General features: G+C 71.0%; 60 protein-coding genes and 1 riboswitch (2 of these 61 running past the window's edge). Of the genes, 25 read left to right on the top strand and 35 right to left on the bottom strand.

What is annotated here, in order from left to right; all coding sequences use genetic code 11:
* The 4 genes from J3486_RS14335 to J3486_RS14320 form a co-directional block, all read left to right on the top strand.
* Positions 1–209 carry the 3' portion of a sigma factor-like helix-turn-helix DNA-binding protein gene (locus J3486_RS14335; protein WP_229377982.1) on the top strand. It extends 298 nt beyond the left edge of the window, so the window shows 209 of its 507 coding nt (coding positions 299–507); its start codon lies beyond the left edge, outside the window; the stop codon is at positions 207–209.
* A 405-nt stretch (positions 210–614) separates the two neighbouring features.
* Positions 615–932, top strand: coding sequence for an IclR family transcriptional regulator C-terminal domain-containing protein (locus J3486_RS44040; protein ID WP_229377981.1), 318 nt, complete (start codon positions 615–617; stop codon positions 930–932).
* A 478-nt stretch (positions 933–1410) separates the two neighbouring features.
* A complete protein-coding gene (locus J3486_RS14325; RefSeq protein WP_207820662.1) occupies positions 1411–2211 on the top strand; it encodes a PTS sugar transporter subunit IIA in 801 nt (266 codons plus the stop codon).
* A gap of 16 nt (positions 2212–2227) precedes the next feature.
* A complete protein-coding gene (locus J3486_RS14320) occupies positions 2228–3778 on the top strand; it encodes a PTS ascorbate transporter subunit IIC (protein WP_207820661.1) in 1551 nt (516 codons plus the stop codon).
* Between the two features lie 482 nt (positions 3779–4260).
* Here the strand turns inward: J3486_RS14320 and J3486_RS45180 are convergent, their stop codons facing one another.
* The 6 genes from J3486_RS45180 to J3486_RS14290 all read right to left on the bottom strand — a co-directional run bounded on the left by J3486_RS45180 (position 4261) and on the right by J3486_RS14290 (position 8893).
* Positions 4261–4422: a hypothetical protein gene (locus J3486_RS45180; RefSeq protein WP_229377980.1), complete on the bottom strand. Its 162-nt coding sequence runs from the start codon at positions 4420–4422 to the stop codon at positions 4261–4263.
* A 66-nt stretch (positions 4423–4488) separates the two neighbouring features.
* Positions 4489–4911: a transposase gene (locus J3486_RS14310; protein WP_207820660.1), complete on the bottom strand. Its 423-nt coding sequence runs from the start codon at positions 4909–4911 to the stop codon at positions 4489–4491.
* A gap of 95 nt (positions 4912–5006) precedes the next feature.
* Complete coding sequence (locus J3486_RS14305) at positions 5007–5918, bottom strand: alpha/beta hydrolase (RefSeq protein ID WP_307804809.1); 912 nt, start codon at positions 5916–5918, stop codon at positions 5007–5009.
* Positions 5919–7172: 1254 nt separating this feature from the next.
* The gene (locus J3486_RS14300; protein WP_207820658.1) at positions 7173–8087 is read right to left on the bottom strand and encodes an MBL fold metallo-hydrolase; all 915 of its coding nucleotides are present in this window, start codon (positions 8085–8087) and stop codon (positions 7173–7175) included.
* A gap of 368 nt (positions 8088–8455) precedes the next feature.
* Positions 8456–8596, bottom strand: a complete 141-nt coding sequence (locus J3486_RS14295; RefSeq protein ID WP_207820657.1) for a hypothetical protein — start codon at positions 8594–8596, stop codon at positions 8456–8458.
* A gap of 3 nt (positions 8597–8599) precedes the next feature.
* Positions 8600–8893, bottom strand: a complete 294-nt coding sequence (locus J3486_RS14290; protein ID WP_207820656.1) for an isochorismatase family protein — start codon at positions 8891–8893, stop codon at positions 8600–8602.
* 532 nt (positions 8894–9425) lie between these two features.
* On the opposite strand from J3486_RS14290, the gene J3486_RS14285 reads away from it, so the two are divergent.
* Together J3486_RS14285 and J3486_RS14280 are read left to right on the top strand one after the other, a co-directional pair.
* A complete protein-coding gene (locus tag J3486_RS14285) occupies positions 9426–10163 on the top strand; it encodes an SDR family NAD(P)-dependent oxidoreductase (protein WP_207820655.1) in 738 nt (245 codons plus the stop codon).
* A gap of 239 nt (positions 10164–10402) precedes the next feature.
* Positions 10403–11565 (top strand): IS3 family transposase gene (locus J3486_RS14280; protein ID WP_207820654.1). Its coding sequence is split into 2 segments (ribosomal slippage): positions 10403–10687 and positions 10690–11565, totalling 1161 coding nucleotides; the frame shifts between segments, so codons are not numbered across the junction.
* 285 nt (positions 11566–11850) lie between these two features.
* On the opposite strand, the gene J3486_RS14275 is transcribed toward J3486_RS14280, so the two are convergent.
* Genes J3486_RS14275 through J3486_RS14260 form a run of 4 tightly spaced genes read right to left on the bottom strand, consistent with a single transcriptional unit; the run spans position 11851 to position 14637 of the window.
* Positions 11851–12453 (bottom strand): TetR/AcrR family transcriptional regulator, encoded by a 603-nt coding sequence (locus tag J3486_RS14275; RefSeq protein ID WP_207820653.1) that lies wholly within the window; start codon positions 12451–12453, stop codon positions 11851–11853.
* 29 nt (positions 12454–12482) lie between these two features.
* On the bottom strand, positions 12483–13199 hold the full coding sequence (locus J3486_RS14270; protein WP_207820652.1) for an ABC transporter ATP-binding protein: 717 nt from the start codon (positions 13197–13199) through the stop codon (positions 12483–12485).
* Positions 13196–14317, bottom strand: coding sequence for an ABC transporter permease (locus J3486_RS14265; protein ID WP_207820651.1), 1122 nt, complete (start codon positions 14315–14317; stop codon positions 13196–13198). The genes J3486_RS14270 and J3486_RS14265 overlap by 4 nt, the downstream gene beginning before the upstream one ends.
* A 17-nt stretch (positions 14318–14334) precedes the next feature.
* Positions 14335–14637: an antibiotic biosynthesis monooxygenase gene (locus J3486_RS14260; protein WP_207820650.1), complete on the bottom strand. Its 303-nt coding sequence runs from the start codon at positions 14635–14637 to the stop codon at positions 14335–14337.
* Positions 14638–14957: 320 nt separating this feature from the next.
* Here J3486_RS14260 and J3486_RS44025 point away from each other — a divergent pair, with 320 nt between their 5' ends.
* The 3 genes from J3486_RS44025 (at position 14958) to J3486_RS14250 (ending at position 17070) form a co-directional block, all read left to right on the top strand.
* Positions 14958–15080, top strand: coding sequence for a DUF6233 domain-containing protein (locus tag J3486_RS44025; RefSeq protein ID WP_229378051.1), 123 nt, complete (start codon positions 14958–14960; stop codon positions 15078–15080).
* Positions 15081–15217: 137 nt separating this feature from the next.
* Positions 15218–15619, top strand: a complete 402-nt coding sequence (locus J3486_RS14255; RefSeq protein WP_207820649.1) for an ANTAR domain-containing protein — start codon at positions 15218–15220, stop codon at positions 15617–15619.
* An 887-nt stretch (positions 15620–16506) separates the two neighbouring features.
* The gene (locus tag J3486_RS14250; RefSeq protein ID WP_207820648.1) at positions 16507–17070 is read left to right on the top strand and encodes an STAS domain-containing protein; all 564 of its coding nucleotides are present in this window, start codon (positions 16507–16509) and stop codon (positions 17068–17070) included.
* On the opposite strand, the gene J3486_RS14245 is transcribed toward J3486_RS14250, so the two are convergent.
* Positions 17071–17475 carry a helix-turn-helix domain-containing protein gene (locus J3486_RS14245; protein WP_207820647.1) on the bottom strand — a complete coding sequence of 135 codons (405 nt, stop codon included), beginning with the start codon at positions 17473–17475 and terminating at the stop codon, positions 17071–17073.
* Positions 17476–17619: 144 nt separating this feature from the next.
* Here J3486_RS14245 and J3486_RS14240 point away from each other — a divergent pair, with 144 nt between their 5' ends.
* Positions 17620–18492 carry an SDR family oxidoreductase gene (locus J3486_RS14240; protein WP_207820646.1) on the top strand — a complete coding sequence of 291 codons (873 nt, stop codon included), beginning with the start codon at positions 17620–17622 and terminating at the stop codon, positions 18490–18492.
* A 61-nt stretch (positions 18493–18553) separates the two neighbouring features.
* The gene (locus J3486_RS14235) at positions 18554–19015 is read left to right on the top strand and encodes an NUDIX domain-containing protein (protein WP_307804808.1); all 462 of its coding nucleotides are present in this window, start codon (positions 18554–18556) and stop codon (positions 19013–19015) included.
* A gap of 342 nt (positions 19016–19357) precedes the next feature.
* On the opposite strand, the gene J3486_RS14230 is transcribed toward J3486_RS14235, so the two are convergent.
* A complete protein-coding gene (locus J3486_RS14230; RefSeq protein ID WP_207820644.1) occupies positions 19358–20128 on the bottom strand; it encodes an SGNH/GDSL hydrolase family protein in 771 nt (256 codons plus the stop codon).
* Between the two features lie 127 nt (positions 20129–20255).
* On the opposite strand from J3486_RS14230, the gene J3486_RS14225 reads away from it, so the two are divergent.
* Positions 20256–20525: a holin gene (locus J3486_RS14225; protein ID WP_207820643.1), complete on the top strand. Its 270-nt coding sequence runs from the start codon at positions 20256–20258 to the stop codon at positions 20523–20525.
* A 50-nt stretch (positions 20526–20575) separates the two neighbouring features.
* Here the strand turns inward: J3486_RS14225 and J3486_RS14220 are convergent, their stop codons facing one another.
* The 8 genes from J3486_RS14220 to J3486_RS14185 form a co-directional block, all read right to left on the bottom strand.
* Complete coding sequence (locus J3486_RS14220; RefSeq protein WP_207820642.1) at positions 20576–22207, bottom strand: ABC-F family ATP-binding cassette domain-containing protein; 1632 nt, start codon at positions 22205–22207, stop codon at positions 20576–20578.
* A 16-nt stretch (positions 22208–22223) separates the two neighbouring features.
* Positions 22224–23237 carry a hemolysin family protein gene (locus J3486_RS14215; RefSeq protein ID WP_207820641.1) on the bottom strand — a complete coding sequence of 338 codons (1014 nt, stop codon included), beginning with the start codon at positions 23235–23237 and terminating at the stop codon, positions 22224–22226.
* Positions 23234–24568: a hemolysin family protein gene (locus J3486_RS14210; protein ID WP_207820801.1), complete on the bottom strand. Its 1335-nt coding sequence runs from the start codon at positions 24566–24568 to the stop codon at positions 23234–23236. Before J3486_RS14210 ends, J3486_RS14215 begins: the two co-directional genes overlap by 4 nt.
* Before the next feature lie 289 nt (positions 24569–24857).
* Positions 24858–25286: a GNAT family N-acetyltransferase gene (locus J3486_RS14205; RefSeq protein ID WP_207820640.1), complete on the bottom strand. Its 429-nt coding sequence runs from the start codon at positions 25284–25286 to the stop codon at positions 24858–24860.
* Positions 25287–25396: 110 nt separating this feature from the next.
* Positions 25397–25849, bottom strand: coding sequence for a thioesterase family protein (locus J3486_RS14200; protein ID WP_207820639.1), 453 nt, complete (start codon positions 25847–25849; stop codon positions 25397–25399).
* Entirely contained in the window at positions 25846–26826 is a 981-nt protein-coding gene (locus tag J3486_RS14195; protein WP_307804807.1) for a 3-hydroxyacyl-CoA dehydrogenase NAD-binding domain-containing protein, read from the bottom strand. Before J3486_RS14195 ends, J3486_RS14200 begins: the two co-directional genes overlap by 4 nt.
* Positions 26823–27701 carry a 3-keto-5-aminohexanoate cleavage protein gene (locus J3486_RS14190; RefSeq protein ID WP_207820638.1) on the bottom strand — a complete coding sequence of 293 codons (879 nt, stop codon included), beginning with the start codon at positions 27699–27701 and terminating at the stop codon, positions 26823–26825. Before J3486_RS14190 ends, J3486_RS14195 begins: the two co-directional genes overlap by 4 nt.
* Positions 27702–27917: 216 nt before the next feature.
* Entirely contained in the window at positions 27918–28742 is an 825-nt protein-coding gene (locus tag J3486_RS14185; protein WP_207820637.1) for an IclR family transcriptional regulator, read from the bottom strand.
* A gap of 227 nt (positions 28743–28969) precedes the next feature.
* Here J3486_RS14185 and J3486_RS14180 point away from each other — a divergent pair, with 227 nt between their 5' ends.
* The 6 genes from J3486_RS14180 to J3486_RS14155 all read left to right on the top strand — a co-directional run bounded on the left by J3486_RS14180 (position 28970) and on the right by J3486_RS14155 (position 35926).
* Complete coding sequence (locus tag J3486_RS14180) at positions 28970–30568, top strand: ABC transporter substrate-binding protein (protein ID WP_229377978.1); 1599 nt, start codon at positions 28970–28972, stop codon at positions 30566–30568.
* On the top strand, positions 30549–31583 hold the full coding sequence (locus J3486_RS14175) for an ABC transporter permease (protein WP_207820636.1): 1035 nt from the start codon (positions 30549–30551) through the stop codon (positions 31581–31583). Before J3486_RS14180 ends, J3486_RS14175 begins: the two co-directional genes overlap by 20 nt.
* Positions 31583–32476 (top strand): ABC transporter permease, encoded by an 894-nt coding sequence (locus tag J3486_RS14170; RefSeq protein ID WP_207820635.1) that lies wholly within the window; start codon positions 31583–31585, stop codon positions 32474–32476. Before J3486_RS14175 ends, J3486_RS14170 begins: the two co-directional genes overlap by 1 nt.
* 124 nt (positions 32477–32600) lie before the next feature.
* Positions 32601–34403 (top strand): ABC transporter ATP-binding protein, encoded by a 1803-nt coding sequence (locus J3486_RS14165; RefSeq protein ID WP_207820634.1) that lies wholly within the window; start codon positions 32601–32603, stop codon positions 34401–34403.
* Positions 34403–35527 carry a serine hydrolase gene (locus J3486_RS14160; protein ID WP_207820633.1) on the top strand — a complete coding sequence of 375 codons (1125 nt, stop codon included), beginning with the start codon at positions 34403–34405 and terminating at the stop codon, positions 35525–35527. Before J3486_RS14165 ends, J3486_RS14160 begins: the two co-directional genes overlap by 1 nt.
* Complete coding sequence (locus J3486_RS14155) at positions 35528–35926, top strand: VOC family protein (protein WP_207820632.1); 399 nt, start codon at positions 35528–35530, stop codon at positions 35924–35926.
* A 4-nt stretch (positions 35927–35930) separates the two neighbouring features.
* Here the strand turns inward: J3486_RS14155 and J3486_RS14150 are convergent, their stop codons facing one another.
* From J3486_RS14150 to J3486_RS14140, 3 genes are read right to left on the bottom strand one after another with little or no spacing between them, the layout of a single operon-like run.
* A complete protein-coding gene (locus J3486_RS14150) occupies positions 35931–36827 on the bottom strand; it encodes an LLM class F420-dependent oxidoreductase (RefSeq protein ID WP_207820631.1) in 897 nt (298 codons plus the stop codon).
* Positions 36828–36875: 48 nt separating this feature from the next.
* A complete protein-coding gene (locus tag J3486_RS14145) occupies positions 36876–39440 on the bottom strand; it encodes an ABC transporter permease (protein ID WP_207820630.1) in 2565 nt (854 codons plus the stop codon).
* 9 nt (positions 39441–39449) lie between these two features.
* On the bottom strand, positions 39450–40250 hold the full coding sequence (locus tag J3486_RS14140) for an ABC transporter ATP-binding protein (protein ID WP_207820629.1): 801 nt from the start codon (positions 40248–40250) through the stop codon (positions 39450–39452).
* 116 nt (positions 40251–40366) lie between these two features.
* On the opposite strand from J3486_RS14140, the gene J3486_RS14135 reads away from it, so the two are divergent.
* A complete protein-coding gene (locus J3486_RS14135) occupies positions 40367–40606 on the top strand; it encodes a toxin-antitoxin system HicB family antitoxin (RefSeq protein WP_207820628.1) in 240 nt (79 codons plus the stop codon).
* Between the two features lie 46 nt (positions 40607–40652).
* The gene (locus J3486_RS14130; RefSeq protein ID WP_207820798.1) at positions 40653–40991 is read left to right on the top strand and encodes a fic family toxin-antitoxin system, toxin component; all 339 of its coding nucleotides are present in this window, start codon (positions 40653–40655) and stop codon (positions 40989–40991) included.
* Between the two features lie 137 nt (positions 40992–41128).
* Here J3486_RS14130 and J3486_RS14125 read toward each other — a convergent pair whose 3' ends face one another.
* From J3486_RS14125 to bioB, 4 genes are all read right to left on the bottom strand, one after another.
* Positions 41129–41800, bottom strand: coding sequence for a class I SAM-dependent methyltransferase (locus tag J3486_RS14125; RefSeq protein ID WP_207820627.1), 672 nt, complete (start codon positions 41798–41800; stop codon positions 41129–41131).
* A gap of 305 nt (positions 41801–42105) precedes the next feature.
* Positions 42106–42834: a dethiobiotin synthase gene (gene bioD / locus J3486_RS14120; RefSeq protein ID WP_207820626.1), complete on the bottom strand. Its 729-nt coding sequence runs from the start codon at positions 42832–42834 to the stop codon at positions 42106–42108.
* 7 nt (positions 42835–42841) lie between these two features.
* Positions 42842–44137, bottom strand: coding sequence for an adenosylmethionine--8-amino-7-oxononanoate transaminase (locus J3486_RS14115; protein WP_207820625.1), 1296 nt, complete (start codon positions 44135–44137; stop codon positions 42842–42844).
* On the bottom strand, positions 44130–45278 hold the full coding sequence (gene bioB, locus J3486_RS14110) for a biotin synthase BioB (protein ID WP_207820624.1): 1149 nt from the start codon (positions 45276–45278) through the stop codon (positions 44130–44132). Before bioB ends, J3486_RS14115 begins: the two co-directional genes overlap by 8 nt.
* Positions 45279–45448: 170 nt before the next feature.
* On the opposite strand from bioB, the gene J3486_RS14105 reads away from it, so the two are divergent.
* Positions 45449–46621 (top strand): 8-amino-7-oxononanoate synthase, encoded by a 1173-nt coding sequence (locus J3486_RS14105; protein WP_207820623.1) that lies wholly within the window; start codon positions 45449–45451, stop codon positions 46619–46621.
* Here J3486_RS14105 and J3486_RS14100 read toward each other — a convergent pair.
* Positions 46605–46829, bottom strand: a complete 225-nt coding sequence (locus tag J3486_RS14100; RefSeq protein WP_207820622.1) for a DUF397 domain-containing protein — start codon at positions 46827–46829, stop codon at positions 46605–46607. The genes J3486_RS14105 and J3486_RS14100 overlap by 17 nt on opposite strands.
* Positions 46826–47740 (bottom strand): helix-turn-helix transcriptional regulator, encoded by a 915-nt coding sequence (locus J3486_RS14095; RefSeq protein WP_229377977.1) that lies wholly within the window; start codon positions 47738–47740, stop codon positions 46826–46828. Before J3486_RS14095 ends, J3486_RS14100 begins: the two co-directional genes overlap by 4 nt.
* A gap of 284 nt (positions 47741–48024) precedes the next feature.
* On the opposite strand from J3486_RS14095, the gene J3486_RS14090 reads away from it, so the two are divergent.
* Positions 48025–48483 carry an ATP-binding protein gene (locus tag J3486_RS14090; RefSeq protein ID WP_207820621.1) on the top strand — a complete coding sequence of 153 codons (459 nt, stop codon included), beginning with the start codon at positions 48025–48027 and terminating at the stop codon, positions 48481–48483.
* Positions 48484–48490: 7 nt separating this feature from the next.
* On the opposite strand, the gene J3486_RS14085 is transcribed toward J3486_RS14090, so the two are convergent.
* Positions 48491–49411 (bottom strand): LysR family transcriptional regulator, encoded by a 921-nt coding sequence (locus J3486_RS14085; RefSeq protein ID WP_207820620.1) that lies wholly within the window; start codon positions 49409–49411, stop codon positions 48491–48493.
* A gap of 126 nt (positions 49412–49537) precedes the next feature.
* Between J3486_RS14085 and J3486_RS14080 the strand changes: the two genes are divergently transcribed.
* A complete protein-coding gene (locus J3486_RS14080; RefSeq protein ID WP_207820619.1) occupies positions 49538–50164 on the top strand; it encodes a LysE family translocator in 627 nt (208 codons plus the stop codon).
* On the opposite strand, the gene J3486_RS14075 is transcribed toward J3486_RS14080, so the two are convergent.
* The 4 genes from J3486_RS14075 to J3486_RS14060 all read right to left on the bottom strand — a co-directional run bounded on the left by J3486_RS14075 (position 50103) and on the right by J3486_RS14060 (position 52672).
* Positions 50103–50630 carry a DUF6328 family protein gene (locus J3486_RS14075; protein WP_229377976.1) on the bottom strand — a complete coding sequence of 176 codons (528 nt, stop codon included), beginning with the start codon at positions 50628–50630 and terminating at the stop codon, positions 50103–50105. The genes J3486_RS14080 and J3486_RS14075 overlap by 62 nt on opposite strands.
* A 75-nt stretch (positions 50631–50705) precedes the next feature.
* Positions 50706–51179 carry a C40 family peptidase gene (locus J3486_RS14070; protein WP_207820617.1) on the bottom strand — a complete coding sequence of 158 codons (474 nt, stop codon included), beginning with the start codon at positions 51177–51179 and terminating at the stop codon, positions 50706–50708.
* A 3-nt stretch (positions 51180–51182) separates the two neighbouring features.
* Positions 51183–51384: riboswitch (cyclic di-AMP (ydaO/yuaA leader) on the bottom strand.
* A gap of 336 nt (positions 51385–51720) precedes the next feature.
* Positions 51721–52029, bottom strand: a complete 309-nt coding sequence (locus tag J3486_RS14065) for a hypothetical protein (RefSeq protein ID WP_207820616.1) — start codon at positions 52027–52029, stop codon at positions 51721–51723.
* Between the two features lie 7 nt (positions 52030–52036).
* Positions 52037–52672, bottom strand: a complete 636-nt coding sequence (locus J3486_RS14060; protein ID WP_207820615.1) for an ATP-dependent Clp protease proteolytic subunit — start codon at positions 52670–52672, stop codon at positions 52037–52039.
* 83 nt (positions 52673–52755) lie between these two features.
* Between J3486_RS14060 and J3486_RS14055 the strand changes: the two genes are divergently transcribed.
* Positions 52756–53046 (top strand): type II toxin-antitoxin system Phd/YefM family antitoxin, encoded by a 291-nt coding sequence (locus J3486_RS14055; protein WP_207820614.1) that lies wholly within the window; start codon positions 52756–52758, stop codon positions 53044–53046.
* Between the two features lie 172 nt (positions 53047–53218).
* On the opposite strand, the gene J3486_RS14050 is transcribed toward J3486_RS14055, so the two are convergent.
* On the bottom strand, positions 53219–54214 hold the full coding sequence (locus J3486_RS14050) for an ABC transporter permease (RefSeq protein WP_207820613.1): 996 nt from the start codon (positions 54212–54214) through the stop codon (positions 53219–53221).
* 121 nt (positions 54215–54335) lie between these two features.
* Between J3486_RS14050 and J3486_RS14045 the strand changes: the two genes are divergently transcribed.
* Positions 54336–54464, top strand: the beginning of a protein-coding gene (locus J3486_RS14045) for a TetR/AcrR family transcriptional regulator (protein WP_207820612.1). It continues 495 nt past the right edge of the window; only the first 129 of its 624 coding nucleotides appear in the window; its start codon is at positions 54336–54338; the stop codon falls past the right edge of the window.

Raw genomic sequence — 54464 nt, 5'->3', positions numbered from 1 at the left:
TGCTGCGGGAGACGCTGGCCTCCCCCTATTCCGAGGTCGCCGCCGTGCTCGGCATCGACGGGGCCCGAGCCCGGCACCTGGTGCACCGAGCGCGACGGCACCTCGCCACGGGCCGCGTGGCGGACGGCGTCACAGTCCGGCAAGGCCGCGACGACACTGCCGATGAGACGCGTGAGGACGACGGTGCCGAGGATTACGAGGCCGTCTGACCGGGCCGACGCCCGCCGACCGTCCGTGACGTCGTGCCTCTCGCCGGCTCTGTGCCGACGTCTTCCAGGGTGACATCGCCACGGGCAAGCAGCCGGCGCTCGTGAAGACCGCCAACGTCTGCGCGGCCCTGCACGAACGCGGACTGGACCGGCCCGTGGACAACGGCTTCGCCTTGGGCCCGGGCCTGCTGCGGCTCGCACCGTCTTATTTGGACGCCTCGACCCGATACAAGTCTTCCTGGAGCAGGCGAGCCGCCCGGGCGACCGGGAGGAGACGCTCCAACTGGCCACCTTGGACGGCACGGACGTCGTCTACCCGGCCGTCCATGAGTGCACCGTCCTGATTCGCCTCACCAGCAGGGCGGGCGCGAGGCTTCCGGTCACCTGCACGGAGTTGGCAAGGCCATGCTGGCCGACCTGGACGACGCCGCCATACGTGAACGGCTGGCGCACCGCCAGCCGTTCCAGGTCCGCACATCCTGGTCGATCACGAGCCTCGACACGCTGCTCGCCGACGTGCGCGAAACGCGCTCGGCCGGGCACGCCGTCAACGACCAGGAGACCGCCGAGGGCATCGTCTGTGTCGCGGCCGCCGTGCCGGGCCTGCCGGCGGACGGTAGGCCCTTCGCCGCCAGCTCGTCCCTGCTCAAGTCCCGGGCCACACCCGAGCGGGTGGCCGCAGCAGCCGCACTCATCAAGGGCGTCGCGTCGTACGACGGATGAGCGGAGCAGTCTCACCGCCCCGCCACCTGGCTCCGGCGTTCTGGTCAGGATGAGGCCGCCGATCCGGGCCACTCCGGCGGCGGAGGTTCACGTAGGGGTCCGCAGGGCGGTGAACGGCGTCGGCGAGTTTCTGGCCGACACGGTGGGAGAGGCGTCGCCGAGGCGGTCCTCAGCCTGCTCGCCTGCTCCTGCTGGGCTGCCTGCTTCTGATCGTCTATCTGAGCCGGTCCTTCGACCCACGCTTGACCATCGCGGGAGCGATGGCTGCCTGATCGAATCACCGTCGAGATCATTGGATATCTCGACGGTGCGTCCACTTCTGCTCGGCGACCGTTTCCCTGTTCCTGATGGCGAGACGCACCTCACAGTGCACCGGCGTCACGTATCAGGGCACGGACGGTCAAGTAGGGGTGTAACGGCGGAACAGTCGTGAGACGGAACCGGCCGACTTACGCCCCACGAAGGAGGTTCCACTGTCATGAGCGCACTCACCGGCCTTCTGTCGGTTGACGGCATCCGGCTCGACGTAGAAGCGGAGGACTGGAGGTCCGCCGTTCGCGCGTCCGGGCAGGTACTGGTCGACGAGGGCATCAGTACGGCCGAATACACCGAGGCGATGGTGCACAACGTTGAGGAGAACGGCCCGTACATCGTCATCGCCCCGGGGTTCGCCCTGGCCCACACCCGCCCCTCCGAGGCGGTGTTGAAGACCGGCATGTCCTGGTTGAGGCTGGCCGCTCCCGTCGCCTTCGGTCACGAGACCAATGATCCGGTGCACCTCGTCGTGGCGCTCGCCGCCGTCGACTCGAAGGCACACACGGCGGCGCTGGCGGAGCTGGCGAAGGTACTCGCCGACGGCGACAACGTCCGCGCCCTGCAGCAGGCGACGAGCCCCCAGCAAGTTCTGCGGGTGCTCGAGGGCGAGCCAACCGGCGCCGACGGCCAGGGCGGCTCATCGGCCGTCTCGGCCAAGGACGCTGCTCCGGCTTTGTCGGAGCAGAAGATCCTCACCGTCTGCGGCAACGGTGTGGGGACCAGTCTGTTCCTGAAGAACACCCTGGAGCAGGTCCTCGACCGCTGGGGCTGGTCCCGTCAGGTGTCGGTGGAGGCCACCGACACCATCTCCGCCAAGGGGAAGGCGTCGGAAGCCGTCGCCATCCTCACCTCTCAGGAGATAGCCAGAACGCTGGGTGACGTCGGCATCCCCGTGAAGGTCGTCCGGGACTTCAGCAGCACCACCGAGGTCGACGCGGTCCTGCGCGACACCTACGACGTGTGACGAGAGAGAACCTGTCATGGACTGGGTCATAGACATTGCGAAGTTTCTCGTCAACGAGATACTCAGCCAGCCCGCCTACCTGATCGGCATCATCACCGCGGTGGGCCTGGCAGCCCTGAAGAGGTCAGTCGGGCAGACGGTCGGCGGCGCCATCAAGGCCACCCTGGGCCTGCTGCTGGTCGGGGCGGGCGCGAGCCTCGTCAGCTCGTCCCTGGATCCGCTGGGCCGGATGATCCAGGGCACCACCGGCACCCACGGCGTGATTCCGACCAACGAGGCCATCGTCGGCATCGCGCAGAGCGAGTTCGGTGCCCGCGTCGCCTGGCTGATGATCCTCGGGTTCCTGGTGAGTCTGGCCCTGGCCCGGTTCACGCCGCTGCGCTACGTGTTTCTCACCGGCCACCACATGCTGTTCATGGCGACCCTGCTGACCATCGTCATGGCCACCGCCGGGCAGGGCTCGGTCGCGGTGGTGCTCGGCGGCGGCGCGCTTCTGGGCATCCTGCTGGTCGCCCTCCCTGCCTTCGCGCACCCCTGGACGAAGAAGGTCACCGGCAACGACACGTTGGCCATCGGCCACTTCGGCACCGCCGGCTACATCGTGTCCGGCGCCACGGGGCAACTCGTGGGCAAGAACAGCCGCAGCACGGAGGAGATGAAGCTGCCCGAGGGGCTGCGCTTCCTGCGTGACTCCATGGTCGCCACCGCTCTGTCCATGGTCCTCATCTACCTGGTGATGTCCCTGCTGTTCCTGGCCAAGGTCGGCCAGGACGCGGCGTTCAAAGCGTTCTCCGGCAGCGGCGGTGACCCAGCGGCCAACGTGGGCAACTACATCATGCAGTCGGTGATGCAGGGCCTCCAGTTCGGTATCGGCGTCGCGGTCATCCTCTTCGGCGTCCGCACCATCCTCGGTGAACTGGTGCCCGCCTTCCAGGGCATCGCCAGGCGTGTGGTGCCCGGTGCCAAGCCGGCCCTGGACGCCCCGATCGTCTTCCCGTACGCGCAGAACGCCGTACTGATCGGGTTCATCTTCAGCTTCCTGGGCGGCCTGACAGGCCTGGCGGCTCTCATCTGGGTGTTCAACCCCGCCTTCGGACTGGCCCTGGTGCTGCCCGGGCTCGTTCCGCACTTCTTCACTGGCGGTGCGGCCGGTGTCTACGGCAACGCCACCGGCGGACGCCGCGGCGCCGCGGTGGGCTCCTTCGTCAACGGTCTGCTGATCACGTTCCTGCCAGCGACTCTGCTCAAGGCGCTCGGCTCGTTCGGAGAGGCGAACACGACCTTCGGCGACGCCGACTTCGGCTGGTTCGGTGCCGTGCTCGGTAGTATCGGCAAGCTCGACGGAACCGTGGGGCTGATCGGCATGCTGACCTTCGGTCTGCTCATCCTGGCCGGTGCCTGGATCATGCAGACGAAGGTCGTCGACCGTGGTTGGATCCCGGGCGGTGGCATCACCGCGGCCCCCGCGGACGCGGCCGTCGTCGTTCCCGCACAGGCTGCGGGGACGACGACGTATGCGAAGATCGCCCCACCGCGCGGCGTTCCCACACCACCGCCCGCTCCCTGAGCGGTAGTTGGCGGGCGGCCCGTGGACGGCGCGCCGTGGCCGGTCGAAGTGACGCCGGTGCCGGCGAGGCGTCGGTCGTACGAGCCAGAGACGGGGAACGGTGCGTTGTACCGGAGGGCCGGGGCAGTCGCCGTGACGTCTGCCCCGGCCCTCCTGTACATGTGGTAGCCGGCGTTGGTGATCCGGGCTGGGGACATGCCGACGGCGGCGACAGGATGCGGAGGTGGCGGGTGGGACTCGGTGGACAGCCGGTCCTGTCGACTCCGGGAACGCGGGACGGCCAGCCGCGTGTCAGCGGTCGGCCGTCGAGGAACGCGACGAGGTATGCCGTATCGGGCGCCTTTCGGTCCGCAAGCGGCGCCTCAGACGAGCGGAGGGGTGAACGTCGCCGAGTAGCCGCCTCGCTCGCCGTTTCGCCCGTCGGGCGGCCGGGGGCTCTCCCGGCCGACCGGCCGAAGGTGCTCTGCGTGGGTGTCGAACATTCAGGCGGTGGCCTGTGCCGCCTTGTTGATGAGGCGCGCGACGTCGCCGGGATGCGAGACGCTGACGGCGTGCGAGCAGGTAAGGCTTATGACCGCGGCTTTGGCACGTTCGGCCATGAAGACCTGGGTCTGCGCCGGGATGTTGCGGCCCTCGGTGGCCACGAGAGCCCACGAGGGGATTGTCCTTCCACGCCGCGGCCCAGGCGCCCTCCCCGAGCGCGGCATCGGTCACGGGACGCTGGATGGCCGCCATGACCGCGGTGGTATCTGCGGGGACGTCAGCGGCGAACTGCTGATCGAACGCGCTTTGCTCGATGTGTGCGAGCGTCGACGGCCGGCCCCGGAGAAGTCCAGGGCGGCCGGGCTGCGAAGTCCGGCGAGGAGGGTCTCGTGCAGCCGGGGCCACAGCCCGGCCTCGGTCCACTCGGCTAGGCGGCGCCAGCAAGTCATGCCAAAACCGAAGCCGAGTTCCTGCGGCAGGTGTTCGCAGGAGATCCCGGTGTACAGCACGAACAGGATGCCCTGGAACACCAGCAGGTCAGGATGGCGCTTGCGCCCGGGATGCCGGATCCGGCGATCGACCCTGGGAAGCAGCGGTTCGAACACAGTCCACAGCTTGTCGTCGACCTCCCACGGCTTCGGCCGCGCCACCCTGCACCCCCTGATCGCCCGTCTGGGAGTGATCCGACGATCTCGAAGACCCTTGCCACCGGGGGCGACACTCGCTGGGTATGCGGGTGCTGGCCTCACCCACCGGTCCGGTCCGGACCGGTGCTCTCCTGCCGCAGTACGCGCACGTCGCAGACGGCCGTCGCGAACGCCTCGGGACGTTCCTGTGGGAGGTTGTGACCGGCGCCGGCCACCTTGCGGTGCAGGCGGGGCCCGGTGAAGTGCCGGGCCATCGCGGAGCTGTCCGTAGCCGGGAAGTTGCCGTCGGCCAAGCCGTCGAGCGTGACCGTCGGCACGGGAACCGGCGGGAGACCGGCGAGACGTGCTTCGAGCTTCGCGTACGCGTCGGCGCCGGGGGCGAAGCCCAGTCGGTGCCGGTAGGAGTGGACCACGACGTCGGTGTAGTCGGGGTTGGCGAAGGCTCTCGCGGTCCGATCCAGGTCGCGCTCACGGAAGGCCCACTCGGGGGAGTTGCGTTCCCAGATTACCCGAGCGACCTCCCGGGGGTCGGCGGCCAGACCAGCACGGCCCCGTTCGGTGAGGAAGTAGTAGAAGTACCAGAAGCCCGCCTCGCGTTCGGGCGGGAGGGGCCGCTTCGCGGCGCCGATGTCCTGAATGAGATAGCCGTTCACCGAGACCAGGCCGAGGACGCGCTCGGGCCACAGGGCCGCGGTGACGCACGCGGCACGCCCTCCCCAGTCGTAGCCCGCGAGGTAGGCCCGTTCGACGCCCAATGCGTCCATGAGCGCGAGGACGTCGGCACCGAGCGCTGCCTGTTGTCCGGAGCGGGGAGCCGACGGCGACAGGAAGGCCGTGGGGCCGTGGCCCCGCAGGTAGGGAACCACGACGTGGAAACCGTGTCCCGCCAGCAGCGGGGCCACGTCCACGTAGCTGTGGATGTCGTAGGGGAAGCCGTGCAGGAGCAGCACGGTGTCACCGCCCTCGGGGCCCGCCTCGTGGTAGGCGACGTCCAGGACGTCCGTCCGCACGCGCCGGAGGGGGGTCAGTGGCTGGTGTTCTTGCATGGTGATCCTCTGTGCTCCGCGTCAGGGGGACAGGGTGGAAACCTCGCCGCACAGTTCTCGGGAACGGCGAGGTTACGGATCACAGACCGCATACCCGTCGGAAGTGTGACAGGGGGACGGCGCCAGGAAGGGGGAGGGCCATCGAGCCCTGGTACTCCGACGATCACGGTTGTGGCCAGCATGATGACGAAGCACGTCGCGGACGCCGTCGGAGACGACGGTCGTCGTAGGGCTTCTGCTCCGATCCCTCCGCAGAGGAGACGCGCTTTCGCCGCCGCGACCACCACCGGGCGTTCGGAGACCTCGCTCGACCGTTTGCCCCCTATCCCGCATCCGCACGGCGCACGTGAGGGACCGCCGCAGTGCCGCCCTTGTGGTGCGGGGAGAGATCGGCATCGGCAAGACTGCAGGCCTCGACCACCTGGCGGCCCACGCGCAGGGCTGCCGCACGGTTCGTGCCCGGGTAGCGACGCCGAGATGGAGCTGCCGTTCGGACTTCACCAGCTCTGCGGCCCCTAGCTCGACGACGCCGATCACCTCTCCGCCCTCCCAGCGCGAAGCACTCGACGTGGCGTTCGAGGTTGTGACTGTGGATCTGGAAGGGGTACCCGATGCCATGGTTCCGCGCGGCGCGTACCGGGCAGGCACTGTGCGGTACCCGATTACAGGAGTCCCCACCGCCTGAATACGCGGGTGAACGGGGGCAGTAGCACCTGAACGTCAGGAATGAAGTGCCCGGCTGCGCTCCTATGGGAAATGTTGCCCCATGTCGGAAGATATTCCTTCGGAATACACAGAGTTCAGAGCAGTCGGGCGTGATGGGGCATAGGCTCTCGATTCAGTCATGGCGGAGCGGCAACCGAAATCACCTGGTTCAAGCCGGTGTGGGGAGTGCCGCGTTGTGGAGTCCGGCCGGGGCCGGCCGCGCACGCAGCCAGACAGTGTCACGGCGGCAAGCGCGTACAGCAACGGCCCTGCCGCGAACACCTGCGGCGACGCGGTACCCGACTTACCCTCCCGGAGTGGGCGGTGCCGGATTGCCGGGTCGGTCACCGTTCTGTGTTCACCCGCACCGGATCATCGACGTCCGACCGGCCGACGCGCCTCGATGATCGGAACGTGGTCCGAGCTGCGCGGGCAGGCTGCGGCGAGCACCGCAGCCTGCCCGCATCCGCCACGCCCAGGCCCCTCAGGCTGAACCGGCAGCGATGCCGGGACTCAGAAGTCCCAGACCGTCGGCACGAAACGGAAGGCGTTGCCGGCCGTGGCCACGTGGCAGACGGATGGGAACGGCAGGTGGCTGGCCATCAGGTGCTCACCGCTCGCCGCCATCTCCTTCAGCAGCCGAATCCGCACCCGAGCCGATTCCTCGGGGTCGTGTTCGAACCCGTTGTACCAGCCGGGCTGGTCGAACCCGCACTGGAACACAGCGTCACCTGCGAACGTCAGCCGCTCTCCACCCGACTCCAGACGGACGATGCAGTGACCGGGAGTGTGCCCCCCGGTGCGCTCGATGAGTACGCCGGGCGCCACCTCGAACTCGGTCTCGAAGGTGCGCAACTGACCGCGGTAGACATCCAGGAACCGCGCGGCGGTCGTGATGAGCGTCTCGGGCACCGGCGCCGGCATGGCGGTCCGGGAGAAGTCGGGCGCCTGCCAGAACTCGGCTTCGGCGGTGGCCAGGTGAACCCGGAGGTCCTTGCGCAGTCGGCCGCGCAGGCCTTCGACGAGCAGCCCCCCGATGTGATCCATGTGCAAGTGGGTGAGCACCACGTCGGTCACGGACGCGGGATCGATCCCGGCGGCGTCCAGCCTCATGGCCAACTGCCCGGCCCGGGGGAAGCCCGGGAACTCCGTACCCAGCCCGGAGTCGATGAGGATGGTCCGGTCCCCACTGCTTACCACGGACACGTTCAGCGGGTAGTCGATCACCTCCGGCGGCAGGAAGTTGTCACGGAGCCAAGCCGACAGCTCGGCCCTGTCGGCGTTGGTGGCCAGCGTCGCGGGGTCGATTGCCAGCACTCCGTCGCTGATCACTGTGACAGCGATGTCGCCGACCTTCAGCGCGTAGCGCGAGGGAACTGCCTCGTCCCTCATCGGTGCGTCGGAGTGCGCGACGTTGATCTGGTTCATGTGGTCGTCCTCTGGAGAGCGTCGACAGAAGTCATCGACGAAGTGACGAGGTCACTCCGTCCTACTCTCGCCATGACAAGCCACGACCAACGCTTGTGACGGCCCATCACATGACTCACACGTTCGTGTGAAACTCGCCGCAGCGACCCCACAACATGATCACGTACGTGTCATGAGCGGGATGTCAGACACCGCTGCGGCCTTCGGGCGAGATACGGGACCGGCCGCCGCCGTCCGACCTCGCGGATAAGGGCCGACCTGCCGTTGCAGCAGCTCCGGCTCGGCGATCTGTCGTCTCGTCGGGCCACGCCCCTCACGCAGGTCGAGATACGCCCCGGAACCGATCCGGCCGCGAGGGCGCCGGCGGCTCAGGTGAGAGCCGCGCGGATCGCCTTGAGGTACGTATCGACGTCGTACACGGCGTGCGAGACGGCCGGATAGCGTTTGATCATCGCGTCGTATGCCTCGGGTCCCGAGTCCGAGGCGGTGGCGTCGGTGAACACGGTCACGCGTTAACCGCGTTCTATGCAGCTGCGGGCGGTGGACTCGAGGCACATGGTGCCGATCATCCCGGCGATGGCGATGGCGATGGCGATGGCGATGGCGATGGCGATGGATTCCACTCCCTGCTGACGAAGCTGCACGTCGAGGTCGGTCGCGGCCAGGACGTCGATGTTCTTGTGCGGCCCGATGACAATCTCGCCCTGGGCGGGAGAGAGGTTCGGCTGGAACTCCGCGCCCCAGCTACCCCCTCGAACATGCGGTTCTCGAACGTCACCTGGTGAATGCCGGCCGGGCGCTTCCACCGGGTGCCCGGTCTCGGCGTTGAATATCGGTACACCGAGTGCGAGCGGAACGCCTGGATCATGATCGCCGCCCAGGCGCCGCCTGCGACCACGTCACCGCGCAGTGGCATGGGCTTCGACCACGTCCACTTCGCCGGCGACGACCACGCCTGCGCGAGCAGCACGCTCGATGCCGTGGACTGTGCGAACGTACCGTTGCGGCGGGACCAGCCGTCGACGACTGGCCCGGCCCGTGCCCGCCTTCAGGCTCCTCCTCCGCGGGTAATTGTGGGTTAAAAGATCTCACGTCCGGTCACACGGCCGAACAGTCTCCGGTCTCACTGAATAAGAGCGTGAAGCGTTCCCTCGGACTGGCGGGCCGGTGTTACGGCCCCCTCTGTCATCACTGCCGTGCGTGCCGGACGGGCGCCCAGGAGAGCGGGGACGACTCGTGAACGCCTGCAGCCCGCAGGGACAGCGATGTCACACGGCGGGCGGCTCATCATCAAGCACGTGGCCTGTCGCCACATGGCACACCCCTTTCGGAGAAGATATGCGTACCAGCCTCGACACCAAGGTCGCCCTCGTCACAGGCGCTTCCTCCGGCATCGGCCGCGCGACCGCGCTCGCCCTGTCCGAGGCCGGAGCCAAGGTTGCCGTCGGCGGCCGCCGGGTCGGCCGCATCGCCGGCCTGGTTGAGGAAGCGCCCGGCGAGATGCTGGCCCTCGACATGGACGTCACCGACCCCCAATCCGTACGAGACGCCGTCGAGGCGACCGTGGACCGTTTCGGCGCCCTGGACGTCGTGGTGAACAACGCGGGCCTCATGCTGAACGGCCTGGTCCTGGGCGCGGACACGACGCAGTGGACCCGCATGATCGAGACCAACCTGCTCGGCTCGATGTACACAGTCCATGCCTCACTGCCCCACCTGCTGGAGTCGAAGGGCACTGTCGTGCAGATATCCTCCACGTCCGGGCGCACGTCGTCGGCCGGTACCGGTGCCTACTCGGCGACCAAGTTCGGCATCACCGCGTTCTCGGAAGCGCTGCGTCAGGAGGTCACGGAGCAGGGCGTGCGCGTCGTCGTGATCGAGCCCGGCTTCGTTTCCACCGAGTTGATCAGCCACTCCACCAACCCCGACAGCAGGGCCATGGCCAAGAAGCTGGCCGAGTCCATGCGCACCCTTCGGGCCGACGACATCGCGGCTGCCGTGCTGTACGCGGTCACCCAGCCTCACCATGTCGCCGTCAACGAGATCCTCGTCCGCCCGACGGACCAGGCGCGCTGACTGACCGGCTGTTACTGAGTTTGTGGGCGTGATGTCGGAAGGGCTGACAGAGGAAGTCAGTCGCGGTAGGCCGGAACCACGCGATATCCGCAAGGTGGTGGCCTGACGGCCGAGCGGCGGGCCTTTCGGGAGGGAGTCCGCCTGCAAGCGGCCGCGATGTTCGCCGCAGGGAGTCTGCCGCACGATCGGGTGACATCTGAACTGGCTTGCCCTGTGGGGCGGGTGGGAAGGATGTCGCTGTGCCCAAGCCTTATCCGAAAGAGTTCCGTGAGGACGTTGTGCGGGTCGCGAGGAACCGTGGTCCGGGTGTGACGGTCGAGCAGGTGGCCGCCGACTTCGGTGTCCACGCGATGACGCTGTGGAAGTGGATGCGGCGGACGGACATCGATGACGGATCCAGGCCCGGAGTGACCAGCCAGGAGAGTGCGGAACTGCGGGAAGCGCGGCGGCGGATCAAGCTGCTGGAGCAGGAGAACGAGGTCCTGCGCCGGGCAGCGGCCTATCTGTCGCAGGCGCATCTGCCGGGAAAAGGATCAACCCGCTCGTGAAGGAGCTGGCCGTGGACGGGGTGCCCGTCACGGTTGCGTGCCGGGTTCTGAAGCTCGCCCGCCAGCCCTACTACCGCTGGCTGGAACGACCGGTGACCGATGCCGAGTTCGAGGAGGCCGTCCGCGCGAACGCGTTGTTCGACGCCCATCGCGACGATCCTGAGTTCGGCTACCGGTTCCTGGCCGACGAGGCCCGCGCCGCGGGATCGGTCATGGCGGACCGGACCGCGTGGCGGATCTGCCGGGACAACCGCTGGTGGAGCGTGTTCGGCAAGAGGCGTGGCCAGACGAAGAAGGCCGGCTCGCCGGTGCACGACGACCTCGTCCGGCGAGACTTCACCGCAGCCGGCCCGAACCGACTGTGGCTCGCCGACATCACCGAACACCCCACCGCGGAAGGCAAGTTGTATCTCTGCGCGATCAAGGACGTCTTCAGCCGCCGGATCGTGGGCTACTCGATCGACGCGAGGATGAAGTCCCGCCTGGCCGTCGCAGCCCTGGACAACGCTGCTGCCCGGCGTGACGGGGTCGCCGGATGCATCCTGCATACCGACCGAGGGTCGCAATTCCGGTCACGGAAGTTCGTCCGGGCGCTCGACGGCCACCGGATGGTCGGCTCGATAGGGCGGGTCGGGGCGGCCGGCGACAATGCGGCCATGGAGTCGTTCTTCAGCCTGCTGCAGAAGAACGTCCTCGACCGCCGCACGTGGGCCACCCGCCTGGAACTGCGGATCGCGATCGTGACCTGGATCGAGAAGACCTACCACCGGCGCCGCCGACAAGCCTCACTCGGCCGACTGACCCCCGTCGAATTCGAAACCGTCATGACCACACCGGCCACCCAAGCCGCGTGACCATACCTAACACCTGTCACCTAGAGCTGCAGCAGACCCTTCTGTCTGAGGGCGTGTGTGAGGCGGGTCTTGCTGAATCCGGGCTTGCGGCCGATGGGGTCAGGCGGACGTCGGCGACCGTGCTGATCTGGGCAGAGAGGAGGGAAGCGACGAAGGAGTCGATGTCCAGCCCCTCGTATCCGGCGGACCACAGCCCGCGGTCTGCCGTCTGAGCCTGGCGGAACAGGTTGTCGAGGGAGACGGCGTCCGGTTCGGAACGGGTGCGGGAGGAGATGCCTCTGCGTCTTACGCAGCGGATGAACCTGGGCTCGGTTCCTTCCCCAAGCCCTGCTGGATGAGGGCCAGAGTGCGGGTGGCTACATGGTTGGGGTCGGTGCCGTTGTCGACGGCGGCCATGGCGGCTTGGAGGAGGCCGCCGATCAACTGCGCGGTAAGGCGAGGGTCGGCGGGATTCAGGTCGTCGATCGCGTTGATCAGGGGGGTGTAGTGGAGGTGGTGGAGTTCGTGGACGCGGTCACGGCACTCGGCGGGCAGGTCTGCGCGCATGAGGGCGGCGGCGGGGCGGTGCAGGCCCTGGGCCGCGAGGTGCAGTTCGGCGTGGACAAAGGCGTCGATGCGGGCATGGGGTTCGCTCGCCGTGTCCAGGGCCTCGGCCATGGCAGCGTCGGCGGTGGTGAAGGTGTCCTCCACGATGGCTGCGAGCAGGGCGGCGCTGGAGGGGAAGTACTGGTAGAAGCTGGGGCGGGCTAGTCCTGCGCGGGCGGCGACCGCTGCCGGGGTGACGGCGGCGGCGCCGTGCTCGGCGAGGATGTCGACGGCTGCGCGGATCAGCGCCGCCCGCTGCTGGGCTCGGTGCTCAGGAACGGTGGCGGCGCTGATCTTGGGCATGGTGCGGTCGGGCCTTTCGACTCAGGTGGTCAGGTGAGCCGGCCGTCCCTGAGGGCCAGGACGCGGTCGGCTGCGTCCAGTATCTCCATGTCGTGGGTGACCATGACCGTCGCGGTGTTGTTCTGGCGGGTCTGCTCGGCCAGGAGATCCGCGACGTCGCGGGCGCGGGCCCGGTCGAGGGCCGAGGTGGGCTCGTCGACCAGGAGGACCTCGGGGGACAGGACGAGTGCGCGGGCCAGGCCGACGCGTTGGCGTTCGCCGCCCGACAGCTGGTGGGGGCGCCGGTTGGCGCGATGGCTCATGCCGACGGCTTCCAGCAGTTCCCCGGCCCGGGTGCGCGCGGCGGCGTCGAGCCGCCCAGCGAGATGTGCAGCGAGCAGGATCTGTTCGAGGGCGGTGAGGGAAGCCAGCAGGTTGGCGTTCTGGAAGACGTACCCGATGTGCAGCCGCCGGTGGGCGGTGCGCTGCCGTTCGGTCAGGGTGGTCAGGTCGGCGCCGGCGACATGGACGGTGCCCTCGGTGGAGGTCTGGAGGCCGCCTGCGACCGCCAGCAGGCTCGACTTGCCCGATCCGGACGGGCCGGTCACCGCCAGGAACTCTCCCGGGCGGACGTCCAGGGTTACCTGGTCCAGCGCAGTGACCTGCTGTTCGTCCGAGCCCAGGCGGAGTGTGACGTTGGTCAGCCGCAGTGCGGCCGGTGCGGCCGTTCTGGCCGACGAGGCGGGAGCGTGGGTGGGGTGGGTCATCGGCTTGCTCCGAGCGCGGTGAGGGCCTGGACCTTGGTGATGCGGCGGACCGCGACGATGGCGCCGGCCAGGCCGAGGACGATCAGCAGGACGGCGGCCAGGGTGATCTGGCTCGTCTGGAGGGAGAACGGCGCGGAGCCGTTCATGGCCCCGCCCAGGGCCAGACCGACGGCGGTGCCGGCGGCGGTGGCGGCGAGCAGGACGACGGTGACCTGGGTGAGGGCGTCGCGCAGGATGTATCCGGTGCTCGCGCCCATGGCCTTGAGCAGGGCGATCTCCTGGCGGCGCTGGATGGTCCACACCGTGAAGAACGCGCCGACGACCAGGGCCGAGATGGCGTACAGGAACCCGCGGATCAGCGTCATGGTGCTGGACTCGGCGGTGTATCCGGGCGAGGCGGCGAACGCGCCGGCCTGGTCGACGGTCTGCGTGCCCAGCCGCTTGTCGATCGCGGAAGTGTCGGCCGAGGAGGACAGCTGCAGAGCCACGGCAGTGGCCTGTCCGGCCGCGGCAGCCGGGACCTTGCCGGGCAGGCCGTAGTGCAGCTTCTGCCACAGCGGCAGCGGCGCGTAGACGGCCCCGACATGCCCGAAGGAGGCATGGCCGATGGTGCCGACGACGGTCACCGGGGTGCCGGCCTGGCCGACGGTAAGCCGGTCGCCGACGTGCACGCCCTCCTTGACGGTGTCCTGACTGACCAGGACACCGTCGGAACCCGCCTGGGACAGCGGCTTGCCCGAGGTCGGCGACGGAGCGAGGAAGCCGTTGGGCCGCACCCCGAAGACCGCCAGGTCCAGCTGCTTGGAATCGGAGCCGGCCAGCCGGGCATGCACCAGCTGTTCTCCCAGGGGCTCGGCCTTCCGCACGCCTGGCTGCCTGGCCCATTTCTGCCAGATGTCCTTGGTGACGGTGGAGCGGGAGAACAGCTCGCCAGAGGCGGATTTGTCGAAGGCCAGATGCGTCGCCGGAAGTCCGCGCAGGGCGGAGACGCCGGAGTCCGCCAGCCCGGATGCCAGCCCGGACAGGATGACACCGAGGACGGCGATCATCGCGACCACGGCACCGATGAGAGCGAAGCGACCGCGGGCGAACCGCAGATCGCGCAGGGCGAGGAACACGTGGATGACCGCTCTGCTCAGGCGCCGACGGCGACGACGGTCTCAAAGGACTCGATCTCGCCCGCCATGCCTGGCGAGGACTGGTGCGCCGCGCGGAAGGACAGCGACTGCATCCAGGCGCTGAACGCCTCCTTGGAGGCGAAATCCATCACCGCCACGTACACGCCGCTCTCGTTCTGCGGACGCAGCAGACGGGCCGACAGAAGACCCGCCACGTCGGCCAGGTGCTGGCCCATGCTCGCCCCGAACTGCTCCTCGAACCCGTCGGCAGCCGCCGCCGGAACAGGAATCCGGTTCATCACCGTGAACATCTCGTACATCACCCCATGCATCAAGGACAGGGCCGACAGAATTTGCCGACGCTCGTGTCAGCATCGTACGGCATGTTCCTGACGGTGCTGTCAGTATGTGTGCGGTGTGATTCGTTCGATTCAGACCTCGTTGTCACCTCCCCTGAGCAGGCAGTCCGGCCGAGGCTCGTCATCGGGCAGCCCCGCGCACTCAGAAGTGCGAGCGAGGGCAAGCAGAACGTCGACAGCTCGTTCCCGGAACCCGCACCCGCACCTGGGCCCCCGGAACCGGAGTCGCTCACCGCGCGCGGCCTCCAGGGGTACCGGGTCGTGTGCGTCCACGTCGGCGGATGCCACGTTGCGGGAAAAGCTTGCGCGGCGCAGGCCGGGACCAGGTGCGGCAGGCGCTCGCCGCGTCGGTGGATGCGTGCCCGTACTGTCGGCCGGACACGGCACTCGGCCTGCTCGGCTGACCTGTCTTCACCGTTCGCACACATGGCGTTCCATGGCGGTTGGCCTGTCGACCTGCCATTTTGGGTATTGGGTCAGCTCGATTTCCAGCACCGTGGGACTGCGGACGGTGCCCCCCACACGCACAGGATTGGCAGGTATGGCCTTCTTCGCGATCTCCTCGACGAACCCCCTCGTGCTTCTGTCCAACAGTGATCTGGTGCGCGACAACGAGCGGCTCGGACTTGCCAACCATCAGCTGGAACAGGCGGTGTCGTCGCACGCCGTAGTGGATCAGGCAATCGGCGCGGTGGTGGCGATCGGCAGCATCGCCCCTGAGGAAGGCTGGCGGGTTCTGCGGGACGTTTCACAGCGCACGAATGTCAAGATCCGTGTTGTCGCCGAGCACGTTCTGATGTTCGCTCAGGGCAGGCCCTTGCCGGAGGCGGAGCGCGTCGAACTGAACCGGGCCATCGGGCGTTACGCCGCCCTGCGGGGCGGCTCTGGAGGGGACGAGACTCGCCCTGCGTGTGACGATCATGGCCTTCCATGCGCGGAATGACTTGGTGCTTCCCGGTCGTCGGCGGCCGGGAAGCCGGACCCTGCGGTTCGAGGGGGGCAGTGCCGGGCTCTCAGGAGAGGGCGGCCGAGGTGGTGTCCATCGCACCCGCGCGCGCCCACACGCCTGGGACTGCAGCCGCTCTCGCAGGTCCAACGACCCGCCGCAGGGCGCGTTCCGGCGCCAAAACCGGATTGACGGCCTGCGGCAACTCTCCTGCCCGGCTTCACCACGCCTTCACTGCGCGGATCGGGAAGAGCCAGAGGCGCCCGACATCCTGGACGCCCGCGCGGGAGTCTCGGACCTTCCCGCGCGCAACGACGGCCGGCCTCGCGCGTGCTGCGCGCTGACGCGCATTGTCGGCGCCGACGTCAAGACGTCGTACATGGTGCACACACGCGAGACTCCTCCTGTTGTGCCCCGGGTAAACGAAGGACCGCGCAGGTACAGGTACGGCCCCCGCCGGGAATCGCCAGGGAACGTCGGCGGGGGCCGCGGGTGAGGCGCCACCATGGCCCCATGATGTGCTGCCCCACAGTTCCGTCCGTGGCGCCGCGGGGGGCGGGAGGCACCCGCGGGCACCGCGAACGGATGACCGGGCCGCTGTTGTCGGCGATGCGGCACCGGCCGTCTGAGGTCCGTCCTGCCCGGGGTCAGGGGGAAGACGGAGAGGAACGAGGTTCCCCTCGTGCGGAACGCAAACGCTATGGCACATGCCAGAACTACCTCAAGACCGCCGAATGCCGCGCCGGCCGGAACTGTCTGATGTCACTGGCACATGCGGCGGGCCGTTCCGCGCGAACCGCCCATGTGCGGATGACGGCCCACCGGGCCGGTGCTTCGATGGACAACCACCACAGAGATTGCGGCAAAACTGGGGAGAAGTGGGCATGAGCGCACCACCGCCGTTCGCCATCCACGCGGTGGACACCGGGGACCCGGTACTCGTCCGCGTGAGTGGGGAACTCGACCTGCACACTGCACCTGACCTGGACAGCGCCCTGACAACGCTGCATGCCCGGCACTGCGAACTCGGCCTCGCCCAGGTGCCGTTCACCGACTCCACCGCCATCAACCTGCTGACCCGCCACCACCGGCCCGCTTCCGTGCCGTCGGCACCGGCTACCTCCGCTACGCGCAGGAGGAGCCCGGCCTGTTCCGCAACGGCTTTCCACATCCCTGGCGACATGACCCACGCCGCCGACGGCACCGCCGCGGGCACCACCGGCAAGACCCCCTTCGAGCTGCTCGGTGAAGCACTCGACGCTCTCGTGGAAGCCGGCTTGCTGCCCGAGGACGAGCACGGCCGTCGGGGGCGAGGCCGGCAGGGCGGTGGACGCAGGTGGGTTACTGAGGCGGAACTCGTGACGTCGTCGGGTGGCTCAGGTGGGGCTGATTGCCGGGCCGGTCTCGGCGAGGCGGCCGTCCATGACCAGACCGCCGGCCGCCGCTGACTATCTGCTGCGCTCGGTGCGGTCGTCGTACCTTTCGCGGGCGGTGAGGACATCCTCGATGTGCAGCACGGACCACTCCGTGAGCGCCTTCAGCGGTTCCCGTAGCGTCTGGCCGAGCGCGGTCAGCTCGTACTCCACGTGCGGCGGGACCTCTGGGTAGACGGTCCGGCTGATCAGCCCGTCGCGTTCGAGGGTGCGCAGCGTCTGGGTGAGCATCTTCTCGCTCACGCCCGCCAGCGCCTGCCGGAGCCGGCTGAACCGGGAGGTCCCGTTCCGGCCGAGTTCGCCGAGCACGAGGACCGCCCACTTGCTGCCGATCTGGTCGAGCAGGTCCCGCGACGGGCAGCCGCGCTCGTACGGATCGAATGACGGCATGGGCCCGGTCACCTTCTCGACAGCAGTCATGCGGCTCACCTCAATGCTTTCGCTGTGGTAAGTACCCTACCGAAAAGTGGCTACTACCCAACAGAGAGTATCCAGGTCAATCTGTGTTCCATCCCGCGGCGGACGGACCGCGGCAGGCGTGCAGGGCACGCGCGGAAGGAAGGAATGACCATCATGTCGATCGTCGTCACCGGAGCCACCGGCCAGCTGGGCAGGCTCACCGTCGAGGCACTGCTGCGGCGCGGGATCCCGGCCGCGGACATCATCGCGACCGGCCGGGACATCGCCGGGATCAAGGATCTGGCCGACCGGGGCATCACGGTACGCCGCGCCGACTTCGCGGACACCGACGGCCTGGCCGAGGCGTTCGCGGGGGCGGACAGGCTGCTGCTGATCTCGGCCTCGGTCCCCGTGAGCGAGCGGGTCGCCAACCACCGCCGCGTGATCGACGCCGCGGCGTCCGCAGGTGTGTCGCTGGTGGCGTACACGAGCACGACGCACGCGGACACGGCCACCACCGTCATCGGTGCCACGCACGGCGAGACCGAGGCGTATCTGCGGGAGCGCGGAATCCCCAGCGTGCTGCTGCGCAACAGCTGGTACCTGGAGAATTACACGAGCCAACTGCCGCAGATCCTGCAGAACGGCGCGGTCGTCGGCGCCGCAGGCGAGGGGCGGATCAGCGCCGCGTCCCGCGCCGACTACGCCGAGGCCGCAGCGGTCGTCCTCACCGCTGAAGGCCACACCGGCGCCGTGTACGAGCTCGGCGGCGACGAGTCCTTCACCCTGACCGAGCTCGCCGCCGCGATCTCCGCTGCGGCCGGAAAGCAGGTTGCCTACGCCGACCTCCCGGTGGCTGACTTCGCCCAGGTACTGGCCTCCGCGGGACTCCCCGCCGAGCTGGCGGAGGTCCTCGCTGACGCTGACCGCGGTATGAACCGCGGCGAGATGTACACCGACTCCGGCGACTTGCGCCGCCTGATCGGCCGCCCGCCCGTGACCCTGGTCGAGGCACTCGCGGCCGCCCTGCCTGACTGAGGTCGGGTGTCGCTGCGTCGTCGACAGCATGGATGGCACTGTGAACTGCCATCATCGGGGGGTGCTGATTCCCAGGGCAGTTGCTGTTGTCGTTGACGGACAGCGAGCGTTGGTCATCAAGCGATTCCTCAGGAAAGAGGCGTCGGGGGACTGCGTGATGTGCCAAGACAGGGGCTGGAGCGGGCCGAACTGCCCCGGACATCACTACGCGGTCCTGCCGGGCGGGCATGTTGAGGACGGCGAGAGCGCCGCGGACGCGGCATTGCGGGAGCTTCGTGAGGAGACGACGCTCGTTGCTCGGATCGAGCGGCAGGTGTGGACTGGCCGACACAACGGTCGGCCAGCCAGCTACTACCTCGTGAGGGACGTCCGGGGCAGCGCTGTCCTGTCCGGCGACGAAGCCAAAGCGCATGGCCCGAACGACAGTTACGAACTCATGTGGGTGACGGCCGACGCGTTCGACGAACTGAATCTGCATCCTGCGGACATCCGAGAGCCACTGGCACGGCTGCTTCGTGGCTGATCAGCCGCTGCGGAGCCGGCCGGGTGGCGGAATCCGCGCGCAGAGAATCCGGCATGGAGGCAGAGGCCGACTTCGGTGACGTGGCCGTCCGGTTCGCAGGCCGCCGCACGTGGGCCACCCGCCTGGAACGGCGGATCGCGATCGTGACCTGGATCGACACGCCCTAACGCCGACGCCGCCGACAGACCGCGCTCGGCCGGCTGACCCCCGTCGACTGCGAAACCGTGTCGAATGCGAAACCGTGTCGAATGCGAAACCGTGTCGAATGCGAAACCGGCATGACCGCACCGGCTCGCCGTTCGTTCGAACCTACGCGAGGTCGGGGCGCCGTCCGATCGCCGCTCAGCCGTCGTACGGCGTGAGCTCGGCGCGCTTCGGGGGCCGTCCGTCGCCGGAGGACCTGCCGGTCAGCCGCCGGCCGATCCATGGCACCAGGTGCTGCTTGGCGAAGCGGGCGTCGGCGACCCGGCGCGTCATCCAGTTCGGCGGCACCGCGGGCGGCAGCGCGGCGCGCCAGTCGTCCTCCGGCTCCAGGCCGAGCGCCTGCCAGACCGCCTCCGCGACCCGGCGGTGGCCCTCCGCCGTCAGATGCAGCCGGTCGACGTCCCACAGCCGCTGGTCGCCCAGGACATCGGCCCCGTACAGGTCGACCACGACGGCGCCGTGCCGGGCCGCGAGGTCGTCGATGCAGGAGAACAGCTCCTCCATGCGCGGGCGGAAACGCTCCATGACCGGGCCGTTGCGGCCCGGGCTGCGCATCAGGACCAACTGCTCGCAGGACGGGGCGAGCTTCTCGACGGCCTCGGTCAGCAGATCGCGCACGCGCACCATGTCGCACTTGGGGCGCAGCGTGTCGTTCAGCCCGCCGACCAGCGTCACGACATCCGCCTTCATCGCGGCGGCGACGTCGATCTGCTCCTCGACGATCTGGCCGATGAGCTTGCCGCGCACGGCCAGGTTCGCGTAGCGGAACCCCGGGGTGCGCGCCGCCATCCGGCCGGCCAGCAGGTCGGCCCAGCCGCGGTAAGAGCCGTCGGGCAGCAGGTCCGACATGCCCTCGGTGAAGGAGTCGCCGACCGCGACGAGACTGGTGTAGTTGGCATTCATCTGCATGGCGTCAGTGATCGTATCCCGGACGCCGGGGCCGTGCGGGCCGCAGGTCTGGGCAGCGGCCGCGGACGGCGGTATGCCGGGAACAAGCAGGACGCGACAGCGCACGGGGAACACGGGGGAGTACGTCATGGGCATCGGCACCATGTGGACGGTGAGCTTCTGGAAGGCCACCGCCGAGCGCGCGATCAGGACCTTCGCACAGTCACTGGCCGCCGTCCTGGTCGCGGGGGCGACCAATCTGCTGGACGTCGACTGGGCGGCGGCGTTCGGCACGGCGGGCCTGGCCACGCTGCTGGCGGTGCTCACCGCCGTCGGCACGGCCGGCGTGGGACCGCACGGCCCGGGGATCCTGGAGACCCCGGCGCCGAAGGCGGCCCCGGAGCGGCCGGCGGCCTGACCCGGCCGGCGGCCTGACCCGGCCGGCGGCCTGACCCGGCGGCCGCGCGCTCAGCCGGCCGCGGTCACCAGCACCCCGTCGGCCACCCGCACCCGGTCACCGGTGAACCGCTCGCGCAGCCTGCGGTCGTGCGAGACCACGACGAGGGTGCCCGCGTACCCGGCGAGCGCCGCGTCCAGGTCCTCGACGAGCGCGGGCGCCACATGGTTCGTCGGCTCGTCCAGGAGCAGCAGGTCGGCGGGGCGGGACACCAGGAGGGCCAGGTCGAGACGGCGGCGCTGGCCCACCGACAGGCCGCGCACCGGCACGGCCAGATCCTCCTCGCGGAACAGACCGAGCACGAGGAGGGCCTCGGCGTGCTCCTCGGGCGGCCCGCCGAGCCCGGCCGCGAACACGTCGAGCAGCGCCCGGTCCGCGCCCTCGTGGGTGACCTCCTGCGCCAGGTACCCGATGCGCGGCGGCAGCCCGACGCTGCCCGTGTCCGGGGTGAGCCGTCCGGCGAGGAGGGCGAGCAGCGTCGACTTGCCCGCGCCGTTCGGCCCCGTCACCAGCGTCCGTGACCCCGGCGCGAGGACCAGCCGGTCCACGGTCAGCCGGCCCTCGACGACGGCGTCCGTCACCTCGACGGGACGCACGAAGGGATGGCCGCCGCCGTCCAGAGTGCCGTCGCCCGCCGTGAAGCGCAGCGGGTCCGGCGGCCGCGGCACCGGGTCGGCGCGCAGCCGTCGCAGCCGCTCGCGCGCGTTGCGCACGACACCGGAGATCTGGCCCTCGACCGACCGCTGGTGTGGGGAGAACTTGGCGAACGTGCTGCTGTCCCGCATCCGCCAGCCGCTGCCGAGCCGGTCGGCGTTCCGCCCGGCGATCTCCTCCTGCCGCGCCACCTCGTCGGACCACGCGCGGTGGCGCTCCTCCCAGCGGCGGCGCAGGGCGGTGCGCTGTTCCAGGTAGCCGTGCCAGCCGTTGCCGAAGCGGGACACGGTCTTCCGGTCGCCGTCCACCTCGACGATCGAGGTCGCCACCCGGTCGAGGAAGACCCGGTCGTGGGTGACCGCGACGACGGTGCCGCGATGCCCGCGCAGCCGGTCCTCCAGCCAGCTCAGCGCCTGGTCGTCGAGGTGGTTCGTCGGCTCGTCCAGGAGCAGCAGCTCGGGCTGCGGGGCGAGGACGCAGGCCAGCGCCAGGCGGGCCGCCTCGCCGCCCGAGAGCGAGCCGAGGGTCCGGGTGCGCGCCAGGTGCGCGGCGCCGAGGCCGTGCAGGGCGGCCTCCACGCGGGCGTCGGCGCGGTAGCCGTCGCGCGCCTCGAACGCCGCCACCAGGTCGGCGTACGCGGCGAGTCCGGCCCGGTCCGCCGTGCCGAGCTCCGCCTCCGCCGCCCTGATCCGCCGTTCCAGGTCGCGCAGCTCGGCGAGCGCGCCGTCGACCGCGTCCTGCACGGTCGCGTCGGGCGGCAGCGGCGGCGTCTGCGCGAGATACCCGGCCCCGCCGTCCGCGACCACGACGACCGAGCCGTCGGCCGGCCGCAGCTCGCCCGCGACGAGCCGCAGCAGCGTCGACTTGCCCGAGCCGTTCTCACCGATGACGCAGACCCGTTCGCCGGGGCGCACGGTCAGCGCGACCCGGTCGAGCACCGGCCGGTCCGGATACCCGTACGTCACGTCCTTCAGGACAAGCTGACTCATACGCCCCTCCCCAGGGTCAGGCGGTCTGGCCGAACAGCTCCCGCAGTACGTCCTCCATGGTGACCAGCCCCGCGAGCCGGCCGTCGGCCCCGAGCACCGCCGCGACATGCGTACGGCTGCCCCGCATCGCCGTCAGCACGTCGTCCAGCGGCGTCGCCTCGCGCACGCGTGCGATGGGCCGCATGTCCGGCACCCGGAACGGCAGGTCGCGCGGAGTCGCGTCCAGCGCGTCCTTCACATGGAGATAGCCGACGATGCGCCGGCCCTCGTCCACGACCGGGAAACGGGAGAACCCGGACTCGGCGGACAGCCGCTCCAACTGCTCGGGAGTGACGCCCACGCGCGCGTAGACAACCTTCTCCAGCGGCATGACGACGTCCTTGACCGGGCGGCGGCCCAGTTCCAGCGCGTCGTGCAGCCGTTCCTGCGCGCGGTCGTCGATCAGGCCCGCGTCGGAGGAGTCCTTGACCATGCGGGCCAGTTCGTCGTCCGAGAACGTCGCCGAGACCTCGTCCTTGGTCTCCACGCGCAACAGCTTCAGCAGCGTGTTCGCGAAGGCGTTCACCGTGAAGATCACCGGACGCAGGGCGCGCGCCAGGGCCACCAGCGGCGGACCGAGCAGCAGCGCGGAGCGCACCGGCTCGGCGAGCGCGATGTTCTTCGGCACCATCTCGCCGAGCAGCATGTGCAGATACGTCGCCACCGTCAGCGCGATCACGAACGAGATCGGGTGCACGAGACCGTGCGGCACGCCGACCGCGTCGAAGACCGGCTCCAGGAGATGCGCGATGGCGGGCTCGGCGACGATGCCGAGCACCAGGGTGCACAGCGTGATGCCGAGCTGCGCCGCGGCCAGCAGCGCCGACACGTGCTGCAGGCCCCACAGCACGCTGCGCGCCCGCCGGTCGCCCTCCTCCGCGAACGGCTCGATCTGGCTGCGGCGTACGGAGATGAGGGCGAACTCGCCGCCCACGAAGAAGGCGTTGACGACAAGGGTCGCCAGGCCGATCAGAAGCTGGATCGCGGTCATCGGGCCTCCTCCTGGACCGGCGTACCGTCGGCGGGCGCGTGCAGCAGGACACGGGCGGCGCGGTGGCCGTGCGCGTCCACGACGTCGAGCCGCCACCCGGCGACCTCGACGCGGTCCCCGTTGTCGGGGATACGGCCCAGCTCGGTGGCGACGAGACCGGCCAGGGTCTCGTACGGGCCTTCGGGCACCCGCAGTCCGACCCGCGCGAGCTGGTCGGTGCGGGCGGCGCCGTCCGCCGAGTACAGGGTGCGGCCGTCCTCGTCGGTGCCGGCAGCCGCGATGTCGGGCGTCTCGTGCGGGTCGTGCTCGTCACGCACCTCGCCGACGACCTCCTCGACGATGTCCTCCAGGGTGGCGACGCCGGCCGTGCCGCCGTACTCGTCGATCACCACGGCCATCGTCCGTTTGCGGGACAGCCGGTCGAGCAGCTGGTCCACGGAGAGCGTCTCCGGGACGAGCAGCGGCTCGCGCAGCAGCTCGGTGACGCCCTTGCGGGCGCGCTGCTCGTCGGGCACGGCGAGCACGTCCTTGATGTGCACGATGCCGACGACGGTGTCGAGGTTCCCGCGGTAGACGGGGAAGCGGGACAGGCCGGTCGCCCGGGTCGCGTTCGCCACGTCCTCGCAGGTGGCCAGGACGTCGAGGGCGATGACCTGGACGCGCGGCGTCATCACGTTCTCCGCGGTCAGGTCGGCCAGGTTCAGGGTGCGCACGAACAGCTCGGCGGTGTCCGCCTCCAGCGCGCCCTCCTTCGCGGAGTGCCGGGCCAGCGCCATCAGCTCCTGCGGGCCGCGCGCGGAGGCGAGCTCCTCGGTCGGCTCGATGCCGAAGCGGCGCACGAGCCGGTTCGCCGTGTTGTTCAGATGCGAGATGAACGGCCGGAACACCGCGCTGAACCAGCGCTGCGGCGTGGCCACCCGCTTGGCGACGGCCAGCGGCGACGAGATCGCCCAGTTCTTCGGTACCAGTTCACCGACGACCATCAGGAACACGGTCGACAGGGCGGTGCCGAGCACGAGCGCGACCGACGACGAGGCCGACTTCGGGATGCCGACGGCCTCCAGCGGGCCCGCGATCAGCTTGGCGATGGACGGCTCGGCGAGCATGCCGACGACCAGGTTGGTGACGGTGATGCCGAGCTGCGCGCCGGAGAGCTGGAAGGTCAGCTGCCGTACGGCCTTGAGGGCGCCGGCCGCGCCGCGCTCCCCGCGCTCGACGGCGTCCTCGAGGTCGCGGCGCTCCACGGTCGTGAGGGAGAACTCCGCCGCGACGAAGGCGCCGCAGGCCAGCGAGAGCAGTACTGCGACGGCGAGCAGGAGCACTTCGGTCATCATCGGGACGTCACCTCCGTCCCATGATCGGACAGGGGCCGGAGGGGCGCGCGGTCTCGTGGACCGGGCAGGGGGACGGACCGGGTGACGGGCCGGGTACTGGGAGGCTCGCCCATGGGCGGACGCTCACACCTTTCGTGGACGTGGAGGACTTAAAGGACGTGGTGGACGTGGTGGACGTGGACGTGAAGGGCGTGGTCGAGGTCGAGAAGGGCCCGCCGTGCGCGGAGGCACGGCGAGCGACCCATCCATGGTAAAGGATCGGCAAAACCCCGGGTGGGGTGATCCGCTACCGGCCGGTGAAGGGCTTCACCCAGCGGCTCCACTCGGGCTGCGGGGCGTAACCGGCGGCCTTCCAGGCGTGGTGCGCCAGCTCGTTCTCGTCCAGGACCATCGCGTCGCCGCGCCGTCCGCCGAGCGCGACGAACCGCTCCTCGGCGGCGGTGAGCAGCGCCGAGCCGACGCCCTGCCGCCGCGCGTCCGGATGCACCGCGAGGCGGTAGAGCGAGGCGCGCCAACCGTCCCATCCCGCGATCACCGTCCCCACCAGCTCCCCGTCGCGCTCGGCGAGCAACAGCGCCTCGGGGTCGCGGGCGACCAGGCGCTCCACCCCCGCGCGGTCGTCGCTGATGCTCGTGCCCTCCGCGGCCACCTTCCAGAAGGCGAGCACGGCGTCGAGATCGGTGGGGGCGGCGGACCGGATACGAAGATCATTCATGGTCCGAGGCAACCAGGCGGCGGTCGTGCCCGGCAATCCATTTCACGGACCGGACACCGGGTTCGGCACAGGACTCGGCACCGGGATCAAGGAAGAACCGGACACCGGGTTCAGGGACCGGACACCGCCCTCCCCGCCCACTCCGGCGGCGCCTCCGCGAGGGCGGCGAGCCGTGCGCGTACGGCGTCGGGGAAGGGCACGGCACGGCCCGCCTGCTGGTCGACGTGCAGGGCGAGCAGCTCGATGGTGGCGACCGGGGTGTCCGCCGCCCGGCCGTCGTACATCTCGTGTGTGAACCGCGCCTTCTTCCCGGCCGCGCCGAGCATGCGCGTACGCACCGTGAGCGGGGCGCCCTCCGGTACGTCCTTGAGGTACCGGACATGGGACTCGACCGTGTACAGCGAGCAGCCGGTGCTCGCCCGGTAGGCGGCGTCGAGTCCCGTACGGTCCATCAGCGCGTCGGTGGCGTACCCGAAGACCAGGACGTAGAACGCCTCGCTCATGTGGCCGTTGTAGTCGATCCACTCGGGGCGCACCGTCGCGTGCAGCAGCGGCAGGCTCATGATCCGTCACCGCCTCCGGGCAGCCGGCCCGTGGCGCGCAGGACGGCGATGACACCGCGGTCGCGCTCGGCGACCAGGTCCGCGACGGTACGTCCCGCGGCCGCGTCGTCGCACCCGGAGACCACCGCGTCGTACAACTCCTTGTCCAGTTCCGGGGCTTGGAGCCGGGTCCACGGAGACTTCAGGGACGGGCCGAAGTGGTCGAGCATGTGCGCCATCCCGCCCTCACCGCCGGCCAGTGCGAAGGTGAGCATCGGACCCATCAGGGCCCAGCGCAGGCCGGGGCCCTCGGTGATGGACCGGTCGATGTCGGCGACCGTCGCCTCGCCGTTCGCCACCATGTGCAGCGCCTCGCGCCACAGCGCTTCCTGGAGCCGGTTGGCGATGAAGCCGGGGACCTCGCGGTCCATGGTGATCACGGATTTGCCCGCGATCTCGTAGAAGCGCGCCGCCCAGCGCACGGCGTCGGGCGCGGTCCGCTCCCCGCCCACCACCTCCACCAGCGGGATCAGGTACGGCGGGTTGAAGGGGTGCCCGACGAGGAGCCGGCCGGGCGTGGCCGCCTCCGTCTGCAGGTCGGTCATCGGGTAGCCGGACGTGGAGGAGGCGATCACGACCTCGGCGGGCGTCGCCGCGTCGAGGCGGGCGAGCAGACCGCGCTTGAGATCCAGCTTCTCCGGGGCGCTCTCCTGCACGAACTCCGCGTCCGCGACGGCCTCTTCGAGCGTGGCGGCCACCGTCAGACCCTCCGGCGAGGCGCCCTCGGCGAGCCCTAGCTGTTCCAGGGCGGGCCAGGCCGCGTCGACGAGGCGCCGCAGCCGCTCGGCCGCGTCGGGCGCCGGGTCCCATGCGGTGACGTCGTAACCGCGGGCGAGGAAATGGGCGGCCCAGCCGCCGCCGATCACTCCGGCGCCGACACAGGCGACGCGGCGCACGTGTTCGGGGGCGGGCCGCACATCCCGTACGTCGTCGGTCACTTGAGCCCCCACGTGAGCCGGGCCTCGGCCGGAGAGGCGACGCGCGCGCCCATCGCCTCGACGATCGTGACGGCGCGCTCCACGAGCTGCGCGTTGGTCGCCTTCACGCCCTTGCCGAGGTACAGGTTGTCCTCCAGGCCGACCCGGACATGGCCGCCGAGCAGCACCGACTGGGCCACCCAGGGCATCTGCATCCGGCCCAGCGCGAAACTCGCCCACCGGGCGCCCCGCGGCAGCATGTTCACCATCGACTGGAGTACGCCCGGATCGGCGGGCGCGCCCCACGGGACGCCCATGCACAGCTGGAACACGGTCGGCTCGTCGAGCAGCCCCTCGGCGAGCAACTGCTGGGCGAACCAGAGGTGCCCGGTGTCGAAGATCTCCAACTCGGGCCGTACGCCCAGCTCCTGGATGCGGCGAGCGCCGGCACGCAGCATGTCGGGCGTGGAGACGTAGAGGTTCGAGCCGTCGCCGAAGTTCAGGGATCCGCAGTCCAACGTGCAGATGTCGGGAAGGAGTTGCTCGACGTGCGGGAGGCGCTCCAGGCCGCCGACGAGATCGGTGCCCGGCAGGTGGCGCAGCGGCTCGTCGGGGTCGACGACCAGGTCGCCGCCCATCCCCGCGGTGAGGTTGATGACGACGTCGGTGCCGGTCTCCTTGATGCGCTCGACGACCTCGCGGTACAGCCGCGGATCGCGTGACGGCGCACCGGTCTCCGGATCACGTACGTGGATGTGGACCGCGGCGGCACCGGCCTCGGCGGCCTGCACCGCCGACGCGGCGATCTGCTCGGGGGTGACGGGGACGTGCGGGCTCTTGCGCACGGTGTCACCCGCGCCGGTCAGGGCGCAGGTGATGATGACGTCCTGGTTCATGGTCGCGACGGTTCCTCTCGGGACGGAGCACGGCGAGGGACGGAGCACGGCAAGGGACGGAGCAAGGCAACGGGTCGGAGCAAGGCAACGGCTCGGAGCGTGTGTCGGGCGGCGACGAAGACCTCACGACCGTAACCACGCGACGCTCGTCCGCTCAAGACCTCGTTTCATGATGCGAGCCAGCACCGCACCAAATGAACACAGGAACCGGGGTGTTCAGAGCGCCCGCGCCGCCCGCGCGATCTCCTCCGCCGCGGCCTGCGCGAGCGGGCCGAGCGTGCCGAACCGCGCCTCGGGCACCCGGTCCTGCGGCCCCCAGATGCTGACCACCGCGAACGGCCGGCCCCGGCTGCCGAGCACCGGCGCCGAGACCCCGTACAGGCTGCGCTCCATCTCGCCCACGCAGACGCTGTACCCGCGCTCGCGCGTCCGCTCCAGCTCGTCCCGCAGCCGCTTGCGGTCGGTGAGCGTGGTGTCCGTGAACGCCTCGTACGTCTGCGCCGGCCCGCCGAGCAGCGCCTCCTGCTCCTCCTCCGGCAGCCAGGCGAGCAGCGCCTTGCCGGTCGAGGTGGCGTGCAGCGGGACCTGCCGGCCGAGCCATTTCGCGCTGAGCACCACAGGCGGCGTGACCTCGTCGATGTAGGTGAGCCCGAGCTGCTGCACCACCGCGAGGTTGGCCGTCTCACCGGTCTGCTCGCTGACCCGCAGCAGGGTGCCGTGGGCGCGCCTGATCAGCCCGTCGAACCCGGCGACCGACGCCATCCGGGCCACCGCGAACCCGACCGTGTACCGGTTGGTGACCGGACTGCGCTGCACGAGCCCGAACCGCTCCATCGTCGACAGCAGCCGCCAGGCCGTCGCGCGGTTCAGCTCGCAGCGGGCGGCCAGATTCGTGGCCGTGTCGCCGTCCGGCGCACTGTCCGCCGTCGCCTGCAGCAGGGTGATCGCGCGCTCCAGGGACTGGACCTTGCCCGACGTGCCGCCGGCCTCACCGGCCCTGGCCGGTCCTTCGTCCTCAGCGGTGTGCCGTGCGTTCGCCATACGTATCCGTTCCTCGGCTCTCAAAGGTTCTCAAAGGCTCTCAAGTGATGGGGGAATACAAACGTTCAGTCTGGGCAGGCGGGTAGGCGCAGGGCTTGTGACCTCGAACTTCCCCTGTTCTTCCGCCTCTTGACCTCCCTCCCGGCCGTCCCTATGTTCTCAGCATTCGAGCGGCCATCGCGTCATGTGAACGTACCGAATTCCGGGATCTGGAGGCGACCCCTGACATGCCCGACCGACCATCTCCGCCCGGCGTGGGCCTTGGAGGGCTGTCCCGCGGTCTGACGCGCAGGGACGTGCTCCGCGGCGGGGCCCTGCTCGCCGGCGCGGTTCCGGCCGCGGGCCTGCTGTCCGCCTGCTCCCGGCCGAGCGTCGCCGCGTCGGACGGGAAGCCGCACCGCGGCGGCGTGCTGCGGGTCGGCGTCAGCGGCGGCAGCGCCAAGGACAGCCTCGACCCGCACAGCCCGCTCACCTACCCCGACCAGTCGCGCGTGGTGAACCTCTTCGAGCCGCTCTTCACCCACGACGCCTCGTACCGGATCAAGCCGCTGCTCGCCGAGTCCGTCGAACCGTCCAAGGACGGGAAGACATGGGTGGTGAAGCTGCGTCCGGGCATCGAGTTCCACCACGGCAAGACGCTCGACGCCGACGACGTCATCGCGACCCTGCGCCGCATCGTCGACCCCAAGGCGCCCACGGCGGGCGCCGGCAGCCTCGCCATGCTCGACGCGAAGGCGCTCAAGCGGGAGAACGCCACCACGGTGCGGATCCCGCTGAAGACGCCGTACGCGCTCTTCGAGGATCTGCTCGCGCAGTACACCCTCGGGATCATCCCGGCGGACTTCGACCTGAAGCGGCCCGTCGGCACGGGCCCGTTCCGCTACCGGTCGTTCGCGCCCGGCGACCGGTCCACCTTCCGCCGCTTCGCCGACTACTGGCGGCGGCCCGCGTACGTCGACGAGGTGCACATCCTCGACTTCCCCGACGACACCGCGAAGATCAACGCACTGCTGAGCCGCCAGCTCGACGCCATCGACAACCTGCCGCCCGCCTACATCGAGATGATCAGGAACCAGGGCGGGCAGGTGCTGATCTCGAAGACCGGCTCCTGGAACCCGATCACGATGCGCGTCGACACCGCCCCGTTCGACGACGTCCGAGTCCGCCAGGCGTTCCGGCTGATCGTCGACCGGCCGCAGATGGTCGACCAGGTGCTCGGCGGCCAGGGCCGCGTCGGCAACGACATGTACGCGCCGTTCGACCCCGCCTACGCGAGGCAACTCCCGCAACGCCACCAGGACCTGGGCAAGGCCAGGTCGCTGCTCAAGGCCGCCGGGCACGAGGGGCTGAGCGTCGAACTGGTCACGTCCTCCGGAATCGGCGCGGGCTCCATCGAGGCCGCCCAGCTCTTCGCCCAACAGGCCAAGGGCGCCGGGGTCAAGGTCGACGTCCGCATCACCGACTCCGCGACCTTCTACGGCGACCGCTATCTCAGCTGGCCGTTCGCCCAGGACTACTGGATCACCCGGAACTACGTCCCCCAGGTGGACTCCGGATCCCTCAAGACGTCCCCGTACAACGAAACCCACTGGAACGACCCGGAGTTCACCCGCCTCATGGCCAGGGCCCGCAGCGAATTCGACGCAGACAAGCGCAAGGACCTCCTGCAAGCCGCGCAGAAGATCGAGTACGAGCGCGGCGGCCACATCATCTGGGGCTTCAAGAACCAGGTCGACGCCTACGCGGCCAACGTCACCGGGTTCACCCCGAACTCCAATCTGCCGCTGTCCAACTACGAGTTCCGCAATGTCTCGGTCAGCGGCTGAGGCGGCGGCGGTTCCCGCGGCGGACGGGTCCCTCCGCCGCGACGACGCCCCCGCCCCCGCACGCACCTGGACCCTGTGGGCACTGCGCCGCGTCGGCATGGCGGTGCTCACCCTGTGGCTGATCTCGCTGCTCGTCTTCACCGCCACCCATCTGCTCGGCGACCCCGCCCAGGCCATCCTCGGCCGCTCGGCCACCCCGGAGCGGCTGGCCGCGCTGCGGAGCCAGCTGGGCCTCGACGAGTCGCCCGTCCACCAGTACTTCTCCTGGCTCGGCGGCGTCCTCACCGGCGACTTCGGCACCTCGCTCGCCACCAAGGGCCCGGTCTCCGCCCTCATCGGCGGGAGGATCGTCAACAGCGCTGTCCTGGTGGGCATCTCGGCCGTCGTCATCGCGCCGCTCTCCGCGCTCGTCGCCCTCTACTCGGCCCGCCGCCGCGACCGCGCCGCCGACCACGTCATCCAGGTCGCGCTGCTCGGCACCGCCGCGCTCCCCGAGTTCGTCATCGGCATCCTCCTGGTCACCCTCTTCTCCACCGTCGTCTTCACCTGGCTGCCGTCGGTCGCGGTCTCCTGGACCGGCAGCCCCTGGTCCGACCCGGTCGTGATGATCCTGCCGGTGGCGACGCTCACCCTGGCCGTCGTCCCGTACGTCGCCCGGATCCTGCGCGCCTCCCTCATCGAGGTCCTGGAGAGCGACTACGTGGAGATGGCCCGGCTCAAGGGCGTCCCCGAGCGCAGGGCCGTCGCCCGGCACGCGCTCGGCAACGCCGTCGTCCCCGCCATCCAGGTCATGGCGCTCCAACTCGCCTGGCTCGCGGGTGGAGTCGTGGTCGTGGAGAGCCTGTTCCTGTACCCCGGCATCGGCACCGCCCTGGTCGACGCCGTACGCAACCGTGACGTCCCGGTGATCCAGGCGCTCGCCCTGCTGATCGCCGCCGTCTACGTCGCCGTGAACCTGATCGCCGACGTCCTGACCATCCTGGTGACGCCCAAGCTCCGGACGGGGGTGCGGTGATGGCCACCGCAGTGCTCGACACGAACACCGGCACGACCGGGGCGGACCCGACGGCCCGCAGGCCCCGGCTGCGCGGGGCGCTCGCCTCCGCCCGCACCTGGGTCGGCATCGTCCTCACCGTCGTCATCGTGGGCATCGCCTTCCTCGGCCCGCTGTTCTCCCCGCACGGCGAGAACGACATCGTCGGCGCCCCCTACTCGGACTCCGCGCCGGGCGCGCTCCTCGGCACCGACTACCTCGGCCAGGACGTGTGGAGCCGGCTGCTCGCCGGCGGCGACTGGGTCGTGGTCACCGCCGTGTCGGCCACCGTGCTCGGCATGGTGCTCGGCGTCGCGGCCGGGCTCGTCGCCGGGTACGCGCGCGGCTGGGTCGACGAGATCGTCATGCGGGTCTGCGACGTGATCCTCGCCTTCCCGCAGATCGTTCTCGTGCTGGTCCTGCTCTCGGTGGCCGGGCCGAAGCGCTGGCTGGTCGTCGTGGTCGTCGGCGTCTCGCACGCCCCGCGCGTCGCCCGGCTCACCCGCGGCATGACGACCGGGCTCGCCACCCGCGAGTTCGTCCAGTCCGCGGAGGCGCTCGGCGAGAAGCGCACCCGCATCCTCTTCCGCGAGCTGCTGCCGAACATGTCGGCCCCGCTCCTCGCCGAACTCGGCCTGCGGCTGACCTACTCCGTCGGCCTCGTCGCCTCCATCGGCTTCCTCGGCTTCGCCTCCGACCCCAGCGCGGCCGACTGGGGCCTGATGATCAACGAGAACCGGCTGGCCCTCGCCGTCCAGCCCTGGGCGATCCTCGGCCCCGTCCTCGCCATCGCCGTTCTCGCCCTGGGCACGAACCTGATCGCGGACGGGATCGCCCGCGCGGCGGCCGGGTCCGATACGGGGGCCGGGGCATGAGGGGGTTCGTCGCCGGGTGCCGCCCGGTGGGGCTTCTGCGAGACCAGCCACGACGCACCCGAAGCCCGCACCGCACACCCACCCGGCAGACGGGGTCGGCCCCCGCCACGAAGGGAGCCACCTCATGAACCCCGCGATCACCGTCACCGGTCTGCGCGTAGCGCTCGGCCGCAGCGGCCCCGACGTCGTCGACGACATCACCTTCGACGTCGCCGCGGGCGAGATCCTCGCCCTGGTCGGCGAGTCCGGCAGCGGCAAGACGACCATCGCCACGGCCCTGCTCGCGCACACCCGCAGGGGCGCCCGCGTCGACGCGGGCGAGGTCGTCCTCGACGGCCGCGAACTGCTCGGCGCCCCGGAAGGCGAAGCCCGCAAACGGCGCGGCAGCGAGGTCGCGTACGTCCCTCAGGACCCGGCCGCCTCCCTCAACCCCGTGATGCGCGTGGGCAGCCAGATCCGTGAGGTCCTCGACGTCCACCGCGCGGGCACCCCCGCCGAACGCGACGCCCGCGTCCGCGAGGTGCTCGCCGAGGTCGCGCTCCCCGCCGACGACGCGTTCCTGCGCCGCTACCCGCACCAGCTCTCCGGCGGACAGCTGCAGCGCGTCGGCATCGCCATGGCGTTCGCGCTGCGCCCGCGCGTCCTCGTCCTGGACGAGCCGACGACCGGCCTCGACGTCACCACCCAGGCCCATGTCCTCGCCACCGTGCGGGAGTTGTGCGCCCGGCACGACGTCGCCGCCGTCTACGTCACCCACGACCTCGCCGTCGTCGGGGAGTTCGCGCACCGCGTCGCCGTGATGTACGCGGGCCGCATCGTCGAGACCGGCCCCCGCGAGACCGTCTTCGCGACGCCCTCGCACCCGTACACCCGCGCCCTGCTCGCCGCCGTACCGAGCGTCAACGAGGCCCGCGTCCTCACCGGCATCCCCGGCAGCACCCCCTCGCCGGGCCGCCGCCCCACGGGCTGCCGGTTCCGTGACCGCTGCGACTTCGCCGAGGCCGCGTGCGCCGAGGGCGAGCCGGACCTCGCGCCCGTGTCCGACACCGCCGTGCTCGCCCGCTGCCGCCGTGTCGACCACGTCCGCGCCCGGCCCCTCGCCTTCACCGTCGCCGCACCGGACGACGCCCCGCGCCCCGAACCCGTGCTCACCGTGCGCGAGTTGACGGCCCACTACGGCTCCCGGCAGATCCTGCACGGCATCGACCTGGACGTCGGCCGCAACGAGTGCGTGGCCGTCGTCGGTCAGTCCGGCAGCGGCAAGTCGACCCTCTCGCGGGCTGTCGGCGGACTGCACGAGGAGTGGACGGGAAGCGTCTCCTTCCAGGGCGAGTCCGTACCCGCCGGCGCCCGGCGGCGCACCCGCGAACTGCGCAAGTCCGTCCAGTACGTCTTCCAGAACCCGTATCTCGCCCTGAACCCCCGGATGACCGTCGGCAAGATCGTCCGACGGCCGCTGGAACTGTTCGGCCTGGCCAAGGGCGCCGCCGCCACCGAGCGCGTCCACGAACTCCTCGCTCAGGTCATGCTCTCGCCCGGCGTCCACGACCTGCGCCCCGACCGGCTCTCCGGCGGCGAACGCCAGCGCGTCGCCATCGCCCGCGCCCTCGCCTGCGAACCCGAACTGCTCATCTGCGACGAGGTGACCTCCGCCCTCGACGTCTCCGTACAGGCGTCGATCGTGACCCTCCTCGACGACCTGCGCACGAGCCGCGGCCTGTCGATGCTGTTCGTCACCCACAACCTCGCCCTCGTCCGCTCCCTTGCGACCCGGGTGGCCGTCCTCTCCGAGGGCCGCATCGTCGAGGAGGGCGCGACCGCCGACGTGCTCGACCGCCCCGCGCACGCCTACACCCGGCAGCTGCTGTCGGACACCCCGGGCCGCGAGGGCGACGGCGCCCCCGAACTCGTAGGAGAAGAAGCCTGATGACCGCCGCGGCCTTGGACGTCGAGTCGCTGCGCGAACCTCAGCGCTGGTTCCCCCGCACCACCGAGATCCCCGCGGCCACGGCCCCCGCGCCCTGGCCGCGCGCCGAACGCCCGCTCTCCGTGCGGGTCTTTGGCGCCGGACGCACCATGGACCTCGACGAGTTCCTCGACATCACGTACACCACCGCGCTCCTGGTGATCGTGGACGGCACCCTCGTGCACGAGCGCTACTTCCACGGGGTCACCCCCGAGGACCGGCTGCTCGGCAACTCGGCGACCAAGTCGGCGCTCGCCCTGCTGGTGGGTGGCATCCCCGGCCTCGACCTCGACGCGCCCGCACGCTCCTACGTCCCCGAGCTCGACGACAAGGCGTGTGGCTACCGGGATGTGACGATCCGTCATCTCCTTGCCATGACCACGGGCGTCCACTGGGCGGAGGACCACCGCGACCCGGACTCGCCCGCCGCCCGTCTGGTCGCCCCGGTCCGCGAGGGCACGGGCAGCCTGCGCGAGCAGCTCGTGCGGATCCCGCCGGGGCGGACGCCGGGCACCTCCTTCACGTACTGCACGGCCGACTCGCTCGTCCTCGACTGGGTCCGCGAACGCGCCACGGGGCGCGACTTCACCACCGACCTCGCGCGTCTGTGGAACGCCGTCGGCGCCGAACACCCGGCCGTCGTCGGGCACGACCCGCACGGCGTCGCCATGGCCGGCGGCTCCCTCGCGGCCACGGCCCGCGACTGGGCCCGCCTCGGATGGCTGCAGATCGACGGCCGCTGGCACGGGAACCCGCTCGTCCCCGCAGGCTGGGCCGACGAGTCCAGCAGGCCCGGCGAACTTTTCCTGCGCCCCGGGCGGCTGCCGACTACGATCACCACGCACGCCGGGTTCGGCCACCACTGGTGGCCGCTGGACACGGCGGGGCGGCGGGTCACCGCCGACGGGATGCGCGGGCAGTTCGTGTACGCCGACCGCGACCGTCGGGTGGTCGTCGTCAAGACCTCGGCGTGGCCGCACGGCGACGCGTGGGCCGACATGCAGTACCGGGACCTGTGCTACCTGGCACTTCCGGCCGTCGCCCAGGCGGCGGCCGCCATGCGACAGACGGATCAGGGGGAGTGAATGGCCAGCAGATTCACCGAGGTGGTCGTCGACTGCCACGACCCGGAGCGCCTCGCGGCGTTCTGGTGCGCGGTTCTCGACTTCGAGGTGATCGACCGCGGCAAGGACAAGGTCGAGATCGGTTCCTGGGAGCCGACCGTCGAGGAGGTCAGGGCCCGGCAGATGCCGCCCACCGTGGTCTTCATCCAGGTGCCCGAGGGGCGCACGGTGAAGAACCGGCTGCACCTCGACGTCAGCCCCATCGACCGCAGCACCGACGACGAAGTAGCGAGGCTCCGCGAACTCGGCGCGACCCCGGTGGACGTGGGCCAGGACCCCGGGAGCACCTGGGTGGTCATGGCCGACCCGGAGGGCAACGAGTTCTGCGTCCTGCGCACCCTGGCCCCGACCGCCGACTAGCGGGTCACACCTGCGCGGCCCGCTCCCGGCCCTCGTGCGCGCGCACGGCCTCGATCACCGGTCCCAGCGCCTCGAAGTGCGGCTCCAGGACCGTGAGGTACGAGACCCCGTACCGCTCCCGTACGGCGAGGACCTGCGCCGTGATCTCCTCGACCGTCCCGACCAGCAGGAGCGGCGAGTCGAGGAGGTCCTGTTCCGTGAGGTCGGGCATGTGCCGCAGCCACGGCCGGACCGCGGCGCCCCGGTCCTGGGTGACGATCACCATCTGCACCAGCAGATTCAGCTCGGCCGGCTCCGCGCGGTGGGCGGCGAACTTCCGGTACGCGGCGACGCGTTCCCCGATCCCGCGCGCGGGCAGCGGGAGGAGCCCACCCGCATTGCCCGGCGCCGGGCGGGCCCCGGTGAACGCGGCGATGTCCGCGTGCTCCGCGGCGATCCGCAGCATCCGGTCGCCGTTGCCCCCGATCAGCAGCGGTGGCCGGGGGCCCTGCTCCGGCGAGCCGAGCTGCCGGTCCAACTCCTCGACCGTACGCAGCAGATGATCGACGCGGCCGCCCGGCGTGCCCCACTCGACACCGGCCTGCTCGAACTCCTCGCGCACGTACCCCGTGCCGAGCCCCAGCTCCAGACGGCCCCCGGTCAGCGCGTTGACCGTCGTCACCTCGCGGGCCAGCAACACCGGGTTCCAGAAAGCACAGTTGAGGACGAACGTGCCGACCTGCGGGCGGGTCGTCGCCCCGGCCGCCGCGACGAGCGCGGGGAACGGGGCCGGCGCCCCCAGGTGATCGGGAACCAGGATCACGTCGTAGCCCAGCTCCTCCGCCCTGCGGCACTTGGCGCGCCAGGCGTCGTCGGGGGCAGGGCTGACCATGTTGACACCGAAGCGGAACGGGCGCGGCATGAACTCTCCTACCTGGTCCGGTACGTGCACTCCTGCCGCGCCATCCCCTCACTCGTGCGCGATCGCCGCCAGTACGTTCATCCGCGACGCCCGCAGCGCCGGCAGCAGCGCGGCGGCGAGCCCCACGAGCACCGAACCGATGACCACGGCGACGATCGTCGACCACGGGATCGCCAGCGCCGTCATCCCGGCCAGGGCGAGCACCTGGTGGGCGGCCACCCCCCAGATCAGGCCGAGCGTGAGCCCGAGCACCGCCCCGAACACGGCGATCACCACCGACTCCAGACGGATCATCCGCCGCAGCTGCCGGCGCGCGAGGCCGATCGCCCGCAGCAGCCCGATCTCCCGGGTGCGCTCCACGACCGACAGGGCGAGGGTGTTGACCACACCGAGCACCGCGATCACGATCGCGAGCCCGAGCAGCGCGTACACCAGGTACAGGAGCACCGCGATCTGGTCGTGGATCAGCTTCTTGTAGTCCGACTGGTCACGCACCTGCACCTGCGGATACGGGTCGAGGGCCTTGTCGAGGCGGGCGCGGAGGGTGCTGTCCGAGGTGCCGGGCGCGGCGTTGAGGTACACCGCGGAGTCCTGACCGCCGGGCACGTACTTCAGCAGCGTGGACATCCCCAGGTAGAAGCCGCCCTGCAGACCGAAGTTGCTGCCTCCCTGGTCGGTCAGGGCGCCCACGGTCAGCCGGGCGCGCTGCCCGCCGGGGAACTCGACCGGCAGCACACTGCCCACGCGCGCGTGATGGTCGTCGGCGAAGCTCTTGTCCAGCGCGATGCGGCCGGGCGCGAGCGCCTGCGCGGTGTCGCCCCGCGCATACGTGACATGGCCGACGGAGTCGACCTGCGGGTCCCAGCCGGCCGCCGTCGTCCTGACCCGCTTGCCGTCCGGCATGTGCACGGCGAGGGCGGTGAACCGCTGCCGTACGACGAGGCCGACGCCCTCCGTGTTCCTGATCCTGTCGGTGACCTCCTGCGGGAACGGCACGAAGTTGGCGTTCTGCACCGTGAAGTCGGCGCCGAGCGTCTTGTCGATCTGCTGGTCGAAGGACTTGCTCATGGAGGCGCTGGCCACGGACATGCCCGCGACCAGCGCGAGCCCGACCATCAGGGCGGCGGCGGTGGCGCCGGTGCGGCGCGGGTTGCGCAGCGCGTTGCGCCGGCTCATCCGCCCGACCGAGCCGAACACGACGGGGAACGCGGCGCCGAGCACCCGGATCACCGGACGGACCAGCAGCGGGCCCGCGATCACCGTGGCGATCAGGGTCAGCACGATGCCGAGCCCGAGCAGCGAACTCGCCGGCTTCGTCTTCGTCGCCACCGCGCACCCGACGAGCGCGGCCGCCCCGGCCGCGGCCACCAGGACGCCCACGACGGCCCGCGTCCGCAGCGGACGTCCCACGCCCGCGATCTCGGCGTCGGCGAGCGCCGCCATGGGGGAGACCCGGGCCGCCCGCCGCGACGGCAGGTACGCGGCCACGAACGTCACCCCGACACCGACCACGAAGGCGGCGACCGGCGTGCCCCAACTGACCACCATCTCTGTCGACTTGAGGTTCATCCCGAAGACGCCCATCAGCTTGATGAGCCCGGCCGCCAGCCCCACCCCGAGCCCGAACCCGACGGCCGAGCTGACGATCCCCAGCAGCACGGCCTCGGTCAGCACCGAGCGCCGGACCTGCCGCCGGTCGGCGCCGAGCGCCCGCAGCAGCCCCAACTCCCGCGTCCGCTGGGCGATCAGCATCGAGAACGTGTTGACGATCAGGAAGACCCCGACGAGAACGGCGATCCCGGCAAAGCCCAACATCACAAACTTGATCACATCCAGGAATCCGCCCAGGTCCTCGGCGGCCGACTTCGCCTCCTCCTTCGCCGTCTTCAACTCGTAGCCGCTGCCCAGCTGTCGCGCGATTCGCTGCTTCAGTACGGCGTCGCTGACACCGGGGCTCGCGTCCACGGAGACGCTCGTCGCCCGGCCGAGACCACCGAGCAGTTTGCGTTGCGCCGTCGGGGTGTCGAGGAAGACGAGGGCGGCGCCCGGGTTCGTGGTGCGGAACGTCGCGATGCCGACGATCCGCACCTTGAACGATCCGGGCCTGGCCAGGACCGTGAGCGTGTCGCCGATCCGTACGTGCTTCTTGTCGGCGGTGTCCGCGTCGAGCAGCGCCTGACCGGCGCCGTGCGGCGCGTGTCCCGAGGTCAGCCGGACCGGACTGCGGTCGGTGGGGTCCCAGTTGGTGGCGATGGTGGGGGCGCCCGTGGTCGGTCCGACCGAGTCGTTGTGCCGGTCGACGACCGTGATGTTCTCGACCTCGGCGTCGATGTGCGTGGCCGCGACCCCGTCGACGGCCCTGATCCGCGGGACGACCGACGTGGACAGCGTGCGTACCTCGCCCGACGGGACCGCTTCCTTGAGGTCGTCCTCCTCGGGGCCGACCTGGACGTCCGCGGACGTCGAGGCGAACAGCCGGTCGAAGGTGCGGGCCACCGTGTCGGAGAAGATCAGGCTGCCCGCGACGAACGCCACCGAGAGCACCACGGCGAGCGCGGACAGGACGAGGCGCCCCTTGTGCGCGAGGAAACTCCGTAACGTCGCCTTCAGCATGACCCCGTCCTACGTCCGCGGCTTCGGCTGATCGGTGGTGTGCGGCGCGGGCAGACCGCGTACGACGTCGAACTGCTTCATCCGCTCCAGGACGGCGTCGGCCGTCGGCTCCCGCATCTCGTCGACGAGACGGCCGTCGCCGAGGAAGAGGACCAGGTCGGCGTGGGCGGCGGCGCCCGGGTCGTGGGTCACCATCACCACGGTCTGCCCCAGGTCGTCCACGGCCTCGCGCAGGAAGCCGAGCACCTCCAGGCCCGCCCGCGAGTCCAGGTTGCCGGTCGGCTCGTCCGCGAAGATCAGCTCGGGGCGGGCCGCCAACGCCCGCGCGCACGCCACGCGTTGCTGCTGCCCGCCCGACAACTGGGCGGGCCGGTGCTTCAGCCGGTCCCGCAGCCCGAGCGTCTCGATGACCTGGTCCAGCCACGCGCGGTCCGGCTGCTTGCCCGCGATGTCCATCGGCAGCGTGATGTTCTCGGCCGCGTTCAGCGTGGGGATCAGGTTGAAGGACTGGAACATGAAGCCCACCCGGTCGCGCCGCAGCCGCGTCAGCTCCCGCTCCTTGAGCCCCGTGATCTCGGTCTTCCCCAGCCACACCTGTCCCGCCGAGACCGTGTCGAGTCCCGCCAGGCAGTGCATGAGCGTGGACTTGCCCGAGCCCGAGGGGCCCATCACCGCCGTGAACCGCCCGCGCGCGATGTCCACGTCCACGGAATCGAGCGCCAGCACCTGGGTCTCCCCGGATCCGTACGCCTTCGTCAGGCCCCTGGCCCGCGCGGCGACCACATCCGTGACCACATCCGCATCCCTCACCCCAACTCCCTTGCATCGCAGGCCAGTTGTTCACCGGGTCGGCTACGAGGATAGTCCGGTGCACCCCGGAGCGACCCGTCTTGCGGGCGCTAGCGGCCCGGCGCTAGCGTGGGGTCATGCCGAAGACCCAGCTGAACGTTCGGGTGGACGCGGACACCGCCCGCGCCGCCCGGGAGCGGGCCCTGGCCCGCGGCATGAGCGTCAACCGCTACATCGAGGAACTGGTGCGGCGGGACGCGGGGGAGCAGGGCCGTGCGTTCGTCGACGCCGCCGCGGACTTCATGAAGCGGTACGAGACCGTGTTCGCCGAGGAGTTCGGTACGGACGCGGAAGGCCGGCGCCGGCCCGTTGAGTGACGCGAGCGGTCCCCCGCACTTCACGGTCGACCTCGCCTGGCTGCTGATGGTCGCCGAGCAGAAGACCCCTGGCGACCCGCAGGTCACGGACTGGGGCGCCCTCGTGGCCGCGGTCGCCCGGCACTCCGCGCGGATACTCGACGTCCAGGTCTACGAAACCCCGCAGGCCCGCGCCGCCTCCTTGCTCCAACTCCTCATCCACGTACCGGCGCTGGAGCGCTCGAACGCGATGTACGCGACCGCCGTCGCCTATGCCTACCTGGTCGCGAGCGGCGTTCCCGTGACGACGTCACCGGAACAGGTCAGGGAGCTTGCCCGCCTGGTCAAGCGGGGCGGCGCGAGCATCCACGACATCGAGAAGGAACTGCACGGCTGGAGCCAGTGAGACGCCGGCCGGACGTCGGAGTGGACCGGTCGCAGGAGAGCGCCGCCGCAGGGGTCGGGGCCGCCCGGGAGGCCGTCCGGCGGGCCGCTCCGCCGCAGCTGCCGCACGTGGGCAGCCGGACGCCGCACACGCCCGCTTCAGTCCCTCGGCGCCGGCCGTCGTGCGGTGCCGAGCACGCAGTACGAGGTCGGCAGCCGCGGCCCGCGTTCGGGCATCAACAGATCCCGGTACTCGTCGAGTTCGAACCCCGCCGTGTTCAGCGCGCCGAGCGTGTCCCGGCCGGTGTGGCACCCGCCGAAGAGCAGCGGCCACACGGTCCGGTCGAGTCCCGTCTGCACGCTGCGCATCCCGCGCCCGGGGGCGCGTCCGTGCTCGAAGAACCGCACCTCGCCGCCGGGCCGCACCACGCGCCGCACCTCGCCCAGCGCCCGCGCCACGTCCCGCACGCTGCACAGCACGATGCAGAGCACGACGGCGTCGAACGCCTCGCTCTTCACCGGCAGCGCCTCCGCCGCACCCGGCGCCACGTCCACCGGCACCTCCGCGCGCTGCGCCGCCTCGACCGCCGCCTGCCGCAGGCCGCGCTCGGGCTCGATGGCGACGACCTCGGAGACGGCCCCCGGGTAGTACCGGAAGTTCAGCCCGTTCCCGGCGCCCACCTCCAGGACCCGTCCCGAAAGCCCTCTGACCAGCTCGCGCCGCACCGGGGCCATGAACGGTTCCGCGCGTTCGCTGAACCGGGCGTAGTACCGCGCGAACACCGGATGGTGCACGGCGTCCCCCACCACTTTCCGAGGCCGACCCACCATGGCGTCCTCCTCCACACCGCCGACTCTTCCCCCGAGTCTTCCCCGAACGACCCACCTCGTCCCACCCCGTGTCGGGCAATCTCCCGAGCCCGAAGCCTTGGGCAATCCGCCGCCGGTCGCGCCCACCCGCCTTGGGCAATCTGCCGCCATGGGCGGCAGGGTGGGCAAGGCGGCACCCCGGCGCGGGGTGAGCGCTCCCGGGCGGCCTCCAGCTCGGTCCCGGTCGCGCCCTCGCCGGGTGCGGCTCCGGTGGGGGCTGGTCGCGCCCCCGCGGCGGAGCCGCTGATGGACACAGCCCGCGCCCCCTAAGGCGCAGGCACCCTCCACCTCCGGGCGAATTCCGCGGCGTCCCACACCCCACCCAGCTCAGCCCCGACCCAGCCCCCCGCAGCCTCCCGGAACTCGGCGGCCCCCAGCGCCCCGGCCCCCGCCGGCACCGCCCCGAGCAGCCCGCCCCCGGCGACCACCGGCAGATCCGCGACATTGCACCGCTCCGCCAGCCCCGGCTCCCCGGGCCAACTCCCGATGACCACCCCGGTCTGCGTCAGCCCCCGCGCCCGCAACGCCTCGGCCGTCAACTGCACGGAGTTCAGCGTCCCGAGCCCGGCCCGCGCCACCACGAGCACCGGCGCCCCGAGCAACCGCGCGGCGTCCGCCAGCGTCCCCCCGTTCTCGTCGAAGTGCACGAGCAGCCCGCCCGCCCCCTCCACCAGCACCAGATCGTGCGACGCCGCCAGCTTCTCCGCCGCTTCGGCGACCTGGGCGGGCCGCACGGGCGGAAGACCCGCCCGCGCGGCGGCCGTCCCGGGAGCCAGCGGCTCGGGGAACCGCCCGAGCTCCATCCCCGTCACCCCGTCCCCGGCGAGCCGCACCACGTCGTCGACATCACCGGGCTCACCCGGGGCCACCCCGGTCTGCGCCGGCTTGAGCACCGCCACCGAACGCCCGGCCCGCACGGCGACCGCCGCCAGCGCTGCGGTCGTCACGGTCTTGCCGACCTCGGTGCCGGTCCCGGTCACCACCCACACGGTCATGCCCGTCTCATCCTTCCCGCGCGGCCGCGCACACGGCGCGGCCGATCCGTGCCAGATCCTCGTCCCCCGTGATGTACGGCGGCATGGTGTAGACGAGGTCCCGGAAGGGCCGCACCCACACCCCTTCCGCGACCGCCGCGCGCGTCGCCGCCGCCACGTCCACCTCGTGGTCGAGCTGGACGACCCCGATCGCGCCGAGGACCCGTACGTCACGAACTCCCGGTACCTCCAGGGCGGCTGACAGGCCGTCACGCAGGCCCGCCTCGATCCGCTTCACCTCGGCCCGCCAGTCCTGCCCGAGCAGCAGGTCGATCGAGGCGCACGCCACCGCGGCGGCCAGCGGGTTCCCCATGAACGTCGGCCCGTGCGCCAGCACCGGCACCTCGCCCCGCGAGATCCCCTCGGCCACCCGCGCCGTGCACAGCGTCGCGGCCAGCGTCAGATAGCCGCCGGTCAGCGCCTTCCCCACGCACATCACGTCGGGCGTCACCGCGGCGTGCTCCGCCGCGAACAGCGCGCCCGTGCGGCCGAACCCCGTGGCGATCTCGTCGAACACGAGGAGCACGTCGTGCGCGTCGCACGCCTCCCGCAGCACCCGCAGATACGCGGGGGAGTGGAACCGCATCCCGCCCGCCCCCTGCACCACGGGCTCCACGATCACGGCGGCCAGCTCGTGCGCGTGCCGCGCGATCGTCTCGCGCAGATGATCCGCGTACGACTCCTCGTACGTGCTCGGCGGCGCGTCCGCGAACACCTGCCGGGGCAGCACCCCGGCCCACAGCCCGTGCATCCCGCCCTCGGGGTCGCACACCGACATCGGCTGCCAGGTGTCCCCGTGGTAGCCGCCGCGCCAGGTCAGCATCCGGCTCTTCCCGGGCCGGCCGAGCGAGCGCCAGTACTGCAGGCACATCTTCAGCGCGACCTCGACCGACACGGACCCCGAGTCGGCCAGGAAGACATGCTCGAGACCGTCGGGCGACATGTCGACAAGGCGCTGCGCGAGGCGTACCGCGGGCTCGTGCGTGAGACCGCCGAACATGACATGGCTCATGCGTTCCAGCTGGCCGTGGGCCGCCTCGTTCAGGGCCGGGTGGTTGTAGCCGTGGATCGCCGACCACCACGACGACATCCCGTCCACGAGCTCGCCGTGCCCGGCGATCCGCAGCCGCACCCCGGCCGCCGACTCGACGACCAGGGGCTGCTGCCTGCCGGGCATCGGGCCGTACGGGTGCCAGACGTGCCGGCGGTCCAGGTCGAGCAGTTCCGTGACGTCGGGGATGTCTGCGACGCGCGGTTCAGGCATTGGGGGCGAGATCCGTCCCCGCGCCCCGGCGGCGCACTGCGACCAGATCGGTCCGCGCCTCCGGCACGTCGGCGGTCTCCGGCGCACTCCCGCACGCCGACTCCTTCGAGCCGCACACGGAACCGCAGCCGTCGGCCGTACGGTGCTCGGGCAGCGTCACCTGGTCGGTGCCCTCCACCTCGAACCCGGCGTCCGCGATCATGTCCAGGTCCGCCTGGCCGGCCTGGCCCTCACTGGTCAGGTAGTCGCCCAGGAAGATCGAGTTGGCGATGTGCAGCGCCAGCGGCTGCATCGAGCGCAGATGCACCTCGCGGCCGCCCGCGATCCGCACCTCCACGTCGGGGCAGACGAACCGGACCATGGCCAGAATCCGCAGGCAGCGCTGCGGCGTCAGGTTCCACTCCTTGGCCAGCGGCGTCCCCTCGAAGGGGATCAGGAAGTTGACCGGTACCGAGTCCGGGTCGAGTTCACGCAGCCCGAAGACCACGTCGACCAGGTCCTCGTCGCTCTCGCCCATCCCCGCGATCAGCCCGGAGCAGGCGGAGAGCCCCGCCGCGTGCGCCTTCTGCACGGTGTCGACCCGGTCCGCGTAGGTGTGCGTGGTCGTGATGTCCCCGTACGTCGCCTCGGACGTGTTCAGGTTGTGGTTGTACGCGTCCGCGCCCGCGTCACGCAGCCGCTCGGCCTGGCCGTCGGAGAGCAGACCGAGACAGGCGCACACCTCGACGCCCTCGTTCTGCTCCTTGATCGCGTCGATGGTCTGCGCGACCCGGTCGACGTCCTTGTCCGTGGGCCCGCGCCCGCTCGCCACCAGACAGACCCGCTTGGCGCCGCCCGCGACCCCGGCCGCGGCCGCCTTCGACGCCTCGTCCGGCTTCAGCCAGGTGTACTTGAGGATCTCCGCCTTCGAGCCGAGCCGCTGGGAGCAGTACGAGCAGTCCTCCGGGCACAGGCCCGACTTGAGGTTGACGAGATAGTTGAGCTTCACCCGGCGCCCGAACCACTCACGGCGCACCTTGCCGGCCGCGGCCACCACATCGAGCAGTTCGTCGTCCGACGTCGCCAGTACGGCGAGCGCCTCTTCACGGCTCGGCATCTCGCGCCGAAGCCCCTTGTCCACCAGCGTGTTCAGCAGGTCCATGGAGCCTGATCCTGGCTTATCGAAGCGGCCGAGGGAAAGGAGGCTTCGGACAAAGGACGGCGCTCGGCGTGTGGGTATTGCCACATCCTGGGCGAGTGGCGGGGCGGCTAGGGTCTGTGCATTACCTACAAAGACCCGTGCCCTGCACCGACCCGTACCCAGAGGGAGTCATGGCCCCAGCGCACCGCACCCCCGCCTTCGGCTGGCTAGGAGAGCAGCACCGCGCCCGTGCGGCGGCCGGACTCGTGCGCACCCTGCGCCCGCGCCCCGCCGACTCCCCGCTGCTCGATCTCGCCAGCAACGACTATCTGGGGCTGGCCCGGCACCCCGAGACCGTCGACGGCGCCGTACAGGCGGCACACCGCTGGGGCGGCGGCGCCACCGGCTCGCGGCTGGTCACCGGCACCACCGAACTCCACACCCGACTGGAGCGGGAACTCGCCGAGTTCTGCGGGTTCGAGGCCGCGCTCGTGCTGTCCTCCGGCTACGCGGCGAACCTCGCGGCCGTCACCGCGCTCGCCCCGCACGGTTCGCTGATCGTCTCCGACGCGGGCAACCACGCCTCCCTCATCGACGGCTGCCGGCTCGCCCGCGCCGCCACCCAGGTCGTGCCGCACGCCGACCCGGAGGCCGTCCGCAAGGCGCTCGGCACCCATGCGGGGCCGGCCGTGGTGGTCTCGGACACCGTCTTCTCCGTCGACGGCGACCAGGCGCCGCTGGGTCAACTCGCGGAGAGCGCAAGGGAGTTCGGGGCCGGACTGGTCCTCGACGACGCGCACGGACTCGGCGTGCTCGGTGCGGGCGGTCGCGGCGCCCCGCACGCGGCGGGCCTGGCGGGCACCCCCGACACCGTCGCCACGGTGACCCTCTCGAAGTCCCTCGGCAGCCAGGGCGGCGCGGTCCTCGGCCCGGCGCCGGTCATCGAGCATCTCGTCAACGCGGCCCGTACGTTCATCTTCGACACCGGCCTCGCACCGGCCGCCGCGGGCGCCGCGCTCGGCGCCCTGCGGCTGCTGCGCCGCGAACCCCGGCGGGCGGCACGGGCCCGCGAGGTCGCGGCGACGCTGCATCAACTCCTCACGTCCGAGGGTCTTTCGGCCGTCCGCCCGGACGCTGCCGTGGTCTCCGTGCGAGCCCCTTCGCCGGACGACGCGGTGCGCTGGGCGGCGGACTGCCGGGCGGCGGGCCTGGTGGTGGGCTGTTTCCGTCCGCCGTCGGTCCCGGACGGTGTCTCACGGCTGCGGCTGACCGCCCGCGCCGACCTCACCGACGAGCAGATCGCCGAGGCCGTACGGGTGATCAGCCGCGCCGCTCCCCAGGGCGCTGTCAGCGCAGGGAGTTGACGAAGCCCTCCCAGGCGGAGGGGGTGAAGAGCACGGCGGGTCCCGCCGTGCGCTTCGAATCACGGACGGCCGTCAGACCGGCCGCGGACCCCGTGGGCAAGGGGGCCACCTCGACGCAGTTGTTGGCGCCGCCGCTGCGGCTGCTGCGCCGCCAGTGCGCGCCACTCAGTGATGTGCTGTCCGAAACGTACCGAGGCAGTGCATTCATGGTGCCTCCTTACGCAGTGCCGGACCACGACGAGGCGTCGGCGACCCCGTCCCACCCGGCTGACCGGCGATCTGTGCGATGAACTCCAACGAGTCCTCGGGCGAAAGGGCTTGGAGCTGAAGCGCCTCATAGGCATCCGTGTACGCCTTGAGGTCTTCTTTCCGCTCGAGGTAGAGGCTACTCGTCAAATGGTCGAGAACAACCACATCCAGATCAGTTGTGTTCGGAAATGAAAACACAACGAAAGAGCCCGTGATACCGATGTGCCCACCTGCGGAGAACGGAAGCACCTGGATTCGGACATGCGGCAACTGGGCCGCCTCGGCCAAATGTGCCAACTGCCTTTGCAGAATGCCCTTCCCGCCCACCTCGCGCCGGAGCACCGCCTCGTCCAGTACAGCGGTCAACTGCAGCGGTGTCTGCGCGCGCAGTACTTCCTGCCGGGCCAGGCGTACTTCGACCAATGCCTCGATATGCCGCTCGGATGTGCCCGCCAGCACCGATCGCGTCACGGCGTACGCGTACTCGGGGGTCTGCAGCAGGCCGGGCATCACGCTGGTCTCCAGCGTCCGGATCCGGCAGGCCTGCGACTCCAGGCTGATGAAGTCGCGGTAGGCCGGCGGGAGCAGCCCGCGGTACGGGTGCCACCAGTGGTGCCCGCCCGCGTCCTCCGATCCGGCCAACGCCACGACGAGCTCGCGGAGTTGCGGGTCCTTCGCGTCGAACGCGTCGAGGAGAAGGAGTACGTCCGACGCCTTCACGCCGCTGCGCCCCGTCTCGATCCGGCTCACCTTCGACTGGTGCCATCCGACGAGCCGCGCAGCCTCACCACTGGTGAGCCCGGCCCGTACCCGCAGCGCGCGCAATTCGGCACCCAGCTTGCGTCGACGTACCGCGGGACCGTACTTCATACCGACTCCTCTGGTCCTCAGGTCGCGTGGCCGTTCTCCTTCCCGGCCCCTGCGAGGACGGCTCCTGAGCAGACGGTAGAGGAACCGGCGTGCGCTCGCCCAAATACGGTCTACCGTCGCAGAGTTCACCGCTTCGAGCGACAGATATATGCATATCTTGGGGGATCGCCACCACGAGAGCGCGTCCAAGTGGCACTCTGGCGCGAAGCAGCAGCCGGGGCCGGTGCGTGAGGGATCCGCGGCGGGCGGTCAAGCGGCCCCGACGGGAAAGGGACGACGTCGCCATGGCAGACCACAAGGAAGCATCCGTGACACTGCCGAGCGATCCCGCCTCGGTCTCCGCGGCCCGCAGGTACGTGAGCAACGTACTGGCGGAGTGGGGCATGCCGGGCGACACGGACACCGCCGACACCGTCCGGCTGATCGTCTCCGAACTCGCGACCAACGCGGTGCAGCACACCCTCGGCCAGTCGCCCACGTTCACCGTGGACGTGGAGCTCGAACGGGACGAGCGGCTGCGCATCGGCGTCACCGACAGCCACCCCCGCTATCCCAAGCGACTGCCCGCCGCCGTGCAGCAGGACAACGGGCGGGGCATGGTGATCATCCGCTGTCTCACCGCGGAGTGCGGCGGCAGACTCTCGGTCAGCCCGACAGCCGAGGGCGGCAAGACCGTGTGGATCGCGCTGCCCTGGAACACTCCGGTCGTCGGGGGCAACGGCCGCCCGAAGAACGGCATCTGATTCCGCGTCAGCCGGACGTCCTGCCGAAAGCCCCGCGCAGCAGCGCCCGGAACCCGTCCACGGCCGGGTTCGTCTCGTCCGCCCGGCACACCACGGAGATCGTGCGCCGCAGATCCCCCGGGTCCAACCGCCGCACCCCGAGCGGCGTCGCGGACATCCGTGCCACCATCTCCGGCACCACCGCGACCCCCAGACCGGCGCTCACCAACGCGCACACCAGCGCGTAGCCCGGCGTCTCGACGCGCACCGACGGTGTGGCCCCGGCCCGCGAGAGGGCCGACTCCACGCCCTGGCGCGGCGGATGCGTCGGCGCCATGCTGATCAACGGCTGCCTGGAGAGCTCCGCCAGCGGTAGCCGGGCCGTCCCCGCCGTGCCCGCCGTCAGCGCATGTCCCGGCGCGGTCACCAGCACCAGCTCCTCGACGAGCAGCGGCTCCTGGACCACCGACGACGGCACCACGACCGGCTCCGCGGGCTCGTAGGCGTGCGTGAGCGCCACGTCCACCTCGCCCGCCGCGACCGCCGCGATCCCGTGCGGCGGCTCGTACCCCGCCACCGTCAGCTCCACATCGGGATGCGCCCGGCGGAACGCGGTCAGCGCGGGCGGCAGCAGATGCGTCCCCGCCGTCGTGAACGTACCGAGCCGCAGCCGCCCGCCCGACAGGCCCGCGAGCCGTGCCAGCTCGTGCCGTGCCCGCTCCATCTCGTCGAGCACCCGCCGCGCGGTCACCACGAGCAGCTCGCCCGCCCCGGTCAGCCTGGCCCCCTTGTGGTGCCGCACGAGCAGCGCGGTGCCCGCCTCCCGCTCCAGTTTGGCGAGCTGCTGGGACAGCGCGGGGACCGTGTACCCGAGCCGCCGGGCGGCCCGGGTGATCGATCCGGACTCGGCGACCGCCACCAGCGCGGCGAGCCGCGTCGGGTCGTACATGAACGGCCTCCGCAGCCGAGGGGACACAAGGGGAGTGCCAGCGGCACTGGGGGTTAAGCAACGCTTTAGGCAGACTCAGAATATTGCACATACCTGCTTGAGGCCCGGCTCGGGCAGGCTGCGGGCATGGACGCTCAACTGATCGCCTTCACCGGCGTCGCCGCAGGCATGGTCGCGCTGCCCGGCGCCGACTTCACCGTCGTCGTACGCAACTCCCTGGTCTCGCGCCGCGCCGGGGTCGCCTGTGCGCTGGGTGTCGCGGGCGGCCTCCTGGTGCACACCGCGCTCGCCGTCGCCGGGGTCGCGGCCGTCCTGACCGCCGTGCCCGCCCTGTTCCGGGCGTTCCAGATCGCGGGCGGGGTCTACGTGCTCCACCTGGGGGCGCGGACACTGCAGTCGGCGCTGCGGCCGCTGAGCGAGCGGGGCGCCCCGGACGAGACGGGTGTCCCGACGGGCGGCGCGCTGCGCCAGGGGTTCCTGACCAACACCCTCAACCCGAAGGCGCCGATCACCTTCCTGAGCGTGCTGCCGCAGTTCGTGCCCGCAGGCAGCCCCGCGCTGCCGCGCACCGCGGTCCTCTCGGCGATCGTGGTCGCCTTCGCGCTGCTGTGGTTCCCGGCGGTGGCCCTGCTGGTGGACCGCCTGGGCCGCTGGCTGCGCAGGCCGCGCATGGCGCGACGGCTGGAGGCGGTCACGGGCGGCGCTCTGGTGGCGTTGGCCCTGGTGCTCCTGCTGGAGCCGCTGTTCGCCTGAGCAGGGCGCGGCGCAGCAGCCCGGGCAGCAGGGCCCACAGCCCCGCGCACACCAGGAACGTACCGGCGCCCGCGGCGATGCCGGCGGCCCTGCCGAGCGTCACGTCGACGACGAGCAGCACGGAGCCGGTGAGCGCGAGGACGAGCACTGTCATCCCGTACGCGGCGAGCCGGGACGAGATCCCCACGATCCGCGCCTTGGCCCCCAGCTGGAACAGCACGCGGTGCACCGCGGCGGGAGCCATGAGCAGCGCCGCCGCCACGACCGCGAGCAGCAGCGTCGTCACGTAGGTGGCGCGCTGGACCGTGTCGAGCGAGGGAAAGCGCGGGGTGAAAGCCAGCGTGAGGAGAAAAGCGAACAGAAACTGCACCCCGGTCTGGACGACACGGAGTTCCTGCAACAGCTCACCGAAGTTCCGGTCGGCCCGCTCCAGGGGTGTCTCGTTCCGCTCTTCCACGTGTGACAAGTAACCATGAATCGGAGGCTCAGTCCTGCGGACGGGCCTGGCGCCCGGCCCGTCCGCAGGACGTGTGCACGGGCGTCAGCGCACCCGGCCGTACCAGACGCTCCTGGTCCAGATCTTCTGCAGTCGCACCACGTCCCCGGTCTTCGGGGAGTGCCAGATCCGCCCCTTACCGGCGTAGATCCCGACGTGGTAGACGCTCCGGCCCGAGTAGAAGAACACAAGGTCACCGCGTTGGCGGTGCGATGCGGAGATGTGACGGGTCTTGTTGTACTGCTGCGCGGCGGTGCGGGGCAGCTTCTTGCCCGCCCGCTTGAATGAGTAGAGCGTCAGGCCCGAGCAGTCGAACCGATGTGGCCCGGTGGCGCCCCACTTGTACGGCGATCCCTTCTTCGAGGCCGCGACCTGCAGTGCCTTGGTCGAGACGGTTGCCGCCGACGCCTCGGCCGCCGCACCGGGAACCATGAGTCCGGCTCCGGCGACGGCGAGGGTCAGGACCGAGGCGGTGCCGGCCCGGGTCAGCAGAGAGGGGACACGATTGAGCGCAGTCATGCGCAACCCTTCGTCAGCCGCCTGCGAAGGATGACCTGTCGGGTTCGGACCGGCGAAGACGCCCGGCCGCATGACGCGGCTTCACCCCAAGGGCTGCTCGCAGCGGGTGCTGCGGCGACCCGTCGTACCTGGGTCCTCCACTCCTGCCGATCCACTCCTGTCGACCTGGCATCCGGGCGGCGGCAGGACTCGGCGTCCGCACGGACCGCCCCGCCGTGGTGGCGGGGGCTTGTCGTCGGAAGGGATCTTCACGCACGACCGACACGAAATCCGAGCTGAACCGGCGGTAAGTGAGGCTCCTCACGCTTGACCCGTTCAGGTGGACAGTGCGGCTTTCGGACCCGGGCGGCCATCCCCGACCACGCCCGTACCAGCGGCGGAACCGCAAATTCCGGTGTGCGCGTACGCTCGCTGCGCAAGTCTTCCGGGCTTCTGAGACTACGAACGTCTACGCCATCCGGGGGTACACCATCTGGGCCGTTTCGCCGTCGCAGCGGACGACTTGGGCACCGAGGTGCCGTCGGACGACCTCAACGGTGTGTCATCCGACCGGTTCTGGCGGCAAAGTGACCCTCTGTGTCCGCCTCTCTCCGTCCAGGACGCGCAGAGCACGGGTCAGGGTTGCGGCGTGCACCTCGCTCTCGCCCCGCTGGTGCATCAGCGTGAGAGCGTCCCGCAGCGCCGTCGCCCGGCTCACGAGCGCCTGGGCCGCGCGCAGCCCCCGGTAGGTGTCGTCGCCGCGCGCCGGATTGATGCGCGCGAGCAGGTCGACCACCTCCAGATAGCTGTCCACGAACTCGCACTCGGCACGGGTCAGCGCGGGCAGCGGCGGCAGCTCCTGGGGAAACACCGGCGCCTCACCTCGCGCCCGGTGCGCGCAGCGTCGCCACGCGGTTCCTGATGACGCCGTCCACGAGGCCGTAGTCGCGGCACCGCTCCGCCGTGAGCACGGTGTCCCGCTCGATGTCCGCGCTGATCCGGTCCTTCGGCCGGCCCGTGTGGCGTGCGAGCAACTCCTCCAACTGCTCGCGCATGCGCACCATCTCGCGGGCCTGGATCTCCAGATCGGTCGGCTGGCCCTGGGCCGGTTCGGGCAGCGCGGGCTGGTCGAGCACCACGCGCGCCCCGGGCAGCATCGTCCGCTTGCCCGGCGTCCCGGCGGCGAGCAGCACGGCGGCGACGGACGCGGCCTGCCCCAGGCACGTCGTCTCCACGTCGCAATTGACGTACTGCATCGTGTCGTAGATCGCGGTCATGGCGCTGAAGTCGCCGCCGGGGGAGTTGATGTAGAGCGAGATGTCCTGATCGGGCGCCAGGTACTCCAGGTGCATGAACTGCGCCATCACGTCGTTGGCCGACGTGGCGTCGACCGGGGTGCCGAGGAAGACGATGCGCTCCTCCAGGAGCTTGGAGTACGGATCGAGCGTGCGCTGCCCCGACGCCGTGCGTTCGGTGAACTCGGGCAGGACGTAACGGCCGGACGGGCGGTTCATGGTTCCTCCTCGGGCGCTGCTGTCTCTGGCGTCGCTGTCTCTGTAAAAAATGTACAGGACGTACATGACGTACGATGGCGAGCATGGCCTACGAGATTCCGGTGACGCAAGCCAGGGCTGAGCTCGCCGACCTCATCAACCGCGTGGTGTACGGCGACGAACGTGTCGTCGTCACCCGGCACGGCAAGCCGCTCGTCGCCCTGGTATCGGCGGCTGACCTGGAACGACTCGAAGCGATGGGAGAGCGGGCGGCCGATCGGGCCGAGGAGCCCGTGATCAGTTCCGTGTCCCGGATCGGCTCCCTGCCGTCCGCTGCGGGCGAACGACAGCGCTTCGGTATCGCGGCCGAGCACCGCGGCCCCGAGGTCAGGTAGCCGAACTCCGGCCGCGCACACGCCGTTTGTCGGTGCGCGTCGTCCGTGCGCGCTGCCCGTGCGCGCTGCCCGTGCGCGCGAAGAGACGGAAACGCGAAGCGACAGAGAAAGACCGCGCATCCCCGTCCGCTACGGCGGGGATGCGCGGTCGGTCCGTCGCGGACCCGTGGGCTCAGCCCACCGGCTCCGGGACCGGAGCGGGAGCCGCCGTCCGTCCCGCGGTCCCGGCCGCGCGCCGTCCGCGCAGGCTCCCGAGGAGGACGGCGGTCAGGCCCGGTCCGGCCCACGCGGCGAGCGTGATCACCGGCGTCGTGGCGGCCGCTCCGTCGAAGTACGCGACCGAGCGGAGCAGCGAGCCCCCGGCGCCCGGCGGCAGCAACTGGCCGATGGCGCCCACCGGTTCGGGCAGCAGTTGCGGCGCCGAAGCGACCCCGGAGAACGCGTTGCCCAGCAGCACCATCGTGACCGCGCCGAGGCCGATGCCCGCGGGGCCGAGCAGGGCGGCGAGTCCGGCGACGGACCCGGAGATCGCCAGCGAGGTGAGCCCCAGCACCCCGGCCTCGGTCCACCAGTCACCGGTCAGCGCCCCCAGCCAGCTGTCCGCGAGCGCCGCCCCCACGATCCCGACCACGGCCGCGATGCCCAGCAGAGTGCAGACCGCCCGTACCCCGCGCAGCCGCATCAGCGTGACCGCGGCGCCTGCGGCGACCCCGGCGATGACCAGCGGCAGAATGCTCGAACTCAGCGCGGCGCCCCGGGGATCGGCGGCCGGCGCGGGCACCACGTCGACCGTGGTCACCTTCGTGCCCGCCGGGGCCTGCGCCGTCAGCGCCTGCTGGAGCAGCTGCGCCACGACGGGGCTCGCCGCGGAGGCCGTCAGCAGCTTCGGCCCGTCCGGCGTGGCCACCACCGCCCCGTAGACCTTCCGGTCCTCGATCGCCGCACGGGCGGCCGCCTCGTCCGCGTAACGGTGCACCTCGAACGCGCCGTCCCGGGCGGCGAGTCGTCGCTCGACCGGGGCCGCGGCGGCGGGCGCGCCCGCCACACCCAGCGGCAGGTCGCGCGGAGCTGTCCGCGTCGCCGGCCAGGCGAAGGCCCACAGGGCGAGGGCCGCGAGAAGCGGGACGAGCAGGACGGCGGCGGCCGACTTGCGGTGCAGAGCGGGCATCGGGTCCTCCCGGGAGAGCCGTGGAGTTATAGAGAATGATCGTTCGTTTTACGCGGCGCCCTCACTGTCCCGGCCGGGTGGCGCCTTGTCAAGAAGGAACGTTCGTTTTAACTTGACGGGCATGGCCCGCGTATCCCAGGAACACCTCGACGCCCGCCGCCGCCAGATCATGGACGGCGCCGCGCTCTGCTTCGCACGCAACGGCTTCCACGCCACCTCCATGCAGGACGTGCTCAAGGAGGTGGGACTC

Source organism: Streptomyces sp. VRA16 Mangrove soil, from assembly GCF_017377775.1.
In the GTDB taxonomy this organism is placed as follows: Bacteria; Actinomycetota; Actinomycetes; order Streptomycetales; family Streptomycetaceae; genus Streptomyces.
The sequence above is the reverse complement of the archived record's forward strand: the minus strand, read 5'-3'. Positions and strand labels throughout refer to the sequence as shown.

Bases quoted from the DNA above. Each gene is read 5' to 3' on its own strand.
- J3486_RS14200 (WP_207820639.1), bottom strand. From the start codon at position 25,849: ATGAGCCTGCCGCTGCTGCACGCGACGGTGCGCCCCGAGTGGATCGAC.
- J3486_RS14155 (WP_207820632.1), top strand. From the start codon at position 35,528: ATGGCCAGCAGATTCACCGAGGTGGTCGTCGACTGCCACGACCCGGAG.
- J3486_RS14115 (WP_207820625.1), bottom strand. From the start codon at position 44,137: ATGCCTGAACCGCGCGTCGCAGACATCCCCGACGTCACGGAACTGCTC.
- J3486_RS14170 (WP_207820635.1), top strand. From the start codon at position 31,583: ATGGCCACCGCAGTGCTCGACACGAACACCGGCACGACCGGGGCGGAC.
- J3486_RS14250 (WP_207820648.1), top strand. From the start codon at position 16,507: ATGAGCGCACCACCGCCGTTCGCCATCCACGCGGTGGACACCGGGGAC.
- J3486_RS14275 (WP_207820653.1), bottom strand. From the start codon at position 12,453: ATGCCCAAGATCAGCGCCGCCACCGTTCCTGAGCACCGAGCCCAGCAG.
- J3486_RS14270 (WP_207820652.1), bottom strand. From the start codon at position 13,199: ATGACCCACCCCACCCACGCTCCCGCCTCGTCGGCCAGAACGGCCGCA.
- J3486_RS14260 (WP_207820650.1), bottom strand. From the start codon at position 14,637: ATGTACGAGATGTTCACGGTGATGAACCGGATTCCTGTTCCGGCGGCG.
- J3486_RS14230 (WP_207820644.1), bottom strand. From the start codon at position 20,128: ATGCAGATGAATGCCAACTACACCAGTCTCGTCGCGGTCGGCGACTCC.
- J3486_RS14100 (WP_207820622.1), bottom strand. From the start codon at position 46,829: ATGAATGCACTGCCTCGGTACGTTTCGGACAGCACATCACTGAGTGGC.
- J3486_RS44025 (WP_229378051.1), top strand. From the start codon at position 14,958: ATGCCACGTTGCGGGAAAAGCTTGCGCGGCGCAGGCCGGGACCAGGTG.
- J3486_RS14090 (WP_207820621.1), top strand. From the start codon at position 48,025: ATGGCAGACCACAAGGAAGCATCCGTGACACTGCCGAGCGATCCCGCC.
- J3486_RS14225 (WP_207820643.1), top strand. From the start codon at position 20,256: ATGGGCATCGGCACCATGTGGACGGTGAGCTTCTGGAAGGCCACCGCC.
- J3486_RS14160 (WP_207820633.1), top strand. From the start codon at position 34,403: ATGACCGCCGCGGCCTTGGACGTCGAGTCGCTGCGCGAACCTCAGCGC.
- J3486_RS14060 (WP_207820615.1), bottom strand. From the start codon at position 52,672: ATGAACCGCCCGTCCGGCCGTTACGTCCTGCCCGAGTTCACCGAACGC.
- J3486_RS14240 (WP_207820646.1), top strand. From the start codon at position 17,620: ATGACCATCATGTCGATCGTCGTCACCGGAGCCACCGGCCAGCTGGGC.
- J3486_RS14175 (WP_207820636.1), top strand. From the start codon at position 30,549: ATGTCTCGGTCAGCGGCTGAGGCGGCGGCGGTTCCCGCGGCGGACGGG.
- J3486_RS14070 (WP_207820617.1), bottom strand. From the start codon at position 51,179: ATGACTGCGCTCAATCGTGTCCCCTCTCTGCTGACCCGGGCCGGCACC.
- J3486_RS14190 (WP_207820638.1), bottom strand. From the start codon at position 27,701: ATGAACCAGGACGTCATCATCACCTGCGCCCTGACCGGCGCGGGTGAC.
- J3486_RS14130 (WP_207820798.1), top strand. From the start codon at position 40,653: ATGGTCGCCGAGCAGAAGACCCCTGGCGACCCGCAGGTCACGGACTGG.
- J3486_RS14325 (WP_207820662.1), top strand. From the start codon at position 1,411: ATGAGCGCACTCACCGGCCTTCTGTCGGTTGACGGCATCCGGCTCGAC.
- bioD (WP_207820626.1), bottom strand. From the start codon at position 42,834: ATGACCGTGTGGGTGGTGACCGGGACCGGCACCGAGGTCGGCAAGACC.
- J3486_RS14095 (WP_229377977.1), bottom strand. From the start codon at position 47,740: ATGAAGTACGGTCCCGCGGTACGTCGACGCAAGCTGGGTGCCGAATTG.
- J3486_RS14205 (WP_207820640.1), bottom strand. From the start codon at position 25,286: ATGAATGATCTTCGTATCCGGTCCGCCGCCCCCACCGATCTCGACGCC.
- J3486_RS14300 (WP_207820658.1), bottom strand. From the start codon at position 8,087: ATGAACCAGATCAACGTCGCGCACTCCGACGCACCGATGAGGGACGAG.
- J3486_RS14215 (WP_207820641.1), bottom strand. From the start codon at position 23,237: ATGACCGCGATCCAGCTTCTGATCGGCCTGGCGACCCTTGTCGTCAAC.
- J3486_RS14220 (WP_207820642.1), bottom strand. From the start codon at position 22,207: ATGAGTCAGCTTGTCCTGAAGGACGTGACGTACGGGTATCCGGACCGG.
- J3486_RS14165 (WP_207820634.1), top strand. From the start codon at position 32,601: ATGAACCCCGCGATCACCGTCACCGGTCTGCGCGTAGCGCTCGGCCGC.
- J3486_RS14180 (WP_229377978.1), top strand. From the start codon at position 28,970: ATGCCCGACCGACCATCTCCGCCCGGCGTGGGCCTTGGAGGGCTGTCC.
- J3486_RS14210 (WP_207820801.1), bottom strand. From the start codon at position 24,568: ATGACCGAAGTGCTCCTGCTCGCCGTCGCAGTACTGCTCTCGCTGGCC.
- J3486_RS14050 (WP_207820613.1), bottom strand. From the start codon at position 54,214: ATGCCCGCTCTGCACCGCAAGTCGGCCGCCGCCGTCCTGCTCGTCCCG.
- J3486_RS14135 (WP_207820628.1), top strand. From the start codon at position 40,367: ATGCCGAAGACCCAGCTGAACGTTCGGGTGGACGCGGACACCGCCCGC.
- J3486_RS14145 (WP_207820630.1), bottom strand. From the start codon at position 39,440: ATGCTGAAGGCGACGTTACGGAGTTTCCTCGCGCACAAGGGGCGCCTC.
- J3486_RS14055 (WP_207820614.1), top strand. From the start codon at position 52,756: ATGGCCTACGAGATTCCGGTGACGCAAGCCAGGGCTGAGCTCGCCGAC.
- J3486_RS14080 (WP_207820619.1), top strand. From the start codon at position 49,538: ATGGACGCTCAACTGATCGCCTTCACCGGCGTCGCCGCAGGCATGGTC.
- J3486_RS14320 (WP_207820661.1), top strand. From the start codon at position 2,228: ATGGACTGGGTCATAGACATTGCGAAGTTTCTCGTCAACGAGATACTC.
- J3486_RS14150 (WP_207820631.1), bottom strand. From the start codon at position 36,827: ATGCCGCGCCCGTTCCGCTTCGGTGTCAACATGGTCAGCCCTGCCCCC.
- J3486_RS14255 (WP_207820649.1), top strand. From the start codon at position 15,218: ATGGCCTTCTTCGCGATCTCCTCGACGAACCCCCTCGTGCTTCTGTCC.
- bioB (WP_207820624.1), bottom strand. From the start codon at position 45,278: ATGGACCTGCTGAACACGCTGGTGGACAAGGGGCTTCGGCGCGAGATG.
- J3486_RS14085 (WP_207820620.1), bottom strand. From the start codon at position 49,411: ATGTACGACCCGACGCGGCTCGCCGCGCTGGTGGCGGTCGCCGAGTCC.
- J3486_RS14245 (WP_207820647.1), bottom strand. From the start codon at position 17,475: ATGACTGCTGTCGAGAAGGTGACCGGGCCCATGCCGTCATTCGATCCG.
- J3486_RS14125 (WP_207820627.1), bottom strand. From the start codon at position 41,800: ATGGTGGGTCGGCCTCGGAAAGTGGTGGGGGACGCCGTGCACCATCCG.
- J3486_RS14105 (WP_207820623.1), top strand. From the start codon at position 45,449: ATGGCCCCAGCGCACCGCACCCCCGCCTTCGGCTGGCTAGGAGAGCAG.
- J3486_RS14285 (WP_207820655.1), top strand. From the start codon at position 9,426: ATGCGTACCAGCCTCGACACCAAGGTCGCCCTCGTCACAGGCGCTTCC.
- J3486_RS14185 (WP_207820637.1), bottom strand. From the start codon at position 28,742: ATGGCGAACGCACGGCACACCGCTGAGGACGAAGGACCGGCCAGGGCC.
- J3486_RS44040 (WP_229377981.1), top strand. From the start codon at position 615: ATGCTGGCCGACCTGGACGACGCCGCCATACGTGAACGGCTGGCGCAC.